The 57,671-nt window shown below is 47.7% G+C and carries 53 protein-coding genes and 1 tRNA gene; 22 read left to right on the top strand and 32 right to left on the bottom strand.

Annotation, left to right across the window (positions count from 1 at the left end):
- Window positions 1–55: 55 nt before the first annotated feature.
- The 4 genes from secB (at window position 56) to B0475_RS10845 (ending at window position 3,389) form a co-directional block, all read left to right on the top strand.
- Entirely contained in the window at window positions 56–541 is a 486-nt protein-coding gene (gene secB / locus B0475_RS10865; protein ID WP_077411883.1) for a protein-export chaperone SecB, read from the top strand.
- Complete coding sequence (locus B0475_RS10860; RefSeq protein ID WP_077411882.1) at window positions 541–1,530, top strand: NAD(P)H-dependent glycerol-3-phosphate dehydrogenase; 990 nt, start codon at window positions 541–543, stop codon at window positions 1,528–1,530. The genes secB and B0475_RS10860 overlap by 1 nt, the downstream gene beginning before the upstream one ends.
- Before the next feature lie 1,027 nt (window positions 1,531–2,557).
- Entirely contained in the window at window positions 2,558–3,016 is a 459-nt protein-coding gene (locus B0475_RS10850) for a hypothetical protein (RefSeq protein ID WP_077411880.1), read from the top strand.
- A 157-nt stretch (window positions 3,017–3,173) separates the two neighbouring features.
- Entirely contained in the window at window positions 3,174–3,389 is a 216-nt protein-coding gene (locus tag B0475_RS10845; RefSeq protein ID WP_077411879.1) for a hypothetical protein, read from the top strand.
- Between the two features lie 148 nt (window positions 3,390–3,537).
- Here B0475_RS10845 and B0475_RS10840 read toward each other — a convergent pair whose 3' ends face one another.
- Window positions 3,538–3,756 (bottom strand): hypothetical protein, encoded by a 219-nt coding sequence (locus tag B0475_RS10840; RefSeq protein ID WP_077411878.1) that lies wholly within the window; start codon window positions 3,754–3,756, stop codon window positions 3,538–3,540.
- A 75-nt stretch (window positions 3,757–3,831) separates the two neighbouring features.
- Between B0475_RS10840 and B0475_RS10835 the strand changes: the two genes are divergently transcribed.
- On the top strand, window positions 3,832–5,694 hold the full coding sequence (locus B0475_RS10835) for an ATP-binding cassette domain-containing protein (protein WP_077411877.1): 1,863 nt from the start codon (window positions 3,832–3,834) through the stop codon (window positions 5,692–5,694).
- Here B0475_RS10835 and B0475_RS10830 read toward each other — a convergent pair.
- Window positions 5,691–6,431 (bottom strand): hypothetical protein, encoded by a 741-nt coding sequence (locus tag B0475_RS10830; RefSeq protein ID WP_157892874.1) that lies wholly within the window; start codon window positions 6,429–6,431, stop codon window positions 5,691–5,693. The genes B0475_RS10835 and B0475_RS10830 overlap by 4 nt on opposite strands.
- Before the next feature lie 255 nt (window positions 6,432–6,686).
- On the opposite strand from B0475_RS10830, the gene B0475_RS10825 reads away from it, so the two are divergent.
- On the top strand, window positions 6,687–7,640 hold the full coding sequence (locus tag B0475_RS10825; protein ID WP_157892873.1) for an endonuclease/exonuclease/phosphatase family protein: 954 nt from the start codon (window positions 6,687–6,689) through the stop codon (window positions 7,638–7,640).
- 128 nt (window positions 7,641–7,768) lie between these two features.
- Here the strand turns inward: B0475_RS10825 and B0475_RS10820 are convergent, their stop codons facing one another.
- The 7 genes from B0475_RS10820 to B0475_RS10790 all read right to left on the bottom strand — a co-directional run bounded on the left by B0475_RS10820 (window position 7,769) and on the right by B0475_RS10790 (window position 14,131).
- Window positions 7,769–8,476: a LytR/AlgR family response regulator transcription factor gene (locus tag B0475_RS10820; protein WP_198538215.1), complete on the bottom strand. Its 708-nt coding sequence runs from the start codon at window positions 8,474–8,476 to the stop codon at window positions 7,769–7,771.
- Window positions 8,473–9,546 (bottom strand): sensor histidine kinase, encoded by a 1,074-nt coding sequence (locus B0475_RS10815; RefSeq protein WP_077411874.1) that lies wholly within the window; start codon window positions 9,544–9,546, stop codon window positions 8,473–8,475. Before B0475_RS10815 ends, B0475_RS10820 begins: the two co-directional genes overlap by 4 nt.
- A 15-nt stretch (window positions 9,547–9,561) precedes the next feature.
- Window positions 9,562–11,289, bottom strand: coding sequence for an alpha/beta hydrolase family protein (locus B0475_RS10810; RefSeq protein ID WP_077411873.1), 1,728 nt, complete (start codon window positions 11,287–11,289; stop codon window positions 9,562–9,564).
- A 132-nt stretch (window positions 11,290–11,421) separates the two neighbouring features.
- Entirely contained in the window at window positions 11,422–11,796 is a 375-nt protein-coding gene (locus tag B0475_RS10805; protein WP_077411872.1) for a hypothetical protein, read from the bottom strand.
- A 1-nt stretch (window position 11,797) separates the two neighbouring features.
- Window positions 11,798–12,328 carry an RNA polymerase sigma factor gene (locus B0475_RS10800; protein WP_077411871.1) on the bottom strand — a complete coding sequence of 177 codons (531 nt, stop codon included), beginning with the start codon at window positions 12,326–12,328 and terminating at the stop codon, window positions 11,798–11,800.
- Between the two features lie 10 nt (window positions 12,329–12,338).
- A complete protein-coding gene (locus B0475_RS10795; RefSeq protein ID WP_077411870.1) occupies window positions 12,339–13,235 on the bottom strand; it encodes a hypothetical protein in 897 nt (298 codons plus the stop codon).
- 227 nt (window positions 13,236–13,462) lie between these two features.
- A complete protein-coding gene (locus tag B0475_RS10790; protein WP_077411869.1) occupies window positions 13,463–14,131 on the bottom strand; it encodes a hypothetical protein in 669 nt (222 codons plus the stop codon).
- 121 nt (window positions 14,132–14,252) lie between these two features.
- On the opposite strand from B0475_RS10790, the gene B0475_RS10785 reads away from it, so the two are divergent.
- A complete protein-coding gene (locus tag B0475_RS10785; protein WP_157892872.1) occupies window positions 14,253–14,633 on the top strand; it encodes an ExbD/TolR family protein in 381 nt (126 codons plus the stop codon).
- A gap of 1 nt (window position 14,634) precedes the next feature.
- On the opposite strand, the gene B0475_RS10780 is transcribed toward B0475_RS10785, so the two are convergent.
- The 11 genes from B0475_RS10780 to B0475_RS10730 form a co-directional block, all read right to left on the bottom strand.
- A complete protein-coding gene (locus B0475_RS10780; RefSeq protein ID WP_077411867.1) occupies window positions 14,635–15,348 on the bottom strand; it encodes an aspartate/glutamate racemase family protein in 714 nt (237 codons plus the stop codon).
- A 15-nt stretch (window positions 15,349–15,363) separates the two neighbouring features.
- Complete coding sequence (locus tag B0475_RS10775; protein ID WP_077411866.1) at window positions 15,364–15,948, bottom strand: class I SAM-dependent methyltransferase; 585 nt, start codon at window positions 15,946–15,948, stop codon at window positions 15,364–15,366.
- Window positions 15,945–17,651 carry a proline--tRNA ligase gene (locus B0475_RS10770; RefSeq protein ID WP_077411865.1) on the bottom strand — a complete coding sequence of 569 codons (1,707 nt, stop codon included), beginning with the start codon at window positions 17,649–17,651 and terminating at the stop codon, window positions 15,945–15,947. The genes B0475_RS10775 and B0475_RS10770 overlap by 4 nt, the downstream gene beginning before the upstream one ends.
- A gap of 86 nt (window positions 17,652–17,737) precedes the next feature.
- Window positions 17,738–20,116, bottom strand: coding sequence for a sialidase family protein (locus B0475_RS10765; RefSeq protein WP_077411864.1), 2,379 nt, complete (start codon window positions 20,114–20,116; stop codon window positions 17,738–17,740).
- Between the two features lie 85 nt (window positions 20,117–20,201).
- Window positions 20,202–20,861 (bottom strand): response regulator, encoded by a 660-nt coding sequence (locus B0475_RS10760; protein WP_077411863.1) that lies wholly within the window; start codon window positions 20,859–20,861, stop codon window positions 20,202–20,204.
- Window positions 20,858–21,940 (bottom strand): sensor histidine kinase, encoded by a 1,083-nt coding sequence (locus B0475_RS10755; protein ID WP_077411862.1) that lies wholly within the window; start codon window positions 21,938–21,940, stop codon window positions 20,858–20,860. The genes B0475_RS10760 and B0475_RS10755 overlap by 4 nt, the downstream gene beginning before the upstream one ends.
- A 63-nt stretch (window positions 21,941–22,003) precedes the next feature.
- Window positions 22,004–22,546, bottom strand: a complete 543-nt coding sequence (locus tag B0475_RS10750; protein ID WP_077411861.1) for a DUF4124 domain-containing protein — start codon at window positions 22,544–22,546, stop codon at window positions 22,004–22,006.
- A 2-nt stretch (window positions 22,547–22,548) separates the two neighbouring features.
- Window positions 22,549–23,733 (bottom strand): ABC transporter permease, encoded by a 1,185-nt coding sequence (locus tag B0475_RS10745; RefSeq protein WP_077411860.1) that lies wholly within the window; start codon window positions 23,731–23,733, stop codon window positions 22,549–22,551.
- A complete protein-coding gene (locus tag B0475_RS10740; protein ID WP_077411859.1) occupies window positions 23,730–24,458 on the bottom strand; it encodes an ABC transporter ATP-binding protein in 729 nt (242 codons plus the stop codon). Before B0475_RS10740 ends, B0475_RS10745 begins: the two co-directional genes overlap by 4 nt.
- Entirely contained in the window at window positions 24,455–25,888 is a 1,434-nt protein-coding gene (locus tag B0475_RS10735; protein ID WP_077411858.1) for an alpha/beta hydrolase, read from the bottom strand. Before B0475_RS10735 ends, B0475_RS10740 begins: the two co-directional genes overlap by 4 nt.
- A 77-nt stretch (window positions 25,889–25,965) precedes the next feature.
- Complete coding sequence (locus B0475_RS10730; RefSeq protein WP_077411857.1) at window positions 25,966–26,718, bottom strand: FAD-binding oxidoreductase; 753 nt, start codon at window positions 26,716–26,718, stop codon at window positions 25,966–25,968.
- 167 nt (window positions 26,719–26,885) lie between these two features.
- Here B0475_RS10730 and B0475_RS10725 point away from each other — a divergent pair.
- Window positions 26,886–26,961, top strand: a tRNA-Thr gene (locus B0475_RS10725).
- An 80-nt stretch (window positions 26,962–27,041) separates the two neighbouring features.
- Here the strand turns inward: B0475_RS10725 and B0475_RS10720 are convergent.
- Window positions 27,042–28,493 (bottom strand): metallophosphoesterase, encoded by a 1,452-nt coding sequence (locus B0475_RS10720; protein WP_077411856.1) that lies wholly within the window; start codon window positions 28,491–28,493, stop codon window positions 27,042–27,044.
- 285 nt (window positions 28,494–28,778) lie between these two features.
- On the opposite strand from B0475_RS10720, the gene B0475_RS10715 reads away from it, so the two are divergent.
- From B0475_RS10715 to B0475_RS10700, 4 genes are all read left to right on the top strand, one after another.
- Window positions 28,779–29,546 carry a 2OG-Fe(II) oxygenase gene (locus B0475_RS10715; RefSeq protein WP_077411855.1) on the top strand — a complete coding sequence of 256 codons (768 nt, stop codon included), beginning with the start codon at window positions 28,779–28,781 and terminating at the stop codon, window positions 29,544–29,546.
- A 78-nt stretch (window positions 29,547–29,624) separates the two neighbouring features.
- The gene (locus tag B0475_RS10710) at window positions 29,625–30,965 is read left to right on the top strand and encodes a right-handed parallel beta-helix repeat-containing protein (protein WP_077411854.1); all 1,341 of its coding nucleotides are present in this window, start codon (window positions 29,625–29,627) and stop codon (window positions 30,963–30,965) included.
- 117 nt (window positions 30,966–31,082) lie between these two features.
- On the top strand, window positions 31,083–31,472 hold the full coding sequence (locus tag B0475_RS10705) for a BlaI/MecI/CopY family transcriptional regulator (RefSeq protein ID WP_077411853.1): 390 nt from the start codon (window positions 31,083–31,085) through the stop codon (window positions 31,470–31,472).
- The gene (locus B0475_RS10700) at window positions 31,465–33,780 is read left to right on the top strand and encodes a M56 family metallopeptidase (RefSeq protein ID WP_077411852.1); all 2,316 of its coding nucleotides are present in this window, start codon (window positions 31,465–31,467) and stop codon (window positions 33,778–33,780) included. Before B0475_RS10705 ends, B0475_RS10700 begins: the two co-directional genes overlap by 8 nt.
- A 200-nt stretch (window positions 33,781–33,980) precedes the next feature.
- Here the strand turns inward: B0475_RS10700 and B0475_RS10695 are convergent, their stop codons facing one another.
- Window positions 33,981–34,670 carry a helix-turn-helix transcriptional regulator gene (locus B0475_RS10695; RefSeq protein WP_077411851.1) on the bottom strand — a complete coding sequence of 230 codons (690 nt, stop codon included), beginning with the start codon at window positions 34,668–34,670 and terminating at the stop codon, window positions 33,981–33,983.
- A 125-nt stretch (window positions 34,671–34,795) separates the two neighbouring features.
- Here B0475_RS10695 and B0475_RS10690 point away from each other — a divergent pair, with 125 nt between their 5' ends.
- Entirely contained in the window at window positions 34,796–35,182 is a 387-nt protein-coding gene (locus tag B0475_RS10690) for a VOC family protein (RefSeq protein WP_077411850.1), read from the top strand.
- 74 nt (window positions 35,183–35,256) lie between these two features.
- Here the strand turns inward: B0475_RS10690 and B0475_RS10685 are convergent, their stop codons facing one another.
- From B0475_RS10685 to B0475_RS10670, 4 genes are all read right to left on the bottom strand, one after another.
- Window positions 35,257–35,685, bottom strand: coding sequence for a hypothetical protein (locus B0475_RS10685; protein WP_157892871.1), 429 nt, complete (start codon window positions 35,683–35,685; stop codon window positions 35,257–35,259).
- A 591-nt stretch (window positions 35,686–36,276) separates the two neighbouring features.
- Window positions 36,277–36,567, bottom strand: coding sequence for a chaperone modulator CbpM (locus B0475_RS10680; protein WP_198538212.1), 291 nt, complete (start codon window positions 36,565–36,567; stop codon window positions 36,277–36,279).
- Window positions 36,568–36,580: 13 nt separating this feature from the next.
- Window positions 36,581–37,489, bottom strand: coding sequence for a DnaJ C-terminal domain-containing protein (locus B0475_RS10675; protein WP_077411847.1), 909 nt, complete (start codon window positions 37,487–37,489; stop codon window positions 36,581–36,583).
- A gap of 85 nt (window positions 37,490–37,574) precedes the next feature.
- The gene (locus tag B0475_RS10670) at window positions 37,575–38,105 is read right to left on the bottom strand and encodes a GNAT family N-acetyltransferase (RefSeq protein ID WP_157892870.1); all 531 of its coding nucleotides are present in this window, start codon (window positions 38,103–38,105) and stop codon (window positions 37,575–37,577) included.
- 428 nt (window positions 38,106–38,533) lie between these two features.
- Here B0475_RS10670 and B0475_RS10665 point away from each other — a divergent pair, with 428 nt between their 5' ends.
- From B0475_RS10665 to B0475_RS17480, 7 genes are all read left to right on the top strand, one after another.
- A complete protein-coding gene (locus B0475_RS10665; RefSeq protein ID WP_157892869.1) occupies window positions 38,534–39,313 on the top strand; it encodes a hypothetical protein in 780 nt (259 codons plus the stop codon).
- 429 nt (window positions 39,314–39,742) lie between these two features.
- Window positions 39,743–40,126, top strand: coding sequence for a hypothetical protein (locus B0475_RS10660; RefSeq protein ID WP_077411844.1), 384 nt, complete (start codon window positions 39,743–39,745; stop codon window positions 40,124–40,126).
- A gap of 111 nt (window positions 40,127–40,237) precedes the next feature.
- Window positions 40,238–40,591, top strand: a complete 354-nt coding sequence (locus B0475_RS10655) for a hypothetical protein (protein ID WP_077411843.1) — start codon at window positions 40,238–40,240, stop codon at window positions 40,589–40,591.
- A gap of 94 nt (window positions 40,592–40,685) precedes the next feature.
- Window positions 40,686–41,075 carry a hypothetical protein gene (locus B0475_RS10650; protein ID WP_077411842.1) on the top strand — a complete coding sequence of 130 codons (390 nt, stop codon included), beginning with the start codon at window positions 40,686–40,688 and terminating at the stop codon, window positions 41,073–41,075.
- 77 nt (window positions 41,076–41,152) lie between these two features.
- Window positions 41,153–41,587: a hypothetical protein gene (locus B0475_RS10645; protein ID WP_077411841.1), complete on the top strand. Its 435-nt coding sequence runs from the start codon at window positions 41,153–41,155 to the stop codon at window positions 41,585–41,587.
- A gap of 68 nt (window positions 41,588–41,655) precedes the next feature.
- Window positions 41,656–41,859, top strand: coding sequence for a hypothetical protein (locus B0475_RS17665; protein WP_157892868.1), 204 nt, complete (start codon window positions 41,656–41,658; stop codon window positions 41,857–41,859).
- 445 nt (window positions 41,860–42,304) lie between these two features.
- Window positions 42,305–43,696: a carboxylesterase family protein gene (locus tag B0475_RS17480; protein WP_157892867.1), complete on the top strand. Its 1,392-nt coding sequence runs from the start codon at window positions 42,305–42,307 to the stop codon at window positions 43,694–43,696.
- 154 nt (window positions 43,697–43,850) lie between these two features.
- On the opposite strand, the gene B0475_RS10635 is transcribed toward B0475_RS17480, so the two are convergent.
- Window positions 43,851–46,451 (bottom strand): TolB-like translocation protein, encoded by a 2,601-nt coding sequence (locus tag B0475_RS10635; RefSeq protein WP_077411840.1) that lies wholly within the window; start codon window positions 46,449–46,451, stop codon window positions 43,851–43,853.
- Window positions 46,452–47,239: 788 nt separating this feature from the next.
- On the opposite strand from B0475_RS10635, the gene B0475_RS10630 reads away from it, so the two are divergent.
- Window positions 47,240–49,570 carry a serine/threonine protein kinase gene (locus tag B0475_RS10630; RefSeq protein WP_198538210.1) on the top strand — a complete coding sequence of 777 codons (2,331 nt, stop codon included), beginning with the start codon at window positions 47,240–47,242 and terminating at the stop codon, window positions 49,568–49,570.
- Entirely contained in the window at window positions 49,563–50,117 is a 555-nt protein-coding gene (locus tag B0475_RS10625) for an ECF-type sigma factor (protein WP_077411838.1), read from the top strand. The genes B0475_RS10630 and B0475_RS10625 overlap by 8 nt, the downstream gene beginning before the upstream one ends.
- A 52-nt stretch (window positions 50,118–50,169) precedes the next feature.
- On the opposite strand, the gene B0475_RS10620 is transcribed toward B0475_RS10625, so the two are convergent.
- The 5 genes from B0475_RS10620 to B0475_RS10600 all read right to left on the bottom strand — a co-directional run bounded on the left by B0475_RS10620 (window position 50,170) and on the right by B0475_RS10600 (window position 56,414).
- Complete coding sequence (locus B0475_RS10620) at window positions 50,170–50,559, bottom strand: hypothetical protein (protein WP_157892865.1); 390 nt, start codon at window positions 50,557–50,559, stop codon at window positions 50,170–50,172.
- A 10-nt stretch (window positions 50,560–50,569) separates the two neighbouring features.
- Window positions 50,570–51,676: a hypothetical protein gene (locus B0475_RS10615; protein WP_157892864.1), complete on the bottom strand. Its 1,107-nt coding sequence runs from the start codon at window positions 51,674–51,676 to the stop codon at window positions 50,570–50,572.
- Between the two features lie 625 nt (window positions 51,677–52,301).
- Window positions 52,302–53,087, bottom strand: coding sequence for a S1 family peptidase (locus B0475_RS10610; protein ID WP_157892863.1), 786 nt, complete (start codon window positions 53,085–53,087; stop codon window positions 52,302–52,304).
- Between the two features lie 576 nt (window positions 53,088–53,663).
- Window positions 53,664–54,260 (bottom strand): hypothetical protein, encoded by a 597-nt coding sequence (locus B0475_RS10605; protein WP_157892862.1) that lies wholly within the window; start codon window positions 54,258–54,260, stop codon window positions 53,664–53,666.
- A gap of 174 nt (window positions 54,261–54,434) precedes the next feature.
- Window positions 54,435–56,414, bottom strand: coding sequence for a S9 family peptidase (locus B0475_RS10600; protein ID WP_198538209.1), 1,980 nt, complete (start codon window positions 56,412–56,414; stop codon window positions 54,435–54,437).
- Window positions 56,415–57,671: the final 1,257 nt, after the last annotated feature.

Below are 57,671 nucleotides of genomic sequence, written 5' to 3'. Positions count from 1 at the left end.
CAACCTCATAGCACAAGGATCAAGCGGTCCAAAATTTTTTTATTAGGAAATCATCATGACAGAAGAAAATCAAGCAGCAGCCAACACGGAAAACCAGGGACCATCCATGTCTTTGCAAAAAATTTACACCAAAGACGTGTCATTTGAAGCCCCCAAGGCACCGCACATTTTCAATGAGCAGGGTCAGCCTGAAATCAAAATGAACATGAACCAAAAGGTCAACAAACTGGATGACAACACCTATGAAGTGGCGTTGACTTCTACCGTGACCTGCAGTGTCAATGATGGCACCGCTTACCTGGTTGAAGTTTGTGTGGCTGGTGTTTTTGTGATGCAAAATTTCACCGATCAGGTGCTGCATCAAACGTTGGGTGTGTATTGCCCGAACGTGCTGTTCCCATACGTCAGACAACAGGTCAGCGAACTGGTCCTGTCAGGTGGTTTCCAGCCATTGATGTTACAACCTGTTAACTTCGAGCAAATGTACGCACAACAAATGCAACAGGCTCAGGAACAAGCCGCCAGCAGCACCAAACAATAATGAAGTTTGCCGTACTGGGTGCCGGCTCCTGGGGGACCGCGTTGGCGATGCAATTGGCACGCAACGGGGACACCATCCTGTGGGGTCGTGATCAGGCGGCCATGGCTGCGATGCAACAAACGCGCAGCAATGAGCGATACCTGCCTGGCATTCGGTTTCCGGGCAAACTGATTGTTGAAGCGAATCTTGAACAAGCCATCAGTCATTGCGAAGCAGTGCTGGTGGTTTGTCCATCACATGCTTTTGGTGACATCCTCAAAAAAATCAAACCCCTGCTGGGTGACCGTCCGCTGGCCTGGGCCAGCAAGGGATTTGAGCCCGGTACCGGCCGGTTTTTGCATGAAGTGGCCGATGAAATCATTGGCGACCAGGTGCCTATGGCGCTGGTGACCGGACCGTCATTTGCCAAAGATGTGGCGATGAATAAACCCACCCTCGTGGCAGTGGCATCCAGCCACAAGGAGTTCGCCAAACAGGTCAGCTGGGCACTGCGCAGTGATAATTTCAGGGCTTATATTTCCGAAGATGTGATCGGAGCTGAGTTGGGTGGTGCGGTGAAAAATGTTCTGGCACTGGCCACTGGCATCGCTGATGGCATGCAACTGGGTGATAACACCCGTGCCGCATTGATGACCCGGGGTATGGCGGAAATGATGCGCCTGGGTGAAGCCCTGGGTTGCAAGCCGGAAACTCTGATGGGCCTGTCAGGCCTGGGTGATTTGGTGCTCACCTCAACCGGTGATCTGTCGCGTAACCGTCGCATGGGCCTGGCCCTGGGGCGCGGTGAATCGATTGAATCAGCCAAGCAAACCATTGGCCAGGTGGTCGAAGGCATCGGCACCACCGATGAAGTGATGCGTCTGGCGAAAAAACACGACATTGACATGCCAATCACTGAACACGTGTGGAAAGTGGTACATGGCGAATTGACCACCGTTGAAGCCTTGACGGCACTGATGGGCAGGGATCTCAGGCCCGAATTCGATTGATGAGGTTTCTTACGAGGCCACTTCTTTTTCCTGCGGAAAAAACCGTAACCTCTCCAGAGCCATTAATGAGTTGCTTATCTGGCTCGTAAACTCGCCAACCAGCAACATGTAGAGCTGTTTGCTGCGGAGCCACTTCTTTTTCCTGCGGAAAAAACCGTAACCTCTCCAGAGCCATTAATGAGTTGCTTATCTGGCTCGTAAACTCGCCAACCAGCAACATGTAGAGCTGTTTGCTGCGGAGCCACTTCTTTTTGCTGCGGAAAAAACCGTAACCTCTTCAGAGCCATTAATGAGTTGCTAATCTGGCTCGGTTCGCTCACGGCCTGATCGATCATTCAAACAAGACTTCTTGCCGTGCCGTCAAACCGTCATGTTTTCATGATCTGGCCTAACAATCAACATGGAAGGTGGCTCTGCAAAACATTCAATTGTTGCTGAAATATACCGCAACCACTGCGCAGACATTGATGAGTTGATTATCTGGCTTGCTTCGTCACCTAAAGCCAACAAAGTGTCTCGATCATTGCGAGGAGTAAAGCGACGCGGCAATCTCCCTAAGATTTACCAATCCCTCATTAAGAGTTTAACAATCATACAGACTCAGCTGTGCCATCGATTTATGACCGCCCAATAGTCAAAGGCAACGTGTTAATTTAAGCATTTCAGAAGAATTTCTGTACCGTCATCCTTGTGTTTGACAGCTTTCACATCCTGCCATCGCTGCACATCGCCATCCATGGTGAAAACCAGGGGATCAATCCAGGTATGTCCATGTTGATGAATCCTTCAGCTTCGCATTTGTGCTGGTATGGCTCACATGTCCTGTATATGTCAATCACACCAATCAGTCATAGGTAGCTTGAGTATGCCTGGGAAGTGAGGTCAACGGTGAAATTTTATGACTGTGGTGCTAAGCGGAATGGTTTATAATGCATCATTGTGAGTAACGGTGCTTGAATCATTGCTTACTTGTTTGGCCATTCTCACTGATAAATGGAGTCCAGAAATAACTATTTAAAGGAATATCATGAATAACAAACGTCTCATCATCAGCCAAATCTTGTTCTTTTTTATCATCGGTTGTCAGCAGGTTGATACAGTCAAACCATTACCTTCTGGCCATTATTCTGTTTGGGAAATCATAGAAAAAACCGAAGCCAGGGCACCAGATGGCTTAACCGGTGAATTTAAACTGCACATCAAAAACTCTGGTAAACAATTAGCCAGACTTTTTTTGAACACACAGGAAGATTACCGGGACCGAAGGAACATAACCGTCACATTGTTACCTTCATTCCAGGAAGCCTTTCAGAAAAAATACAATGAAAACATCAGAAGTTACTTTGAAGACCACACCATTTTGGTCAGAGGGGAAGCCAAAAGAATGAAAGTTTGGTTCTTCTCGAATGGCAGGCGAACCGAAAAATATTATTTTCAAACACACATCATTGTCAGTGATCTTGACCAAATCACACGACTGGATTGAACACGAAGCTTTTCAGGTTTAGAAATGATTGATCAGGAACAAGACCGATGACTGGTCGGTAGACTTTGGCACTAAAAATGCCATTTAAAATGTGTGGTCTTTGTTTCATTGGTCAACCATTTCTTGATGATACTGAGCAAATATGAGTTGAAATCATATGAACAAAAGCAGATTACAATTTACCCTTTCCGGCAATGATTTGAGGGCATTTTATGCCATTGTCGGGGAATTGAGTCATTGCGGGAAAGCAGGTACACTGGGGCTGGTTCCCAATGCAGTACTTAAACAACGGTTCAGGTTTAACGATACTGACTTTCTTTGTGTTTATCAAGCCATCAACTTGGTCATGTCAGGCACCAGGTATCCCAATTAAGAGGGTCCTCAGTACCAGTCGCTGAGGAACATCCGCCAGCAGCTGGAACGGGTCTATTGGGATCAAAGGTCATAAACTATACCCGGTCAGAAATACCCTTAAAGCCCAGCTGGGTTACGATAAGCCATTCATTTATGTCCGGTTCATTTCAACCATCAAACGGCGACTGATTCTTCAGGGCGTTGATTTTTTTCTTTTCTTCGAAGTTTTTTGGGTTGTTGGCGAGAATCCTTTGAGATTCGGCAATGTCTTTGAGGCTGTCGTTGATTTGGCGAGTCTCCCGCATCAGTCGGTAGAAGAAGGCGGCCATCAGGATGAACAGCGACATGATGACAAACAACAGTCCAATGATTTTTTCTTCCGACATATCCAACCCCTCATATTATAAAGACTTCAACGATTATAATTGATTTTACTGCTGGTCTCAGCCAGAATGACGCGCATGATTCAATTGACCAACCTGTCCCTTCGCAGGGGCCACAAATTGCTGTTTTCTGAGGCTTCGGTAAGCATCCACCCCGGCCACAAAGTGGGCCTGACTGGCGCCAATGGCACCGGCAAATCCAGCCTGTTTGCTTTACTGATGGGTGGGTTACAGGCGGATCTTGGTGAATGTAGTGTGCCAAAAAACTGGCAAATTGCCCATGTCAAACAGGAAACCCCGGCGCTGGACATGAGTGCCCTTGATTATGTGCTGGATGGGGATGTGGTGTTTCGCCAGATTGAACAGCGCATCGCCAAGGCAACCGATCAAGAACAACATGAACAACTGGCTGAACTGTATGCCGAGATGGAGCGGGTGGGTGGTTATGCCGCTCATGCCCGCGCCGGACGCTTGTTACATGGCCTGGGATTCGGAGTGGGAGAAGAAAACCAAGCGGTCAAATCTTTTTCTGGTGGCTGGCGGATGCGCTTGAATCTGGCACAGGCACTGATGTGTCCCTCTGATTTGTTGTTGCTTGATGAGCCGACCAATCACCTCGACCTGGAAGCCGTGGTGTGGCTACAGGATTGGCTCAAACGCTATGAAGGCACTTTGTTGCTGATTTCGCATGACCGGGATTTTCTTGATGGGGTGGTCAAACACATCCTGCACATTGAGCACGAACAACTGACGCTGTACAGCGGTAACTATTCGGCATTCGAGAAAGTCCGTATGGAACGCCTGGCCCTGCAACAAGCCATGTTTGAGAAACAGCAAAAACAAATCGCCCACATGCAATCTTATGTGGACCGTTTCCGTTACAAAGCCAGTAAAGCCAAGCAGGCACAAAGTCGATTGAAGGCATTGGAACGGATGGACACCATTGCTGCGGCGCAAGCCGAAAATCCGTTTCACTTTACTTTTTATCCTTGTCAGAATCTCAGACACCAGATCGTTGAGCTGGAGCATGCCGACATAGGTTATGGAGAACACCTGGTGTTCAATGACTTGAATTTTTCGGTCACCGCCGGTGCACGGATTGGATTGTTGGGACGCAACGGTGCGGGTAAATCGACCCTGATCAAGGCCATGTCTGGCGACAAGGCGCTGCAGGGCGGTGAACTCAAAACCGCCAAGGATCTGCACATTGGCTATTTTGCCCAACATCAGCTGGAACAGTTGGATGGAAGCTCTTCGGCCATCGAGCATGTGCTGCAACTGGATCCGGAAGCCACCGAACAAGATGTAAAAAACTTCCTCGGGGGATTTGGTTTCCGCGGCGAAAAAGCCGACACGCCAGTGGCTCCCTTTTCCGGTGGGGAAAAAGCCCGTCTGGCCCTCGCACTGATTGTTTACCAGCGCCCAGACTTGTTGTTGCTGGATGAGCCGACCAACCACCTGGACCTCAACATGCGCGATGCCATCAGTTTCGCCTTGCAGGATTATGAAGGAGCGGTGATTCTGGTGTCGCATGACAAACACATGCTCAATTCAGTGATCGATGAAATGGTTTACATCGACCGGGGTCAGATTCACCCTTTTGATGGTGACCTGGATGAATACCAAAGCTTCATCAAACAACAACTGAAGCAGGCCGAAGCCGAAGAAGCGGCCAAAAACAACGTGGTGCCGATCAACAAGAAACAGGATCACAAAGCCAACAAAGCGGCCAAAAACCGCCTGCAGAAACTCGACAAACTGATCGATCAGGTGAACCAGAAACTCACCGATGTCACTGCTCGCCTGGGCGATGCCGATATCTATGAAGCGGAAAACCAGCATGAATTGAACCGCTGCATGCAGGACTCCGCCCGCCTGAAAGCTGAACTGGATGAGTACGAAGCCGAATGGCTGGAGCTCAGCGAGGAATTGGAGGGTTAGTTTCTGTTCAGTTTCCCAATCGCCTGCTTTTTCTTCAGCCAAAGACAACATGTCATCAGGAACTGAAAAAACAGAATACCCGGGTAAAAGATCATGATCCAGCCTCCATGAACTCCGATGGTGCTGTTAAGGGTTTGGATGAAGATGGCAAACAGGCCGAACTGCAAGATGATGGCGGCCACCTGATAGGCTTTTTTGCGCAGCAACGAACCCTGAATAAATAAAAACACAGAACAAGCCAACACCAACAACATTGGTATGGTTCTGATGGTTCTTTGGTGATGGATGCGTTGCTGTTCTTCCAATTGATGTTTGGCTTTGGTTTCCCAGTGATTTTTGGCTTGTAAATAATTCCAATCCTTTAGCTGATTCAGCTCAATCCGTATTCTGTCGCGCACACTGAGATCTGTACTTCGTGCCAGGTACTCGCCGAATGAATAGATGTCGGCCCCAGGAAACCAATCGATTTGAATTGCCAATTCAAACATGCCGACAACGTTGTTGAATGCCTGTTTGCCGATTTCGTGTTCAATGGCCGTGTTAGCCCAATGGGGTGTTTCCATCAAAACAATCATGGTTTTACACGCATTGCTGATCTTCTCTTGTTTTACATAAAACTGATGCTCACAGACCCCCTGATCACAGTGAGCAATGATCCGGTCAGTTGTGTCTCCGCAAGATGTTGGTGCAGCCGTACCAGAACACATAATCAGTAAGACAAAGATGATTGATCGCATGGGCCCTTTCCCTGGTTTAGAATTTGGGGTTGAGACTACAGGTGTTGGTAAAGGTTCAGCGAACCAGGTTTATAGTATGAATCTACACAGGATAAAGACGCTGGGTTCCGACCTGCGCCGGAATGACGAAACGGAATGGTTCCGATCGCAGTAGAGGGATCTCCGAATGAACTTCCGCTTGTTGAAGTGGGTCTGAACATCACCAGGCTACCATGATGAAAAGCACATGAATTGTGATCAGTACAGGAGGTGCAAGTGAACACCAACAATTTCACCAGACTGTCCTTGAGAGGGCTGTTGCAGGCCGCCTGTGTGATGTTGCTGCTGTGCAGCTTAATGGGCTGGTTGCCGGTGACACACTGGTTCCTGGAATTGTTTGTGCATTTCCGGGTGCAGTATTTTGTATTGGGTTTGCTGTTTGTCGTGCTTTTTCTGTGGTTGAAAAACAACACATTTGTTTGGCTGGCACTGACGATTTGTTTGCTGAATGTCATGGTCATCTTTGATGCCCTGAAACTCATTCCTCATGAGTATGTGGATCCGGATAATCAACGATTGAAGTTATTTCATGCCAATGTTTTGACCAGCAATGACCAGTATCAGCGGCTGGTGGATCAGGTGCTAAGCGCTGAGGTTGACGTGGTGGTTTTGCAAGAAGTCAATCAGCGCTGGCTGAATAAATTGCAGGCATTGGAAAAGCGCTTTCCACACCGCATTGCTGTACCCAGATCAGACAATTTTGGCATGTTACTGCTCAGTCGTTATCCGATCAACCGTCAACACATCCATCAATGGTCATTGTTTGAACTGCCCAACATTGAAGCCGAACTGGATGCAGAGGGCAGTGCGGTTACTGTGCTCGCCGTGCATCCGCCACCACCGGTCAGTGAGCGGTTTTTCAAGGCCCGTAATGAGCATTTCAACCAGGTATCCCTACGCATTAAACAATTGAACACACCGGTCATTGTGGTGGGTGACCTCAACACCACACGCTGGTCCGCTGGATATCGTGCCATGGTTGCAGAAAATGGATTGATGAACGTTGCTGATGGCAGGGGTTTTCAACCCACCTGGCCCACCAGGCTGTGGCCTTTGATGATCCCCATTGATCATTGTCTGGTGACAGAGGAATTGGTGGTTCAGGATGTGAACACCGGTGAAGCATTTGGCTCGGATCATTTGCCTTTGCTGGTTGAGTTGGGGTTTTGACAGGCAGTTGGTCAGGTGTGGGTCATGCCTGGCATCGCCAGATTGCCGCGGCACTGTGTGCCTCGCAATGACTGTAACAACAGACAGTGGTGGCCATTTGACAGGCCCAGTGAACTGGGCTGTTCAGCTCACAAACTCAAAGCCTGTTTGAGGTGGCTGGTATGGCGTCGGGAGACGTCGATGTCCTCACCGTCATCCATGGTCAGTACCAGGCCAGTGTGGCCGTAGGCTTCGATGTGTTTGACGCAATTGATGTTGATGATATAGCTGCGGTTGACGCGAAAGAACTGTTTAGGTGGCAGGCGTTGTTCAACCTGAGTCAGGGGGCGGTAGACCATGGGTTTGTGCTCGCCGAAATGGATCTGGCAGTGGTTGCCCTGGCTTTGGAAATAGCGCACCTGCTGGATGTCGATCAGCCAGCAGCGGTCGTTGTCTTTGACGAAGATTTTGTGATCAATGAGCCCGGTTGGGGTGGTTGCTGTTGATTGGGCGGTGAGTTTTTCAATGGCCTGGTTGAAGCGTTGTTCGCTGATGGGTTTGAGCAGATAGTCCAGGGCGTTGCGTTCAAAAGCCTGGATGGCAAATTCATCATAAGCCGTGGTGAAAATCACCTGCGGCACCCATTGCAGCTGATCCAGCAGATCAAAGCCGGTGCCATCAGGCAGGTTAATGTCAAGCAACAACAAATCCGGCTGTTGCTTGATGATCAGGGTTTTGGCTTCGGCCAGGGTTTTGGCTTTGCCGACCACTGTCAGGCTGCTGTAGGGTTCACACAAGGTCAACAGTTCGTTTTGCGCCAGGCGGGAATCTTCGACAATCAGGGTTTTGATCTTCATGAGTCTGTGTTCCGAATCAATGGCAGGGTCAGCTTGGCTGTGACCACATCACCATGTTGTTGTATGGTAAATGACTGATCCTCGCCGAACAGAAGTTGTAACCGTTTATGGATGTTTTTCAAACCAATCCCGGCTGATGATGATCCCCTGCCAGCAAGGTTACCCGGGTTACTGACCTCTATCAGCAAATGGTCAGCATGTTGAACAACCTTTAAAGCCAGTGTGCCTGCTTCGGAGTGGTGATCGATACCGTGACGAATGGCGTTCTCTACCAACAGTTGAATCATCAGCGGTGGAACCTGTAGGTCATTTTCTGCATCAATCTGTTCGACATAATTGAGCCGTTCTTCATACTGAATCTGTGCCAGTTGCACACAGGCCCGGACCATCTCCAGTTCCTGTTGCAGTGACGTCAGCTGATGTTTGGGTGCGGTCAGGGAATAGCGCAACAAATCAGATAACTCGGTGAGCATATACCGGGCTTTGGCAGCGTCTTCATTGATCAGTGCACGGATGTTGTTCAGGCCGTTGAATAAGAAGTGGGGGTTGAGTTGGCCAGCCAGGTTATTCAGCTCAGCTTCTTTCAGTTTCAATTGGGTTTGTTGTTGCTCAGACTGCAGTCGATTATGTGTCTGGATGTGCATGATCACCACATAAACCACGGCCCACAGACCTATGGTCAGGGCCATGATCAACCAGTTCTGATACACTGAGAGCATAAAGAAAACTAAATGCTGGGTATATCCCGCAAGCAGAAAATACAGTCCTAAACCCAAGGTCATCAGGGTGGCTGAAACGAAGCCAAAAAACACAATCAATGCGGTCAGTTTAAGCCAGATTTTGCGGGTGTTCAAATTGTGCAGATGCAGGCGATGAATGGTTTCTCTGAGGATCAGGCACAACAAGGTATTGACCACCAGTAATACCACCAATGACACCACACCCTGTTCCAGGGTTTCGATCTTATAGAACTGTCTGGTGAATAAATTGATCAGGCTGAAAGCACCCCACAAGGTGAAGTGGAACCACCAAAAATAACGGTTGGATTTGGGTGCTTTCAGCCAGTTCATATAAGTTCTCTTTGATCAGTCAAAACGTGCCGCCAGCCATTCAGTCATGGCTTCCAGAGCGACTGGTTCAACGGTGGTGGTGAGTTTAATGTACTCAAGGGGTGAACCGGTTTCACTGTGTTGCAGTAAATGGTTCAGGCCAGGCAGGTTAATCAGGGTGTAATCCTGATGGTCTGCTTTCGACAGGATGCGTTCAATACCAGCCAGGTTGGATTCAGCGGCGACCTGCAGATCCTTGCTGCCATTGATGGCCAGCACCGGTGCTTTGATCCGGCCAATGAATGGTGTGGGATCATAGGCAATGAAATACTCAAACCAGGGTGAGTTGTAGGGTTTGATGGTGGATGAGACCAGTGCTTCCAGTTGCGCTTCGCTGTTAACCTGATCAGCCATGGTTTCGCGAAGGTGCAAACTGGCTTGCTCTGTGTACTGTGCGGTTCCGGCGTATTGTGCCAGCACGTCGTGAAACGCCAGGTCTTTAACACGCTGCTTTTGTAAAGTGTCCTGATCGCCACCACTGGCCAGAGCGATCAGGTATTTTTGTTCAGCCAGTAACTCGGTGATCGGAATACCGGGACCTGCCAGCATGATGACAAAAGCCAGATCATGGCGTTCTGCGGCCAGCATCGGACCGATCATACCGCCTTCACTGTGACCGATCACACCGACTTTGTCAGCCGGTATGTCAGCATGTTGTTGGAGGAAATCCACCCCGGCACTGATGTCAGTGACAAAATCTTCACTGGTCGCGGTCTTAAAATCGCCAGTGGATTCGCCCACGCCACGATCATCCATGCGTAACACCGCATAGCCTGCTTGGGTCAGGTGATTGGCAATCACCCAAAATGGTTTGTGTTCAAACACCGTTTCATCCCGATCCTGTGGGCCTGAACCGGTGATCATCACCGCGGCGGCTTTTACGGGTTGGTCTTTGGGCAGGGTCAGGGTGCCGGCCAGGGTGATACCGGCCTGGGGGTTGTTGACCAGCACTTCTTTGACCTGGTAGTCAAACGGTGGCTGCGGGTTTTGTGGGCGCTCATACACCTGTTTGGGACTGGCGCCTCGAGTCAGGGTCAGCTTGAATTGCATGCCCTGCTGTACAAAATCACCGGCGATGGTTTGCTGATCTTCACTCAGCTGGCCGGTGAACTCAACACCCAGGGCCTGCATGGTGAAGCGCACCAAGCCATCATCCAGGCTGACCTGATCCACCAGCAGCCCGGTGGCGCCCTGATCCGGGCTGTCAGCGGTGGCTTTGACCTGGCCATCCTGATCGTTGATGTGCAGGATCAGGCTCAATGGATTACCCGGAATCTCCACAGTGCCGCCCCACTGGCCAAGGATTTCAGTGACTGCACTGCTGTTACTGCCGGTTTTGGCGTTGGGGTCAACCCGGCTGAACGTCAGTGGTATCACCCCGCCCTGAATAAAGTTGCCACTGATCTGGTCGCTTTCGGCATCCAATGAACCGCTGTAGTGCACCCCAATGTGTTCCACTTCAAACATCAGGTCTTGCTCGTCGTATGCCACTTTGGTCATGGGAATATCAAAAGCCCCCTGCGCCGGGGAATCCATGGTGCCAGTGGCTTTATCGCCGCTGTCTTTCAGGTGAATGACAATGGGCAGAATCACACCATTGGCATCAAGCTCACCTTCCCAGTCGCCACTGAGGTCCGCCAGAGAAGGACAACTGATGACCAGCAAGATCAACAGCAGGGTGTATTTATTGATAGATTGAAACATGATCACCTCATTGCATGAAAAAACCCAGTGTATGTCAAGTCAAAGGATGAAAACAGAAAACAGGATGAGTGGTCAGTTTGCGGTGTAAAGACACCGCAGGGTCGGATGATACCAAGCCTGGTGAGTGACGGTTCAGATGGACAGCATGGCTTTGCGCAGGGTTTTCAGGTCTTCCATGATGGCTTGTTGTTCATTGATCAGTGGTTGATTAATGGCTTGTTCCAATTGTCCGGTAGACAGTTCCCAGTTCAGTTTCATGGCCGGTTGCACTTTGGCATTCAATGGCAGGGTCGATGACTGGTTGGCCAGTTGCGGCTGTAACAGGACTCCGCCGAGCACCATCAGACAAACCGCTGCGGCCACTGCCCAGGGCCAGCGTGTCGGTTGGGGTTGTTGAAGTTGTTCACTCAGTTGCTGATCCAGGTTCATGTTTTTCAGACGTTGATCAGCCAACCCGCGGATGGCCCGGGCGTCTTGTTGTAAGCGGTTGATGAAAGGGTTGTTCATGTCAGTTGTGCTCCAGTAATGCGGCCAGTTCACGGTTATTGCTGAGGGTCATTTTACCCCGATGGAGGTTGGTTTTCACCCAGGATTCGCTTTGTTTCATGATGTGGGCGATGTCTTTGATGGTGTATTGTTCTACATAAAAAAACCACAACAGGTCATACTGTCTGGCCGATACATCCCGTTTTATCAAGCGCCAAAAGTTATTCCGGTCCAGTGCCAGCAGGTCGTTTTCAATCGCGGGCTCCCGACCGGACAAAGCGTCCAGAGTCACATGATAAACGGTTTTCAACTGGCCCAACAGGCGGCGGGCGATGGTGAATAACCAAGTGGAAAACTGCCAGCGTGCGTCGTAGCTGTCCAGATACCGGTACGCATTGATGAAAGTTTCCTGTAGCACATCATCGGCATCAAAAGCATTGTGGCAACGACCCAGCAAGTAGCTGTACAGCCGTGACTGGTAAGACGCCACCAGTTGCGAAAAGCAATCGGTGGCGCCTTGCTGAGCCTGGCTGATGAGTTGTTGCTCAGTCATCCCCGGGCCTTCAGTCGATGTTGATTTCAGGTATCAGGGCGTACGGTAAGGCCGTGGTGATCAACAGATCCTGCCCCTGCTGGCTGATTTGCAATGCCGAGGCCAGGGCGTTGAGGGCCGGTTTGTCCTGGTCCAGATTGGACAAGGCATTCATCGCAACCAGGCCATTGATTACCTGTTCCAGTTGTCTGGCTGTGGCTTCATCAGCAGTGGTCAGTGCCGACTCAATGGTCAGGCTGTCACCCGTTTCATATACACTGGCAGAGAATTGGGTGATTTTTTTGAACACCGCTGAATTGAATGATTTCTGGTTACTTGCTAAATCAGCGCCCATATGGGCCATGGCCGATTCAATGTTGACCAGTAATGACACCAGTCCTGAGCTGTTCAAATCGTGACTGGCGTACTTTTTGTCAATCCAGTTCTTCACTTCCTGTTGATCAAAGCTCAACACCAGGGTCTGCTCGTTGATGATGGCACTGTAAAAAGATTTCGTCTCATTATCACCACTGATCTGGTAGTGTTCAACCACGCTGCCACCATGGGCTTCGGAATCGAACAAAGCCAGGCTGACATCTTCCTTGTCATCTACCATGTACAGCAGGCCCAGCAGATACTCGTTCAGGGAGAACCGGGCAAAATCACCTTTGATGGCCATGGATAAATCATTCTCGGCTTCGCTGTGACCATACAAAGTGACTTGATGAACTTCCTGAGGAAGGTGGTGTGCTACAGAAAATTCATGTTGTTCAGGTTCATTGTGGGGCAACAATGGAACGATTTTGTCGCGAACTTGCTGGACATCAATGCTGACATACCAGTTGGCTTCATCATAGGCGGTGGCCTGGCTGGTGAAAGACCAGCTCAGGGTAATCATCAGGGTGAGGGTGGTTAACGTTTTTTTCATATCAAAGCTCCTGTTAAGTATTAGATATGATTACTTATAGGGAGCGAAACTGCCAAAGGTTACAAAAAGCTGAAAAAAACATGTGTGCCGCCAGGGTGGCAGATCATGCATTGATCTGATGGTATGCCCACGCGATGAACTTTTTCATCTCAGCCTCGTGGTGCAGACCATGACCCATGTTGCGTCTGGCCTCATGGTGAGGTGTTTTGCTCAGTCAGCAGTGGGCTTCATTCCATGCCAAACATCAGATACACAATCTCCACTCCTTTCTGAATGTGGTGAACCATCAGGAAGGACGCCAGATACATCACCGATCCGAGCAGGCCAAAGACCCAAATCAGCACATGTCGGAAGCTGAGCAGGCGGTGTAAACCATAAATGGCAATGATGGTGGCATGCAACCAGATGGCCATCAACAGCCAACCTTGTGTGCGACTCAGGACTTCTTGGTGTGCCAGTTGCAGGAAGAGGTTGTTGTGCTGTCCCCCTGAGAAGCCGACATGTATTTCAAAAGCCATGTTCCAAAACCACAGCGGCACCCAGTAAACCAGCATAAACCACCCCACCAGCATGCCGACCTGATGATGATCTCGCAACCACAGCCAGAACATAACTGCCAGTATGGCTGACACCAATGCACCATGCACAAACAGCACCGCAAATATTTCGGCCGGCTTTTCATGTTCCTGAACAAATTCAAAGGTGCCAAAAAACAATGACAGGATGGTTATGGACAGCACCATGGTGGCAATGGATTTTTTCACCACTCCCATGGTGTGCTCGATGGCGTTGTGCCGGGCAATGTTACGGGTCAGCCAGCGTGGATTGAGGTAAAAGGCCAGCACTGCCAGCCAGGCATTCAGCAGTTCTTTGTATTCACGAATGAGGTATTGCATGTTGTGCTGATGAAGGAGACGTTAATCAACATTGTACCCAATATCACAACATCTGATTGTGGTTTTTTTGAACCACATCAACATCCGGGGTGTCAGAATTTTAAAACCAAAGGAGCTTGTCATGAATCAATTTCGCGCACAAACGGAACCGGAAATCAACATCACCCCCATGCTGGATGTGGTGTTTATCCTGCTGATTTTTTTCATCGTTACCACCAGCTTCACCAAGGAAAATGGTCTGACCATCAGTCGCCCGGCCAGCAACACCACTGGCGAAGGGCAGGCGGTACTGATTCACCTGGAACCGCATCAGGTGATGATCAATCAACAATTGGTTCAAGTGGAAGGTATTGAAGCCCGCCTCAGTCAGTTGCAGGTTGAACGACCTGATTTGCAGGTGCAATTGCGATCAGATGGTGATACCCCGGTGGCCCGGCTGGTGGCAGTGGTGGATCAGGTCAAAGCGGCCAAAGTTTCGCAGCTTGCTGTCAGCCATTATTGAATCAGGCTGTTTTCAGGGCGAGTTTTACCGCGGCATCAATGTGGGCCTTGCTGGCATCAATCAGTGGAACCTGGGTGTGTTGTTGTTGAACCAACAAGCCGATTTCCGTACAGCCCAGAATGATTGCCTGTGCACCTTCATGCTGTAATGAATCAATGATCCGCAGGTAATCGGCCCGTGAGGTGTCCAGCAGCTGGCCGTGACACAATTCATTGAAGATGATCTCATGGACGCGGTCACGATCGGTTTGTACCGGAGTGATGACCTCAATGTGATGATGCTGTTTCAGGTGGCCGGAATAAAAGTCCTGTTCCATGGTGAAGGCAGTACCCAGCAGGCCGACATGATCATGACCCTGAAGGTGCAACTCAGCGGCCACGGCATCGGCAATGTGCAACACAGGTATGTCGATTGATCGCTGAATCTGGTCAGCCAATTTGTGCATGGTGTTGGTGGCGATCAGTAAAAATTCAGCGCCAGCCTGTTCGATTTGTTGGCTCAATTTCGCCAGGTGATCGCCGATGGCTGACCAGTTGCCGGAAGCCATCAGGGCTTCAATGGGTGCAAAATCAACATTGATGAGTACCATTCTCGCTGAATGCAGCCCACCGAGTTGCTGGTTGATCAGTTGATTGAGTTGTTGGTAATAAACCTGAGTGCTTTCCCAGCTCATACCGCCGAGCACCCCAATGGTTTTGGGAATGGAATCAGCCATGAGTGGTTGAACGGCTCATTTTTGCCAGGTATAAATCCGCATTGGAGGGATGTTTTTGAATTCGACTTTTTTAAAGGTGTATTCACCAAACAAGGGTTGGGCTAATTTGCTCACATGATCACGAAATTGATAAGCAAGAAAAATACCACCTGGTTTAAGGGCGTCATGAATGGATTGCATGATGGCCCGGTCCATGCCTTTGGGTAAAGTGGTGAAAGGTATGCCGGAGATGATCACATCGGCCGAATCCCAGTCGTGATCAGTCATGATTTCCACCAGGTTCTGTGCACCTTTGTTGCTCATTGACAAGCGTTCATCGGTGATGGTCTTTTCAATGTGGTCAATGAATTTCTGATTGATTTCAACACTGATCAGCTCAGCATCCTGTTGCATGTATTTCAAGATCCCGCGGGTCGTACCACCGGTTCCGGGGCCCAGTTCCATGATGTGCCTGGCATCACTTAAATGTGCGCATTTGGCCACCTGATCAATCAACCAGGGTGATGAAGGCATGAAATATGCCACCTGCATGGGACTGGTGATGGCGTGTTTAAGAAACAAAGCCGAGTCTTTGAGTGAGTTCTTTACTTTTTTGGTCATGCCTGGAGGCGATCGGTCAGGAATTGAATGATTGTATCATGATTCACCCGGGTGGACGCCATGTCCCGTCGGTCACGATATTCAACTTCACCCTCATCCAGTGCCCGGTCGCCAATGATCACCTGATGGGGAATGCCCAGCAGTTCAAAATCTGACATCATGAACCCCGGTCTGACTTTGCGGTCATCCAGAATCACTTCAATACCCATCGACAACAGTTGTTCATACAAATCATCAGCGGCTCTTCTGACGCGTTCAGATTTTTGATAATTCATCGGCAAAATGGCCACAGCAAATGGTGCAATGTTGGCCGGCCAGATGATGCCTTTGTCGTCATGATTTTGCTCGATGGCCGCGGCCACCATACGCGTCACGCCCATGCCATAGCAACCCATTTCCATGGCCTGGGATTTGCCTTGTTCATTGAGGATCACGGCATTCATGGCTTTGGAGTATTTGCTGCCCAGCTGAAAGATGTGGCCCACTTCGATGCCCCGGGCCACTTGCAGGGTGCCTGTTCCGTCAGGACTGGGGTCGCCTACCTCGGCATCACGCAGGTCTTCAACGGCATGATAACTGGCATCGCGGTCCCAGTTAACACCGCTGAGGTGATAACCATTTTCGTTGGCCCCACAAGTGAAATCACTCATGTTGGCCACTGTGCGGTCGACGATGATCTGACACGCCAGGTCTTTGACGCCAATGAAGCCGGCTTCACAACCTGCCAGGTCTTTAATTTCTTCGTCATTCAACATGCGCAATGGGCTGGCCACTGACTCCAGATTGACGGCTTTCACTTCATTGAGACTGTGATCTCCGCGTACCACCAGCGCCACAGGTTGTTCAGTGCCTGCCACCAGCAGGGTTTTGATCATTTGGTTTTTTCTGAGTTTGAGAAACTCAGCCACTTCTTCAATGGTTTTTTGCGTTGGCGTTGCGACTTTATTAATGGCTTCAGTGGCTTCCGCCCGATTGTCCAGCAAACTAACCGCCGCACATTTTTCCAGATTGGCCGCATAGGTTCCGGTGTCTGAGTACATGATGGCATCCTCGCCGGAATCAGCAATAACATGGAATTCCTGAGAACCCGAACCACCAATGGCACCAGAATCAGCCAACACACAACGGAACTCCAGCCCAATGCGATTGATGATTTTGGTATAGGCCTGCTTCATTGCCTCGTACGTGACTTCCAGTGACTGCTGATCCAAATGGAAGGAGTAGGCATCTTTCATGATGAACTCACGTGAGCGCATCACTCCGAAACGGGGTCTGATTTCATCGCGGAATTTGGTTTGTATCTGGTAGAAATTGATGGGCAGTTGTTTGTATGAATTGATTTCATTACGCACAAAATCAGTGATCACTTCCTCATGAGTGGGGCCGAAGAAATAATCCCGTTCAGCTCGGTCATGGATGGCCAGTAGCTGGCCGCCAAAGTCATCAATGCGACCGGTTTCTTCCCACAATTCTTTGGGTTGTACCGCCGGCATCAGCATTTCCAGGGCTCCGGCCGCATTCATTTCTTCGCGAATGATCTGTTCCACTTTCTGTAAAACCCGAAGGCCCAGTGGTGCCCAGGTATACAAGCCCGCGCCGAGTTTTCTGATCATGCCTGAACGAATCATCAGTTGATGTGAAATGATCTCAGCGTCCTGTGGGGTTTCCTTTCTGGTGACTAAATGAAATGCCGTGGTTCTCATGGTTAAAATAATGCGGTAAAAAACAGCGCTATCTTAACTGATTCTGTCTTTTTCTGCCGTAATTAATACGCCTAATCGGGTCCGGTTCAGAGATTCATGTCGGTGCCACAATAGCTGTTTAATGCGACGGCATTGAGCACTTCTGAAGCGCCGTTATCGCGTTCGCTGGTGAGTTGATATTGTGCAGTAACCTGCAGGTTTTCGGTGGCGATCTGAGTCAGGCCGGGGTCGGTGTCATTGACCCGGAAAAACCCATTGCCACCATTGGGGCGACCAATGCCGTTGATCATCACATCGCCTTTCAGCCAGTCACCAGAAAGGGTATTGCTGGTTTCCCAGGTGGGGATGGCCAGTCCTTCATCATCCAATATCAAGGTTTGGCTACCATCGGCTTCGGTGGTTTTTTGATAGGTGAAATCGGCGACAAACATATGTGCTTCGCCCTGTTGCTGATAGATCACCGGAACGCGTCCTTCATTGCGCTCAAGGGGATTTTCAGTAACCAGATTTTGCATCAAACAGTGGACTTCACGGCTTTGTTCTGTGGCAATCACAGGTTGCAGTTCAATGACCAGCGATTGGCCATAAAACGGATTACCAGTGAAAAAATCCTGGTCAAAAACTGCCAGTTCACTGAGCTGGTCAATGACTGAATCGGTCATGTCAAAAGCGTAGCGCACACGGTTTCTGAGCAGTTCGTTGTTGCTGTCATAAAGACGGGATTTGGTGACCATACCAATGGGACGAAGCGGTGTGCCGTCAACGGCCAGGTCACCGGTTGGAAAAAGGACCATGTAACTGATTTCATCTCCGCTGAGGGGGTGATCAGTTTGCAGCACAAACCAGGTGGGCTGACCTCCGGGTTCTTCGGTAAACACCGCTTCAAAATTTATCACCTGGGCTTGCTCTGAGCTGGGATTTTGGACCAGGGTCTTGCTGATGATACCCTGGCGAGGGATGTCCGGGTTGTGCCAGATACCATCCATCTGATGACTGGGAAAATATGGGTTTTCCTCGACCGCTGAAGGTTTGATATGGATGTAATACACATCCTGTCCACCGCTGAAAGTTGCGGTGTAGGCCACATGAGCTCCTGAATTGGCTGAGACAATGTCGATGTAATCACCCATTTTTTGTTGCACCGGATAGCCCAGGGTGTGATCAAAATCAGCAGACACTGCCTGGTTATCAGAGAAGCTCACCCCGCCATCATAGGAATAACTGTAGAACAACTGTGACCGGGTTTTGGCTGACAGAGAGCTGCCATGGTTACGGGTGTCCAGCCAGACCACATCAATGCGGCCATTGGGGGCGACCCCCATGGTACCGAACCATTGCCAGTTGAGGTCGCTGTTGTCTTCGTTGATTTTCATTGGGGTGCTGAAGGTTTGTCCGCCATTGACAGAGCGGATAAAGGTGACATCCAACGGATCAGTGCCAAATTGGTCGACAGAAGCAGCCAGATAAATGCGTCCCCGTGTGTGACGTTCAGAACGGTCAGTGGCCACCCAAACCTGACCCAATAAACCCACAGGGTTAACTCCGCCTATACCCAATGTGCCGCCCAGATTGAGGAAGGCCGGAACCGGGCCGAAATCAGGAAACATTGCTGATATGGGGTTATTGGTGGTGATCAGCTGGATGTCATTCAGGCTGGTTTCTCCATTGACGCCAGCCACATATACTTCACCATCAAAACCCACCGCCACGGTGCCAAAAATAGGGGAATTAGGCAATACCTCCGGGGCACTGAATGACTGGCCATTATCCACTGAATAATTGAAACTGTTGGGGTAGTGGTTGTTGCCTGCCAGATTCCATGCGGCATAGATGTTACCGCGGTTTTCTGTGTTGCTGTGGTCGATCGCATACCAGCTTTTGTCTCCGCCAATGGCATTGGTTTTATCAAACCAGTTTTGCCCGCCATCGGTTGAACGCCACTGATCAACGCTGAAGGTGTCATCCGATTGGATGCCGGGCATTCCATTGGTGTCCCTGACGGCCAGGCTTTGATAAAAAAATGTACCATCGGCGTCTGCAGCCAATACCGGATCACTGCGAAACACGCCAGCTTCCAGGGGGCCGTTGTTGTTCCAGGTCAGTCCACCATCATTGGACCAGGCCAGGCCAGCCTGTCTGAAATCACTGTTGATGTTATCAAACTGGCGCCAGCCGATGACGATTTGTTTGGGATTCAGTGGATTCACTGCAATGGAGGGCTCATTGCCTGCATCGTTGGTGAGGTCAAAGCCCGATTCATTGACATTGACCTGATAACTGATAAACGGTCCCTCACTGATGAGCTGACTTTTGTGGTTTTGTCCGGAGTTTTTCAGATGGGCATGAGCCACCGGCCCGGAGCCCGCAGATTGCCATGTCTCGTGGGGTTTACTCAGGTCAATGGATTGAGCGTAGCCCGTGTTAACACAGGTCAGAATGCAAAACAAAATGAAGAAGAGGCGCATGTGTTTCACCGGTATGATTCACAACTATTATAGATTTCGTAGATGTTTTTGTAAAGTCGGGTTTAGCCCCCGGGTTTGTCTCTGCTCAGTCAGCTTGAGGGGATATCAGCCCCATGCGGGTGGCAGCCAGTGTGGCTTCGGCTCTTGAGTTGATGTTGAGTTTGCGGTAAATGTCTTTGACATAGCCGTAACAGGTGCTGGCTTTGATGCCAAGTAATTCAGCCACTTTGGGTACGGTGATGCCCTTGGCCAGCAAGGTCAGGACTTCGTTTTCGCGGTGGGTCAGTGGTGGTTCCGGCTGTGGTTGTTCCTGGGGTTGAAAAAAGTGCAGCAATTTGTTGGCGATGGCCGGTGAGATCGGATAGTGCCCAAGTGATATCCCCTGTAGCATCTTAGCCATGTCAGCTTTAGACTGGTCTTTAAGGATGTATCCTTTGGCACCCAGGCGCAAGGCCTGAAACACATGCTGATCATCGTCAAATATGGTCGACATGATATTCAGGCATTGTGGTTGATGCTGTATCAATTGTTTCAGTACATCCAGGCCACTGCCATCAGGTAATCCAATGTCAATCAGAGCCATGCTGAATGATTGTTCTTTCACCGCCAGTAAACCTTCAGCCAGGGTGGTTGCCAGGGTGATGTTGAGGCCCTCAGAAAATGCCACTTCAATGGCCTGGCTGACCCACTCACTGACATGGGGCAGGTCTTCCAGTAACAACACCTGCGTCTGCTGCTGCTTCATTTCAGCGGTACCTTCAGGGTGACCATTGTACCTTTGGTGTTTGCCGGTTGCCAATCGATGGTGGCGCCATGCTGCAAAGCCCTGCGACGCAGTGACAGCAGCCCTTTGCCCTGTGGCAGATTGGTGTCTGCGCTGATGCCGGATCCGTCATCACAGAATGTTAAATGTAACACATCATGTTCTGTTCGGGCGGTTAACTGAATAACAGTGGCTTGCGCATGTTTGATGCTGTTGGTAGTTAATTCTTTGATCATGCGTTGTAAATGAGTAGGCAGATCAAGGTTCACGGTGTGTTGATCAACGGACAGTTGTTGTTCAAAGTCAATGCCGGCAGCCTGACAGCTGGCAGCGGTCTCAGTACAGATTTCTGCCAATAATTCGCTGAGTTCCAGGCGACGATGGGTGGTTTGTGCCACCGCCTCACGCAAACGATCCATGATGTTCTTGATGGCCAGGCGTTGGTTTTCATCGGTGGTTTGGTAAATCAGTTTGAGTAAATCTGCGCCCACGTCATCGTGGATGTTCTGATAGATGCGACTGCGCTCTTTGCTTCTGATGTCCTCGGCCGTTTCAAAGGAAACCGAGATTGTTGATTGTTGATCGCCCGCGGCGGATTGACTGAGCGTGCGAATCAGCCAAATGGTCAACATCACAGCCACAATGACCACAAGGGTGTCAAGGGTGCCCGGCAGGCTTAACAGGCACAACGCCAACAGGACCAGCTGCTTCATTGTGCCTTGTTGGCGTACCATCCTGATCATCACAACCAGCAACACTGCCACAGTCAACAACACCAGGCTGGTGGTCAATGTCAGTGCAGCAGCGGTGAGGTGTAAAGTGAGCAGAGTGCTCAATTGCATCAGCTGATGAAAATGTTTCAGTGGGTCGGCCAACAGCACGGTCGCAGACAACATGATCAACACACCAAACAGTGGTGGTACAGACCAAAAACCAGTGGTCAGGGACAAGGTCACTGAGGTCAGCAACAACAGCGTCATGATCAGCAAGACCCAGGAATGTTGTCGCCAGGCAGCCAGCACAGTCATGCCAGTCAGACAGCCGGTTAATAAAGTCAGCATGGTCAGCACAGGGTCAACGAATTCGATCCGGCCGGGCTTTGTTGGTGCGGTTCCGGCCGTTATCTACTTTTTTGTGTTTTGATGCATGTAAAAGGTGATTGTGGGCGTTTGTTTCACCACATCACTGGTTTGTCTGTTCAGCAGCCTGGCTTGCAGTTGATGTTCACCCCGGAAAATGTTTTCAAAGGTTTGTTCACTGCTGTTGGTTGGGGTTTGGGCTTTGCCATCAATCACAAACTGGATCTGATACAGTTGTTTCTGGGCTTCGGTAAGTGCAGTGGTGCGGGCAGTCAGTTTCAGACCCGTGCCCCACAGGTTCTGTTGATCGGCAGGGGAAAGCAGTTTGAATTCTTTGACTTCAGCAACTTCGCTGCTTCCTTCATCATCATCAGCTGTTGTTGAGCTGACCGATGCGGGTTTTGGGGCAATCGAAGGCACCACTGATAGCTGCGGTAAATCAGCCTCTTCATAATTGTCATTGGGCTTGGTTTCGGTGTAATGGGTGACCCCGTTTTCATCGGTGTATTTGTAGATTTTTTTCTCGTCGGCGGCCAGCACACTCAGTGATACAGCCGCCAACAACAAAGCAATGGATGGTTTTCTCATTTTCAGTCCGTAAACAACATACTTTCTTTGTTATACAGTCTTACTGCAAACCATGCAAGTGCCAGGCCCAGAATCAGGGTGGCCAAGACAGTCAGGGCGATGGCTGCCGCACCGATTTGTTCACCACGGATGATGCTGTTGATGACGATGTTTTGATTCAGAATGGGGATGGCATACATCCACAGCTTTTCCTTAATGGGCATGAACATCAGCAGCATGCTCGGAATCAAAGGAATGAACATCACCACACTGACATAGGTTTGGGCTTCGCGGAAAGACTTGCTGAAGGCAGCAATGATGGTCTGTACCGAGCCAGCTAAAACAGCCAAAGGAATCAGCACCACCAGCATGACCAGCAAATCATCCAGGCCCAGGGTCAGTGACATGCCCAATTTTTTCATCGGGTAGAACGGCAATGTCAATTTAAAGGCGATCAATGTCAGGATCAGGGTCAGTAGCCCAAAACTCACGGTTGCCGCCAGCTTGCCTGACAGGATGGACGTGCGACTGACCGGGTTGAGGAACAAGGGCTCCAGAGATTTCCGCTCTTTTTCACCCGCTGTGGTGTCAATGGCCAGATACATACTGCCAACAAACAAACCCATGATCAGGAAATACGGCAGGAACAGCATCAGCTGAGCGCCTTTGGATTGTGATGTGGCCTGGTCATGGTTTTCAATTTTAACCACATTCATCAGGTTGGGTGAGACACCCCGCAACTGCAGGCGCATGGCTCCAATGCTTGATGAGTATCCATTGATCAGCGCTTTGACCCGCCGCACCGAAACATTGGCTGCTCCCTTTGCCGAAGCGTCGTAATAGACTTTGACCTTCGCCGGGGTGCCGGCTTGCATGGCGTCACTGAACGACTCATCAATTTCGAGTACCACATCGTGATCCTTGTCTTTGATTGCCGCCTCTGGCGTTTTATCCAGAGTAAGGATTTTGACGTCATTGGACAGCAGGTGTTTTTCCAGGTTTTGCGCAAACTGCATATTAATTACTGGCAATTCCAGTTGTTTTTCGGCTTTTTCCTTGCCCATTTGCGCGGTCATAGAAATCATGCCCAGGGCAAATAATGGCCCCATGAATGAGCCCATGATCACCGATGACATCAGGGTTCTTTTGTCTCTCAGGTTCTCCATCACTTCTTTGAAGAACACGGTTTTGAATGCTTTGGTTATCATGCGTCACCTCCCTGGGTTACCAAGTGTACAAAGGCGTCTTCCAGGTTGTGCTGTCCGGACATTTCCAGCAATTGAGCCTCAGAGCCAACGGCCCTGACTACCCCGGCATCCACCACGGTGATTTCGTCACAGACTGCCGAGACTTCCTGCATCACGTGAGAAGAAAACAGGATGCATTTGCCACGGGCTTTTTCTTCCCTGAGGAAGGCCCGTATTGCCCGGGTACTCATCACATCCAGGCCATTGGTGGGTTCATCGAGTAAGATGTTTTGCGGGTCATGAACCAGGGCCCTGGCAATGGCCACTTTGACCCGTTGACCCTGTGAGAAGCCATCGGTCTGCCGGTCGGCAAATTTGCTCATTCCCAATCGTTCAATGAGTTCATCGGCACGGCGCTGGATGTCGCTTTCGCTCATACCTTGTAAGCGGCCAAAATAAGCGATGTTTTCACGGGCTGTCAGGCGCTTGTACAAGCCCCTGGCATCAGGCAAAACACCCATTCTGGCCCGTGCTGCAACCGGATCATTCTTTGAATCGATGCCGTCCACGGTCACGTGGCCGGTTTCCGGAGTGATCAACGCATAGATCATTCGCATGGAGGTGGTTTTTCCTGCACCATTGGCGCCCAGCAAGGCGGTGATTTTACCGTCTTCGGCTGTCAGGCTGACGTTTTTAACAGCCTGTACTTCACCAAAGGATTTACTGATTTGGTCTACGTGTATCATTCTTTGGGTCCATTCATGTTGATGAAAAAAGAAAAGTCGCGGAAGTTTTTCATGCAACTGCTGTCGAGTTCTGCTTCAGGGTCTTTGATGAAGTCGGTAACCACCCCGGGCATGCAGCCACGTGTGCCGACAATGTGTCCTTGTCCTTTGGCCACCAGGTGTTGCGCGTTGCTCAGCGTTTCCATGGCCTGGTCGGCAAATTCTGGTGGAGTGACGGGGTCATATTCACCTGACAGCAACAGTGTAGGAATGTCTGACTCTACCGGGGCTTTGAATGAATCATCCACCACAATGGAATCCCAAAGCTCGCATCGGGCGTGCATCAATTCAAACAGGTTGTCGCCAAACAGTGAATTGGTTTGGTTGGTTTCCTTGGGCATGAACGGCACATCTTCGGCACAGGTTACAGACATTTCCAGGGCATTGTTCAAGCCCTGGTTGAGGCTGTTCATCACCATCAGAGATTGATGCGCCATGGTTTCCGGTTGACCGTTGTTGGCCAGTGATACCATCAGCGGGATCAGACCCATGGTCTCTGGGGAGTAACTGAACATGCGCAAAGCCAAGACCGCATAATCACGGGTCATGGTGACGGTTTCATAGCGACCGGTGTCCGAGTTTTGTAACCGCAGCGTGATGGGAGTTTCTTTCAGGCCATCGAGGAATTTCCACATTTGCTGTTCGGCATCACCAAACGCTTCGTTACAGGCTTCATCGGCGTCACAAAGCCGGAACACCCGGGTCAGGGTTTGTCGCAGGTTGGCTTCGTGAGATGTGCCCAATGCTTCTTCCTGAGCGACCACCGAATCCAGCACAACTGAACGCACCGATTCAGGAAACATGTTCATATATGTCAGGGCTTTACGGGTACCATACGAGCCGCCATAGAGGTTCCATTGTTGAACCCCCAGCGCCAGTCTGACAGCCTCCAGGTCTCTAATGGCTTCGCTGGTGGTGTAATAGCGGGTGTCCGCATCCAGGCTGTCATGACAGTCTTTGGTCCAGGCTTTCCAGGCGTCAGAATTGAGGTCGCTCAAGGTTTCCAGGTCTTCCGGGCTCACCTCACAACGCAGTGGATTTGACTGGCCGGTACCTCGCTGGTCAACCATCACCAGGTCCCGGTGAGGCAGCAGTGCCTTAAAGATGTTAACCAGGCCCGCAAAAGTGTCGACCGCACCTTGCCCCGGTCCTCCGGCCAGCAGCAGCAGGGGGTCATTGAGTTTTTCTGTTGAGGTTGATTTGATGACCGCCAGGTTGAGGTCAATTGTGCGTTCAGGCTGGTCGCGGTTTTCAGGAACGGTCAATGTGCCGCAATGGGCAGCGGTGCTGACCGAAGAACCATCGGCACCAATGAAGCAGGGTTTCAGTTCCAGGTCACTGGCATGACCAACAGACAACCAGGCAAAAGCCAGGCAGAGAGATTTTTTCATAGATTTGTAAGCTGTTTAACGTTAATGATTATAGAATTTTCAAGAATGGAATTGCATGTACCAATGGTCACAGCGGATTATTTTTTACGCACCGGTGGACTGACGTATTTTTCTCTTTTGATCAACGGCACCGGCATGCCTTTTTCTTTGAGCAATTTAAAAGCCTCATCCACCATGTTGGGGTTGCCACATAAGTAGGCAATGTCATTTTCAGGATCAAAATCATGTCCGGCCAGATAATGCTGGACATAACCGGACTGATCATTACCCTTTGGTTCTGGACGTTGATTCCTGGATAAACAAGGGACATAGTGAAAGTTTTCATGACGTTCATCCATGGCCATGAAATCAGCTTCATACAACAAGCCTGATTCATCCTGTGCACCCATCACCACATAAAACTCAGAGCCTGATTGTAACCGCAGTTCAATTTCCCTGAGCATGGCCCGGTAAGGCGTGACACCCGTGCCGGTAGCAATCAGGAAATACCGGTCGTGCCGGTCAGGCAGCAGACAAAAGCGGCCATAAGGGCCGGTGGCATCCATTTGTTCACCCACTTTCATGGCTGACAGCTTCTCAGTGGCCAAACCGCCTGGCACCCAGGAAACGGCAATTTCAATGTCGTCCAGGATGGCTTTTTCCTCCGGGAAAATTGTTGCCACAGAATAACTCCTGAATGTTTCAAAACCATCGTTTTGGGTGAAGTGCAAACGCAGGAACTGCCCGGCAATGACCACAAAGGGTTGTTCAGAATCCACAGAAAAACGTATGTTGACGGTGTTGTCATTCAGTGGTTCCATGCCCTGCATGGTTAATTTAAGTGGAGTCATTGCTTATAGAGCCTTATCAAAGCCCTTCATTATCGCAAGAATGGCCGCAAATGAGAAGCATCTACCAAGATATTGGTGACCAATGGATTTGACAAAAAAAAGTTGAACAATGTGCTAAACTTGACTATACTTCGCATCCTCGTTTTATACGAGCCAACCAACACAGTGCCGACATAGCTCAGTTGGTAGAGCAACTGACTTGTAATCAGTAGGTCCGGGGTTCGACTCCTCGTGTCGGCACCATCTGTTTTCTTCCCTTTGCTACCTCAATATTCATCATTTTTCCGTTCAGCTCCACTTGAAGAACGCAGTGGCCACGGATTTCAATCGGGTTTTGTGCATATCGGTTTGTGTTCCGAATCACAGGTCAGCAAGGCATTGCTCTGACTGTCCAGTACCTCACCCTGCCATTGATTGTGTTTCTGCAGACTGAATGCCATGAAGCCAAACTGGTCAAGCCCCATGACCGTTGCCTGGTGGCCATCTATGATCAGCTTTTGGGTTGTTTTTGGGTGCATGCCTGATAACCTGACCCCACTGTTTCCGATCACAAACTGATCAGGGTGTTTGGCTGATTTAAAATCAGCAACCTGAAATCGGTGCATGTGACCGGACATAATCAGCCGCACGGTTGCGTCCAGTGGCTGGCTGTTCATGGCGCGTTGTAAGGTTTGATTGATCATGCAGTATTTACCCGGATCACTGCCACAATTACCGTTGTCATCAAGTTGATCCACTCCCCACAGTGGGCGGTGGGTTTGTACCCAGGTGGCCTCATCCTGACCTGCGTTCCGGATCAGCTGATTCATCAGGGCCAGTTGATTTTCGTAGCTGTTGACAAACAGCGAACCGGCATCACAGGCATTGGCGGAGTCCAGCACAGCCACATTCAAACCACTTAAGTCGATCACATAAGGTGCGGACAATACGTCCGGAGTGGGGTTGTCGGCGGAGGGACAGTTGAGTTGTTGCTGATACTGGCCCAGTAAGGCGGAGTTCGGATCCAACAGGTAGAACCAGCCCGGCCCGGCCCGGGAACACAATTCGTGGTTACCTCTGGCGAAGATCCATGGCGAAAGCGAAAACAACGGTTGGGCAGCGGAGAAAAAATCCGCCTGCCAGTGGACCCAGCTGTCTGGTTGTTGGCTGCCCGCCGAGTTTTGGCCGTATCTGGCGCCTGGAATCCGGCACATGCCCTGGGTGGTGTTGTCACCGGCATCATAAACCGAAACCGGGCCAACCCCATTTATGGTGATGGTTCCCGGTGTGCCGCTGTAATTATAGTCGCCCATGTGCAGCACCACGTCAGGATCTTTCCCTGCGGCGGCTTTGATCAGACCGGGAAATGGCCAGTTGCTTGATTGTGCTGAGCAATCCTGGTGAGACGGCTTACAACCGGTGTCACCAAACACCGCAACTGTTTTGATTTTTTTGTCTACCACGGGCAGTGTTACCTGACTGTTTGCCACTTGTAACGCCTGGTCAAAAGGATAAAGGGCCTCACACACGGTGATTGGGAAATGTGCCGGATCAGGATTGATTCTGGCATGGGTGGTTATTGGCGACCCGTGTGCTGAAAGCAGAGCGGGACAGGATTGGTCAACCCCATCAACGATCACTCTGGCCATGGGTGTGGCATCTCCTGAAGTGTTCTGGCCGTACAAAACATAGCTGGTAATTACCTCAGCGGACAATAGTGAGCTGAACAGAAGCATGCCACTGGCCAGCCAGCCTTTATGGCCTGAGGCACCACCGTGAAGATCTCTGAATTTCATATTTCCCCCATATTGTTAAATTTACATATACAGAATAGCACATATTGAACAAGCAGCCAGTTTCAACCCGTCATTATTTTATGGGCCATTTTTGACATTGATCATGGTGGTCATAAAAACCACCGTCTGGACGTATGATTTATCAGCTTCATCGTTTAAAATCCAAAAATCGCTAACTGCGAAAAAACCGGGGTCTCAGATTCACTCTTCAGTGATGAGTAAGCAAAAAATGGCTGTCTGGTCAGCTGAGGTTGGTGAGCCAGACTTTTTCAGAGGAAAACCGATATGTTGTTGTCATTCCTGAAGTACCGCAAGGCACTTCGGTACTTGTCAGAAAATCAATCCTACCTGCCACTCAAGTTCATGGCAGATCATGTGCAAGACTGGCACAGTGAATACATCAATGGTTCGCCGTTTCCACACATCGCCATTGATGATTTTTTTGCCCCGGAAGTATTGGATGTGGTCGAACGGGAGTTTGCCGAACCTGAACAACAAGAAGATTGGACGCAGTTCAGGAATGTGGTGGAATGGCACAAGAACGGGACCAGTCATGACTCAATGATTCCGATGTTCACCCGGCACCTGATTTATGAATTGAATGCCAGGCCCTTCCTGAGTTTTCTGGAAAAACTGACAGGGATACCCGATCTTTTACCAGATCCGGACCTGGTGGGTGGCGGTCTGCACTCAGTGTTACCAAGGGGCAGGTTAGAAGTTCATGCCGATTTCAATGCCCATCCAAGAACCCAATTCACCCGGCGGATCAATGTGTTGATTTACCTCAATAAAAAGTGGTTGCCGGAATACGGAGGGAATCTGGAGTTATGGAACCATGATATTTCAAGGATGGAAGTTGAGATTGAACCGATCTTCAATCGCATTTCGGTGTTCAATACCGATGAAAACTCTTTTCATGGCCATCCCAAGCCACTGAACTGCCCGGAGGACCGGCAACGCAAGTCGATCGCCATGTATTATTACACCCGCAACATCCCCGAAAAAATACATTCCACTGTGTATAAAATCAGTCCAGCCAAGTCCAGGCCCTGAGGATCAGGCACATCATCCTGAGGTGATTCAGTGAAGCGGGTCTCATCGCGGTGGGAGATTCTGCGGTACAGTGAGGGCATGACGGTCATTTCCAACATCCAATGCAGCGAAAAAACCTCATCCGGTTTATTCAGACTGGGTGTCATGATGCTGTGCTTTTTTGCTGCACCTGGATTGCTGGTGGCAGCATCCCTCAGATCACCTGCTTGTTTGGGTGCCCCGCCTTTAGCTCCGGTCAGCGGTGTTGTGGCAATGGTTTCAGATGTGGCGACCCTGCATCAGGTAATCAGCAACCTCCAGCCCGGGACCACCATCTTGCTCGAGCCAGGTGATTACCAGCTCAATCAGACCCTGTACATCCAACAGGATGACATCACCATCCGTGGCAACAGTGACCGTTGTGATGCGGTTAACCTGATCGGGCAGGGTATGGAAAATGCCAATTATGGCCAGGTACCCCACGGCATCTGGACCAATGCGGCTAACCTCAAAGTGTTTAACCTGACCATCCGTGAGGTGTACTTTCATCCCATTCAGTTTGATCCGTCAGCCGATGCACCGTGGCTGTATAACCTGCGGTTGCTGGATGCAGGAGAGCAATTCATCAAAGGCTCATCCGGCGGTTTTGGTAACGGTGTCAATGATGGGGTGGTTGAATTCACCATCATGGCCTATACCAATTCGCCACCGGTGACCGACCATGGCGGAGGAGGTTCCGGGTATACCAATGGGGTGGACATCCATGGTGGGGATGGCTGGTTGATCCGCAACAACCTGTTTCAAAATTTTCACACCCCGGATGACAGTGACAACCTGTGGAACCCGGCCATTCTGATGTGGAATGGTGCCAGCAACACCGTGGCCGAAAACAATGTTTTTATTGATGTTGACCGGGCCATTGCATTCGGGCTGGTGAATCGTACATCAGGTGCAGACCATACTGGCGGTATCATCCGCAACAACATGGTGTATTCCTCTCCCGGTTTATTCAGCGCCAGCAGGCGCAACGGCTCTGATGGCCTGATCATCGTCTGGGATTCACCGCAGACCCAGGTGTTGCACAACACCATATTGAGCAATCAAAACCAAAGACTGTCGATCGAAATGCGCTTTGACACCACTGGTAGTCAGGTAATCAACAACCTCAATGATGCCAGCATTGGCTCACGCAATGGAGCCACGTTCACTGCATCCGGCAACCTGGATTCAGCGACCCAGGGCATGTTCCTCAACCCAGCGACCGGTGATCTGCACCTCAGGGGCAGTGCCACCACGGTGATGGATCAGGTCACGGCACCGGTTGAAGCGCTGTTTGATCATGATGGTGAAAGCAGATCAGGTGGCCCCAACGCGGATGTTGGCGCCGATGAATATAACCCGAATCATGATGTGATTTTTGTCGAAGGGTTTAATGGTTAGATACCCACACAGGTTACTGTGCAGCATGAGCAAAGGTTCATTTTAAGCAAAACAAGTTGACAAACTACATATGTAGTATTAAATTAAACTACAGTTGTAGTAATTAGCCTTGTTGTCATGCATGAAAGCCGTAAACCAATCAAACTCTCCCAATCACAAATCGACGTGATGAAAGTCCTCTGGCAACACGACAAACTGGCAGTCAGTGATGTTCACCAGGCACTCAATCAACACAAACAGCTGGCCTTGACTACCGTGGCCACGGTGTTGAAAAGGCTGCAGGAAAAAGACATCGTAGGATACGAAAAAGCAGGCCGTCAATACCTGTATTTTGCCCGGGTCAGTGAAGCCGAAGTCCGTTCATCGATGTTGGCAAACCTGCTCAATCATTTGTTCAACGGAGAGCCGGAAGCCCTGGTTCATCATCTGGTTGATCAGGAATCGGTCTCTGAAGCCGATCTGCAGAAAATCAAAGCCCTGTTAGATGAGGAGGTGAAACGTGATTGAATTCATTTCCCAACTGGCAGACCAGGTGCTGCTGTTTTCCATCAATTATTTCATCCATTCAACGGTGTTGCTTGGTCTGGTTTTATTGGCCATCCATGGGCGGCTCCTGAGTTATGACCGCCTGGGAGAATGGGTGATGAAATCTGCCTTGTTACTGGGGTGTTTCACGGCACTGGCACAAACCAATGGCTGGTTGGTCAAGACCCAGAGTGGCTGGTCTGTCCTCAGCTGGCAGTGGACTGTTGCTGAACCATCAACTGACCATCCTAAGATCACGACAATCAAACAACCGCAATCCATGGAACAGAGCTCAGTCCCTGAATCCCCGGCGCCGCAGGTTTTACCTCTGGTCATTGAATCCAGTCAGCCTGTAGTGACATCTGAAGTTGTCAGACCGGTTAAAGAAACCGGCCTTGGGGCCTTGGCCTGGCTGTCGTTGTGGTTGACTGGCTTGACGCTACTCGGTTTGCGACAAACACGGTGTCAACGACAGTGGCAAATCCTGATGGCTCAACGAATCCAGGTGAGCGATGCATCCATTGTGGCGATTTATAATCGCCTGCTGAGCCGCAGTGGTTTGCCCGCTGACATACAACTCAGTCAGTCCACAGTGATCAGCTCACCGGTTGCTCATTGCCGTGAAGTGATTTGCCCGGCAGATTTTCTGCAATACAGTCCGCCTGAACGCATTGAAGCAGCACTGGCCCATGAATTGGCACATATTAAACGCCGTGATGGCTGGTGGTTACCGTTTGCCCAATGGTTTCAGGTGTTGTTGTTTTTTCAACCTCTGAATCGCCTGCTGATGCAACACATCCATCAGGCCACTGAACAAAAGGCTGATGACATGGCTGCCGAGTGGACTGAAAATCCCCGGGCGCTGGCCATGACTTTGCTTGATGTGGCTAAACACAATCGCACTCAACCCCAACTTCAAATGGTACCCGCTATGTCCTCCAAAAAAAGTAAATTGCTGCAACGTGTGGAAAACATCCTGCAGCCAAACTCCCAAAGAACCAGCCGTCTGTGGACCTTTGGCCTGATCAGTACCGTGTTACTGATCCTGGTTACCGGCCCTGGAGTGGTGGCCAAGTCTATAGGTGTCTATCAGGCCAGTGGCTCATCCTCGCACCACATCAGCATTGATGATGGCGTGACCGACATCAAACTCAGTTCAAGTAATGATGAGAGGTCATTGAAACTCAAAGCCAAACTAACGGGTGACATGGTCTTCACAGATGATGAGTCCCGGATCACAGCTTTCCCTGCGAACAGTCGTTTTGACCTGACCCACCAGGCAGATGGTATCAAACGCCGGATCCTGATTGAAAGTGCCCCTGGGACTCATGCCGAAAATGCCGGCTATACTTACTGGTATGAAGGTAAAAAGCAAGCCTTTGATGCGTCGGCACAAGCCTGGCTGGCTGAGGTTATGCCCATGGTTTGGCGGGAAACCGGCTTACAGGCTGAGGCCCGTGTAGAACGCATCCGGGACAGCCGTGGTGATACTGGCGTGCTTGATGAAGTGGCCCTGATTGAAAGTGATTTTGTACGTAAAACCTATCTCAGCCATTTATTTGAGTTGGCTCAATTAGCTGAAGATGACCTGGAATACGCCATGACACTGGCCGTGGATATCGGCTCTGATTTTGAGCTCAGTCAGGTGTTATCCAAGCTGGTTGAAACCCAAAACCTCGGTTCAGAAGATTTGTGGTTGTCTTATTTTGCCAGCACTCAATCCATCGACTCTGATTTTGAAATGGCCAAAACCATGCTCAATGTGTTACCACAACTGCCTGAAACGGAGGACATCAACCAGGCATACTTCAACGCCGCAGAAAGCATTGGTTCCGATTTTGAGATGGCCAAAGTGTTGATGGCTTACCTGGAGCGTAAGGGTCAGGAAGCCACCAATGTTCAGCATTTGTTTGCAGTAGCTGCCGATATTGGCTCAGATTTTGAACTTGCCAAAGTGCTGCTGGCTGCCAATCAACACATTGATCAGACCAACAGCAGCGATGCCTTGTTTGATGCCTACCTGGCTTTGGCCAGTCACATTGGTTCTGATTTTGAAATGAAGAAAGTCTATGCCGATGTGTTAAAGCATGATTTAAGCGAACGTCATTTGGTGAGCATGATTGAATCGGCAGCAGATCACATTGGTTCTGATTTCGAACTGGCCAATTTGTTGCTCAGTATCAGTAAGCAACAACCCATTAACGCCACCATCAAGGCACGGATCAAAGAAGCATCCCGTGCCATTGGCAGCGAGTATGAGCGCAACCGGGTACTGGCTGCCCTGAGTTAAAAACATGTCTTGACAGGTGTATCATAAAACCACCTGTTTGGGTGGTTTTATCAATCACTTCATAGGCTTGACACTGAACCAGATGTAGAGCAGTTCTGACCAAATGGCAGCGCCAGGGGTGACAATCTGATCAAATCAGCCCGGGTGATTTAAGCATCACCCATTGAATTGGTCCAAAAATAAACTTTCATGGCATAGTTTCAGCCATCACAGCTGCGGACTTTTGCCAGGTAAGCAGTCAGGTTTTTGCCGGGTTCATCTGTGAATGTCTTTTCGGTGCTGGTCAGTTGTTGGATCCGGTCTAGCCTGAAATTCCTGAAGTCCTGACGCAATTCACACCAGCCTGTCAGTAACCATACCGGATTAAAGAACAACAAGGCCAATGGGCGCACTGTGCGATTGGTTTTTCGTTGTTGTTCATCGGCATAGTCCAGTTCAATTTTACGCTGACCGCGGATGTGTTCCCTGAGATCGGAAAACGGCACCGACCAGGGAATTTCAGGTCGGTTGTCCACCGCATAGGTAGTGATTTGTTGTAATTCGCCCTGCAGGCCAGCTGGCAGAACAGCTTGTACCTTGTCCAATGCACTACTGGCTTTTTCTGCAAAGCGGTCATCGGTCCATTGCCTGACCATGCTGATGCCCAGCGCAATGGCTTCCAGTTCATCCGCATCAAAAGTCACTGGTGGCAGGTAATAATGTTTATCAATGGTGTAACCAACCCCGGCTTCTCCACGGATCGGAGTGCCGGCATCCATCAGGCATTGGATGTCACGGTAGACAGTGCGTTTACAAATACCAAAGTGATCAGCCACCTGACGGGCGGTGACCGCCTGTCGGTGTTGTCTGAGGTAATGGGTGATTTTCAGTAACCTGTCTGCACGTCTCATGGGTCTTTGCCTGACTGTAAGTGGATTGATTATAGCCTAGCAAAACACTGCTGACACCATGCTGTCAGCAGTCCTTTGCTAAGCTGGCATTTCTTATTTAATTAACCACAACCGGAGAAATCAAAATGATTGGATACGTTACTTTAGGAACCAACGATTTACCACGCGCCACGGCGTATTATGATGAACTGTTCAAGTCCATCGGCGTGGGTCGTTCGATGGAAGAAGAGAATTATTTCGTGGCCTGGTCACCGGGCATGGAAGTGGCTGGTATGGCTGTGACCATTCCGTTTAACAAGGAGCCAGCCACTGCGGGCAATGGCACCATGGTGGCGGTTTATCTGGATGCTCCGGAAAAAGTCGATGCCTTTTATCAAAAAGCCCTGGAACTGGGTGGAACCGATGAAGGTAAACCTGGGTTTCGCCCCGAAACTGCCGACAAAGGTTTCTATGCGGGCTACTTCCGTGATCTGGATGGTAACAAACTGAATGCTTTTTGTATGGTTGAGTAAGGCTTTTACACTGAACCTGAGTTGATCAGGTTCAGTGTTGGATCTGAGTCGGATTGTGACAGGGAAGACTGATGTCAACCGGCTTTTAAGTGAGCCTGTTCAAGGTGATCATAATCATCGGCATTCAACTCACCAAACCAGTCAGTGCAGAACTTCAATAACCATTCGGCTTTGTCTTCATCCTGAGTGCCTTGCTGATAAACACTGATGGTGTGATCCAGCAGATCATTGCGGTATAGCACCGGGTAAATGGCCTGATTTTTCAGGTCAAAGCCCAAGACCACTGCGGGATCCGATTTGTGATAGCCATTGACGGTCACCACATGGGCGTATTGGAAGTATACATCAATCAGTCCGGGAGACTTTTTGGGGAATATTTGCTTAATCAATAAACGCTTACCCTGATCATTCATCAAAAGGCCTTTTTTGAACTGGCCATTGTGGTCGATAAAACCCCAGTTCTTCATTTCATTAAACAGATTGTTACCTAAAGAATGGCTCACATAACACCTCTAAAACCCATATTAATATCCCCCTGTTCCAGTACCTGATGTGTGATTGTTCAGTGCGGTAACTTCACCAACCACAACATAAATAATACCGACTGCAGCGGCGAAGGACAATTTGATCTGAGTGAACATTGATAACAAATGTCACAAACCACTGATTTGTTGTCTTTGCGTCATTTTTTTTGACTGAAAACGACGTGGTTCAATCGGTGCAGGGCATGAACTGCCAATTTTTGACACTTAAAATGACTGGTGCAAAGTGCCGGCTCCTGTTGCATCGCAGGGCCTGGCTTCAGGCAGATGGTTAACACGGTCTTGATCAACTTTGCTGAGCCAGGCCATTATCAAGGCCGCACCTGGCGCAGATTACATGTGCCTGATCTGCCTTATACGAAGGATTTGTTAATTGAATATAAGGCCATGTCAAATTGACGCATGATGAGAACATTCAGTTAACTCAGTCAATGTGAGCACCATACCAACTGGCTTGTTGTGGCTGAAGGTGAAAACATGGTCGGCCCCAGAGAAACTTGAATGGCGGTTAAACATCGTTTGCTTTGAGTGTTGGCCCACCCAGCTTTGAAATCACAAAAATCGTTTCAACCTGCTTTTTATGATTCTGTTCTCATTGCGCAATTGTTCCACTTCATCTATCAAATCAATGGCCAGTGCCAGACCATTCCAATTGAGATCAAGATCATCCCTTAACCGAGCTGCTTTTTTTAACCTGATGAGCTGATCAACTTCAAATAACCAGTCACCCGACTGGCTTACCAGGGGGTCAAGAATTCCGTACTCCACACACTTTTCTATGAATCCCGATGATAAATGAGTTGTTTGATAAAGTTGTGTCAGGCTATAGGTGAATTTAATCATGGCAGGCATGTCATCAGCTCCAGTCAGATCTTGGGTTAAAGGAAGATGTTTCGGCCATTTGTTGCCAGATATGATTCATTTCGGTGGTGCCTGAATCAGGCATCACAACTTTAAAAATCACAAACAAGTCTCCTGATTCATGTTTGCTTTTCAGGCCTTTGTTTTTGATTCTTTGTTTCTGACCGGTTTGGCTGTTTGGTTGGACCGTTAAGTTGAGCTTGCTGGTCAGTGTGGGGATGATGATTTGAGTTCCCAGGGCCGCTTCCCAGGGACTGACCGGCACCGTCAGGAATACATCCAGACCAGTCACATCGAAGTATTTATGAGGTGCATACTGAATGTTCAGGTAGATGTCACCTGCCTGAGCCTTCCCAGAACCCGGCATTCCCTGGCCTTTTAAGCGGATTAAATCGCCAGCCAGGGTGTGGGGTGGAATTTTAACCTTCAGGGTTTTCGCCTGACGCTCTTTGGGTAACTGAAAAGAAATGGTTTTATCACCGCCAGATAAGGCTTCTTCGAGACTGATGGCCAACGACATTTCCAAATCCTGACCTTTGTGGGCAGCTTGTTTACTGTACGCATTGGCACGTCGCTCTGAAGCACTGGCCTGATTGAATACAGATTCAAAAAAATCAGAAAAATCATATTCGCCGGGGGGCTGATCACCTGACCTGGATTGCTGCTTTGCTGAATACTCACCAGAGCGGAACTGATGCCGTAAATCATCGTATTCAGCTTTCTTCTCAGGGTTCTTCAGTACCGCGTATGCTTCGGCCACTGCCTTAAAATTTTCTTCAGCGTTGGCATCTTTACTGACATCAGGGTGGTATTTTCTGGCCAATCGCCGATAAGCCGCTTTGATGGCTTTTAAGTCAGCTTTGTCATCCAAACCCAAGATTTCATAGTAGTCTTTAAAATCCATATTTAGCCTTTGTGTGCCAATTGAATCAGCAATGTTTTCAGTCGTTCTGTTGTTATCACAGGAATGTCACTGTCATCTGATTAAATCAACTGATATCAATTTCATAAATCACTTGGGTGCTGTCATCCGGGTCGGGATGGCTTTTAAAGCCAAAATCGCTGGCCAGTTGCTGCATCTTTCTGTTGGCATAGCTGTCAACAGAATAGATTTTTTTAATTCCTTTGCTTTGTGCATATTGGATCAGCCTGGTTAACAGTTCAGTGGCAATTCCCTGGTGTTGCCAATCATCAGCTACAGTCACTGCCAATTCAGCCACATGAGGTGACTTTGGGTCTTCGGCATATCTGACCACTCCAATGATCTGCTCCTCTTTGCCGCTGTTAATGACAGCCAGGAATGCCATGTCATGGCAGTAATCCATATCGCACAACTTGGCCAGTGTCTGGCTGCTTAATTCCGAAACACCGCCTAAAAACCGGTAGTGCCGGCTTTCCTGGGACAGTTGTTCAAAAAATGCTTTTTCCATCGTCTGGTCACTTAAGGTAATGGGTCTGATGGTTAACCGGGTACCGCCTTTTAGCTTCAATTCCCAGGAGGGTAATGTGTGTTGTTTCATAATGTTCATATCTGCCTAACAATGAATGACCATTAAGCATAGGCCATTGCAGGCCATTTGACTTTGATAAAAGTCATAATAGTGAGTTTGCCTCGATGGAGCGCAGCAGTCTTGAAGGGTGTGTAGTGCCCATCAAGGGCTCATCGAAATATGACAGTTACGAAAAATGACACCGGTTTAAATCAGCTAAACCATGCTCGATAAACATTTCAAATGACTGAGTTGAATACATAATCTGATGAAAATCTAATCTCATGTTGGGCCGTCATTTTTTATTGAATCGGCAGAAAATGTCACAATACAGTCAATAAAGATATACATTAATGTAAGAAAATATGGATATCAAATCTCATCCATAAGATGAACAATGCCATCAGGAAGGAGCCATCAGGCTTATGTGTGAGTTAACTCTAAAAAGGGGAATAAATATGAAAATAAAGCATTTAATAACGATGGGTGTATGGCTGACAGTGCTGGCCGGATGTACGTCTGTGAGGTTGTCTTTGGAAACAAAACCCATTGTATCCAGTGGCAGTCCATGGACTCAACACAAAGCAATCACATCCACAGGATCAAGGGGTACGGGGCACCAGGTGGTGTTAACAGAAGCCCAGGACATTCGCATCAACACCACAGCCAAGACCAAAGACGCCAAAATCACCGAAGTCACCATTGACGTGGTGACCAATGGTTTAAATGGGGTGGTCACCCGACCGCGGCACGTGGACAACATCAGTCCAGGCAAACCCGAGGTCAACGGTGGTATCAGAATCGCAGCAAACCAATGGGAAAGTCTGACGGTTAAAGCATCGGCCAAAGACAGCAAAGGCCGGCAGGTCACGACCGGCTCCTATGAACTGCAATTGTTTCAACTGGAAAGTTTGAGTTGGCGCCTGGCGAAAGTGGGCGGTTCAGGTGAAATCGATTTTCAAACCCAATGGCTGAGCAGGCGACCGCCAAATTGGCCCAACGATGATCCGAATGCACCTGTTGATCGACGAACCATTGGCTTCATTCAAAACAACGGCAACGCAGCGGTGACCATTGATTTCATTTCGATTGCCACTGGCCAAATACTGGAAACCTTCACGGTACAACCAGGGGCCACCAATCGCAACCGAAAACTGGCTGGTCGCACCATCGGCAGTGGTTACTTTCGAATCATCGGTGGCTCCAATCCTGGCAGCAGCCTGCAAGTTGCGTTTTAACAAACCATTGCAGTGACTGAACAGTGGTAAACACATTGGGGTCAGAGGTGCTGAAAAGTATGAAAGTCGGCAGATCAGGACCAAAATCACTGACACTGACCCCAATGAATTTCAAAATATATTTCTTGATCCATGAGACGTAATTGATCTCGGTTTTTCTGCTTTAGTGAAGCAATCTTAGTTTGGTCGCCACATGATCCAATAATTTCATTTATTGCACTTAAAGCCTGTAATAGACGTAAATTAACGCATTCATGCACATCTATCCGCCCATTACCTGATAATGACGCAGTCAATGATTTCCTTCAAAGTGAGAAATCAATGACTTACAATGAACCCATAGAAAAAGATGTGCACGAATAAACGCCAATATCTTGATAGATGGCACAGATGCACCATTAATAAATTGTTAACTGTACAAGAGGAATCATGCTCTACGAAGCGATGAAGAAAGAAATAGAAGATAAGTTCCCATCGTTACAATTTAGTGCTGACGATGGGAAGAAGCTAATTTCTATTCCACCAGCTTATGAGCAAGTTGGCAGTATCGATATCCAAGATGACTATGATGAACTCACTATTTTTGTAGGAAACTTTACTCATTGGCATTGCGGTTATATCAACGAGAAATCAGATGATATCGAAGAGGTTAAGGAAATAGTTTCAGAGGTAGCTGAATACCTCCAAGATATGTTTAACGATAAAATATTTATGTGGGGTAGTGCAATGAAAGGTGGTGGTACCCAGCTAATCGAAGGCGATTTTAAAACTAAAAGGGAAGGCTACGTATGGTCCGGTCCATATCACAGTTAACAAGCGGCTCAAACCGACCTTCACTGCGTTGGTTGTTTTGTGCTTTTCCGCTACGCTCGCACAAAACAACCAACTCCGTTCCGGCGGTTTAGCCGGGCGTTAGAGAGCTAAATGGGACTATTTACTAAATTTACTAAAAGGAAACATCTGAATCTAGAGAATAAGTATCTTGTCAGCGACGATGGCACCCAATTATCGGTGCTGTCCCCAGACGGCACTAAAGATTCGATTGCATGGAATAGCTTATTAAAAGTTGAAGTACAAATCAACGATACTGGACCATGGGGGATAGATGTGTGGTTTGTCCTTAGATCAAATTCTTGTGAAGTTTTATTCCCGTTGGGAGCATCAGGATGCGATGATGTGATAAATAATTTAAAAAATCTTCCAGGGTTTGAAATTAAGGGCATGAATAGCACTTCAAATGAGACTTTTACTTGTTGGGAACGAAGCAATGCTATCTAACAAACCGCTCGATCCGACGCCGAAAAGCATAGTGGCGCTACGAGGTATGTTTATCGGCGGCGCGGTTCAGCGAAAACGTTAGCTGCAAAAAGAGATGATCACTACAAACTTCGACAAGCTTAGTTTTCACGATGCTTCGATTGAAAAAATCGATCGGAAGCCAGGTGAGATTTCTATAGAATTTGAAGGCGCTTTTCTAAGTAAAGAGCATCCAGATTCTAAAGGAGAAGATTGGGTAATTGAATCTGGTGTTTTGCATCTTCTCAATGTCACAGATGAATTACCATTATTCTGGTACGATGACAAAGAAGGCAAGCCGCATCCAAGTCCAGACTTTCCAATTGATGAGGTCATGAACTTAGATTTTAATGGTGACACCTTTGAGTTCGGTGGCTTCCTAAATCGCGAGCCATGGGTTCAATGGGTGGTCAACGCTACTGGGTTTAAAATTGAAATTAAGGGCAGCCACAGTGCATACAGCTAACAAGTTGCCGCACAATCGCACGCAAACGTTCTGGACCTCACATTCGTTCGGCCTGTGGGCAAGGCGTTAGGGTGAATATGGAGCAGTCGTACAATATTTGGAAACCAGATTATCGAATAACAGAACCATTCGGTGGAATTTCTGTCTTTTCGTTGGGAAATGGTCACACTATTCTTTTGTTACATGGGAGTGATAATGATTTGAAGTTAGAATTTTCTCAAATACATGCCATGACAATACATGAAGAATTTGCCCATCCCCATGTTGATTATAATGAAAACATTCCAGCCATCCCAAATAACAATGGAGGCTATCCACTTCTAGTTGTGGAAAATTCTGAGTGGATAAAGTCATTTACTGATTCTAGATTGCAGGGTGACGGGAGGATTCCTGTTCATTACCAGTTTCTATCCATGAGTTATTTTGTTGATGTGCTATCGTATGAACCACCGATATCTGAATGGGTAAAGTCAAATGACTATGATAGTGTGTTTAGTGCTATCGAACCCTAACAATCAAATCAAGCCGATGCAAAAAAGACGCGCGGCTTATTAACGCGTTAGGTTTTCAAGGAGAGATTGTGGGACTCTACAAATGGTTCTTTAAAAAAATGACAGGGATAGCACTTGTTGATCCAGATCCGAATTTTGTTCCGGAAAGAAATGATGCTGAAGAGTATCTCGATCAAGACCCAAGCTGGCCTAAACTTGTTGAAGGTAAATGCTATTTAACTGATTCATCAAGTGATGATCAGCATGAGTTTTACTGGGTGATTGGTGAATGAGAACTACCAGATTTCAATAAATCAATTTTACTCGAATGTAAAGATGGAGTGCTTATAGAGTCTGGGCTAAATAAAAAAGAAGAGTTTCCCGAGCAAATAAAAGTATGGGTAAATCCTGCTGTTCATGAATATTACCAGGTAAATAAGATTGAAGAAACTTAACAAATCATTCAAGCCGTGTGTGCAATCAGCAGGCACACACCCGGACCCAAGCAAACAGCACACATGGCTGCATGATGTTCTCATCTCACCTTATCCTGTGAGCACATTCAATTCGGTGAAGTGCCGGCACTTCAGCTGAACGGCGATAGGTACACCACAGCTCAGCAGATTTGTTTATTTGCTCTTTAAAGCAGCACGGCGTCACAAAAACCGCCTCAATGGATAGGCACCACTGGTCAGCCTGTGCTATGTTTTATTTAATCCAAAGATTCTGATGAGACCGATGAAACGATTGCTGTTTGTGTTGCTGCTGTTGGCGGCGGGTACTGCTCATGCCTGCGATACCCTCAGTCGGTTTGGTTTTGAGTTCAACGATGATTTACCGGTGTTGTGCAATTTCACCGGATTAACTTCTGACCGGCATGTCTCCAGGACCTTGGGGACCACAGCATCAAATCAGGGTTACTATGAATACCTGCCACCAGGATATGATCAGGATGCGCAGGCATACCCTCTGCTGGTATTCATCCACGGGTTGGGCGAGAACGGCGATGGTGACAGCCAGATCGATGATTTGCTGAGTACTGGCATACCTCGTCTGATAGCTGATGATGAATGGCAGGAGGACTTGCCGTTTGTGGTGTTGTCGCCGCAGAATTCTTTGGGTGGTTGTACCCGCGCATCAAGCATTTTTGATTTCATTCAGTTCGCCAAAACTGAATACCGCATCAATCCCAAACGGGTTTATCTGACCGGTCTCAGTTGTGGCGCCATAGGTAGTTGGAATTACCTGGCCGCACACACCAACAACCAGATTGCTGCGGTGGTGCCCATCGCCGGAAACGGTAACTCAGCGTATAACTCAGCGGGTTGTGAGTTGAACCGGGTACCGATCTGGGCCTTTCATGGCGATGCCGATGGCACCGTCGGCGTGGGCGGTACCACTGGTCCGATTAACAACCTGCTCAGTTGCACCGACCCGGCGCCAATTGACACGCGCATGGTGATTTATCCGGGGGTGGGTCACAACTCCTGGCAACGGACCTATGATTTGTCAGCCGGACATGACATCTATGACTGGTTCCTGGGCTATAAAAACCCAGCGATTACTGATCCTGAGCCGTTGGCGACCGGTCGGGATGTCGAGGTGGATTTTGGGATCCAGGCCGGTGCCACTGCGGTACCCTGGAACAACCTTCATAACACCGCCGGTTCAACCATCCAGCTGACCGATGATCAGGCCACTGTCACCACCGTCAGTGTGGTCATCAGTGATGCATTCAATGGCACCAACCAAAATGGCATAGCCGCCAATGGAGTGGGTGTGCCGGAATCCGTCACCGCGGACAATTTCTGGGTCGGTTCATTTGATGGTCACGCAGCAGCGTTACTGGAGTCAGCCACAGTGGAGATTGCAGGTTTGGATGCGTTGGCGACCTATCGCCTTGAACTTTACGCCAGCCGTTCAGGCAATGATGGTGGCAACGGACGCCTTACCCGCTACACCATCGATGGCCAGTTCGAAGACCTGGAAGTGTCCGATAACACCACCGGTAGTGTGGTATTCGATGGTCTGACCGGCAGTGATACAATTGAGTTGTCCATTGATGTGAGCCCATCCGGGACCGGACGCTTTGCCTACCTCAGTGGCTTGACCCTGTCGAGAACAGATTGAAGGTAACCGCGGCTTAGCCCTGATCTGGGGTCATGAAAAGTCCGTGAAGCTGTTGGATCCAGTCACTGTACCATGTTCTGACTGACGCCTGATAGGCTGAAGGCCCGGGTATGGCCTCCAGCTTTGATCCTGATTGGAAAGAACGCTGGTGGTCTTATTCAAAATCATCCAGGAAAATCGCATCCGCAGCCCAAATGGGTTGTTGGTAGAGGTGAACTTCACGATGTCCCGGGTGACCGGTGCGTCCTGTGAGGGTGCCATGGTCAGCAATAAAAACCACACCTACCTCTGGAGACGTGCTGGTTAAGTTAGAGCGGATTTGAATGCCATCTTTGGCTTCATCGACCGTTTCCTGGCCGTTGATCAATTTTGAGATGATTGCCCGATTCAGGTTAGCGGTGTCAACCAGCACCACGTCTTTGTTGCCATCGGTGTCATTGGCGAATTCAGGTGTGATGACACCAGCAATGACATTATCATCGCCATTGGCTTGTGCATCACTGAATACATACGTGAGGTAACGTCCGGTATTGGACACTGCAATGCTGGTGATGCTGCTGGTCCCTGCAGAGGTCAGTGGTGTACCGTGTTCATTCAGCGAGACCAAAGTGTGTTCCTGTGATTGGCGGTCATACAACAGGACTTGTGCTACGTGGGCATCGGTGTAGTTATCAGTGGTCAGGTTATCCGCCTCGGTGATGAATGCCACCCATTGCCCATCATCAGAAATGGCTGGTGCGAAGCTTTGATCATTGGCCTGGGTACCGTCACTGGTTGCTGTGATCAGAATGGTACCGGTCGCAGTGCCGAATTGTTTGAGAAATACGTCGGCTTTTCCGTTGTTGTCATTGGCCACAATGTTGTCATTATCTGAAGTGTAAACCACCAAAACTTCATTGCCTGTTCCGCCCAGGTCAAAGTCCGCTGCACCCGCAGCGTCGCCATTCAGGTCTTCACTGACCAATACCACATTGCCGTTATTGGGGTTGTAGACGTAGACATCCAGTTGGCCATTGGTATCGTTGACTGATAAGTCATCAAAGGTGGTGAACGCCACCGCCCCCAGGTCGCTCACCAGGCTTTCTTGTCCTGCTTCGATGGCTAAAAACGTGTCGGTTTGCAGATCATAGCGATAAATCAGAACACTGCCGATTGGGGAGGTCCCGTCAGGTGGTAAGTGTTGAGTGCGAAAGGTGATGTAACGACCTGATGGTGATATGTCATGTTCGGATGAAATGATGTTTGAAGCAATGCGGCTCATAGCGTTGGTACTGCGGTCCAACAGGAATAAGTCCACAGTTTCAGCGATGGGTTCAGGTACCAGGTTAGGCGACAAGGATGAAAACACAATGCTGTTCAGGTCAGTGCTGGTTTTTACGTGAATGGCATCGTCCATCAACGTTTCCGGGGGGAATGCCGCTACATGTTGTTGTGTCACATCACCGGTGTTGAAATCGTGAAGATAAATAGACATGTTTTTACCGTACACAGGCTCATTGTTATAATCACTGGCCACTGATCTGAAAATCAACAGATCTGACAGAAAACCAAATTGAGGCTCATAACTGTGGTCATTGACTTTCAATCCCAGCTCATTTTGAGACACCAGTGATATTGCTCCCGTAGCAGTTGCATAGCTGTACATGTCATAACTTTGGTTCACATCTGCTGGAAACAGCTCATCTGAATATTCAGTGAACACCACCCGGTTACCATCGCCGCTGATGGCCACATCGTTAAAGTTATTGGTGCCGGTCATTTCATTGCCCAATGCATCTACATTGATGCGTGTGACCAGCCCGTTGTCAAACCAAAACACATCCAGGCGATTGTTGTTGTCATTGGCAACGAGGTCGTCCTGATTTGAAGTGAAAGCCACGGTTTCCTGGTTGCTGATTTGTCCTTGAAATCCCGTGAAACTGGTGTCTGAAGAACTGTCTCCGGAAGGCGTGACATTCACCAATGATCTGGAGTCATCCACCCGGTCCAGCGAGAACAGGTTTTCGCCTGAATTGTTGATCACGGCAGCACTCAGATTATCGGCCCTCGATTTGAGCAGCAGGTATCGCCCGCTACCAGAAACATGTTCCAGATAGGTGTTGTCATCTGCGACTTCAGTGCCACTCAGTGACGTGCTCAACAGGGTATAGCTGTCATCAGTCAAATCCTTAAGATACACCTGGGTACTGAATGTTCCCACATGCAATGGGTCAATTTCTCCGTTGGTGCTGAAGATAACGGACAAGCCATCATCATGAAGATAAACATGTCCCGAGTTAACAGTGAATAAATCACCTGATCCAAAGTTGCTCTCATTGCTGAGTACACCGGTGACCAGGTCTTTCACAAATAATTGGTGGTCATCTCCGTTACCACCAGGGTATTCAGGAGCAACACTGACAAACGCCACATAACGACCATCAGATGAGGGTTTGGAGAATCTGGTGATGCCTTCAGTTGAAGCTTGTGCTCCACTGGCTGTTACAGACACCAATTCGGTGATGCCTGTCTGGGTGTCTCTGATGAACAAGTCTTCGATGTGGTTGAAGTCATCCAATACGAGGTTATTGGCCCTGCTGACAAAGCTGATGTAACGGCTGTTGGTGGATACTTTGACTTGCTCTGCTTCGTTATCGGGCAGCAGGCCAACATCCACAGATGGCTCAGACAACCAATACAATTCACTTGCCGCTGTATTTCCGACATAAGCATGCATCACCCAAATCGCAGTAAAAATTCTGATAATCAATGACATCACATGAGTTCCTTCAAAAGGAAATCATTGTAGGAGTTGGCTAGATTTGAATAATGAATAAACAATGAATTAATTCTGAAAAATGAATGATCTTGGGGTTGTTCAGCCAATGTTCGAAACAAAAGTCAGCCGGTTCAATTTTTTCGGTCCATTCCGGTTCATGGTCTGACAGGTCTGGTTATGTGCATTTGCCTGCGACTGATCAACCATGACGGTGCAGCACCCTGGCTGTGACAAACCGTATGATGACATCATCTGCCTGATTCAATAGGAATGACCTTAGGGCTTCATTCACTTTTGTTCCTGACCAAAGTGAAAGCTGACTCTACGGATGGAGGAGTTAGGGTTTCGTCTGGAACAGAGACCGAGGCCACGGCGATCATGCCAAGTAATCAATCGCTCGAGTCTCTGATTCGCTTTCGCTCACGGCTTATTGATCATTCCATTATGGCTTCCTGACTTCGTCAAACCGCCATATCTGCATGATCTGCCTAACCGTTTCGGCGGGTCGAGCTGATCATCAGCTCTTCCCTGTATAGCTAATTGACCGTATTTAGCAAAAAAATGCCTGCAGTTTTCAGGCCTTACCATACAGCCTTTAGGATATACTTGTTTATCTGTTATTCAGCGCCCTGGGTGATAATGACTGATCTTGATTTTTACCCCTGGTATTGCTCAGTGAAATGAATAGAGTAGAAACACATAATTCTGTGTGAATTGCCTGTTTTATATAAAGCAAAAAAATGCTGTGCAACTCAGTTGTCTTCGTACCTATGCATTACAAATCAATGAGACCTGACCAATATAAAAAACTGACTGAATTGGTTGCCAATGCACTGGAACTACCAAACCATCGTAGATCTGCATACCTTGATAAAGAATGTGGTGATGATGTTGAGTTGCGTTATGAAGTTGAGGCTTTACTGAATCAAAGTATCCATGCTGATTTCCTGGAACAAAACGCATTATCATTAGGTTCAACAGATTTTCCAAAACCACAACTCAAAAGTCGCATCGGTAAAATACAATTGGACCAACTGATAGCCACTGGAGGAATGGGAGAGGTCTATTCTGGTCTCGACACAGTGCTTAAAAGGCGAGTAGCCGTGAAGGTCATCAAAGCAGGACTCCACTTATCCTCTAAGGGCAAATCTGATTTCTTAAATGAAGCCCAGATTTTATCTAGTTTGCAGCATCCCAATATATGCCAGGTTTTTGAATTCTTTGAAAATGACAACAAAGACATTTTGGTACTTGAGTTAATTGAAGGACAAACCCTGCGACAACGATTGGAAGAGCAACGAAATATAGATGGTCTAAATGTTGCAAAGCAGATTGTTGACGCTCTTGTGGTGGCACATGAACGAGGGATTATTCACAGAGATTTGAAGCCTGAGAACATCATGATCACAGATGAGGGTCAAGTGAAAATTCTGGACTTCGGCTTGGCAAGGTTTACAGAATTTTCGGACTCAAATCCAGTCCATGCCACCCGTCAACAAACTGTTCAACACACCCAGATAGCTGGGACTCCAGGTTACATGTCCCCCGAACAAAGCCTGGGTCAACAGACCACCACTGCCACAGACTTGTGGAGTTTTGGGATTTTGTTGTGTGAATTGCTCTCTGGAAGTCAGCCCCATCCCAAAAATTCTTCAGCAGACGAATTGCTTGCAAGAACCCAGGCAGCGCAATTTAAAATACCCAAAAGAATACCATCAGCTGAGTCCAAACTGATTCAAAGTTTACTGAATGCGAATGCCGAAGGGCGACCATCAGCGAGAAGCACACTGGCCGAAATCACACGGATTCAAAATTTTCCAAAACGCAGAAACAGATGGATACTTGGTTTTAGTTTGCTCACATTGGCATTATTCTCTGGCTGGAAATATACAACTGATTTGCAACATCAGACCAATAAGGCCAATGCAGCACGTATAGAGGCAGAAAAATTGGCCAGTTTTATGTTGCATGACTTACACCCACAATTACGTGCTTTGGGCAAACTCGGGTTGTTAGAATCCACCGCCTCAGAAACCCTGTCTTATTATAACAATTTAGACCCTGAACAAAGTCAAAAAACGCATGACAAACAAGCACTTGCTTTGATTAAAATTGCCTCTGTTTTTGATGACCAGGGACATACGGAAAAAGCATTAGAAACATATAAGAAAGCAAGGCAAATTTTAATTCAGCTCAATAAGTCCAACCCAGATGATCATGTGGTTCTGTTGCGGCTTGGACAAGCTCACATGAATATTGGCGAGTTGTTAACCATTATCGGTGATTTTGATGCTGCACTGCCAGAATTGAAAATAGCCATTGAGGTGGGTAAAAAATTAACCACAGACACACCCCCAGAAAATACATCTGAAAATGAACCAAGCACTCACGACCGTTGGTGGCTGCATTTACGCGCAACTTACATGATTACTGACACTTACAGGCGCAAAGGTGAGTTAGATTCTGCTTTGTCACTGTTATCAAAAATCACTCCAGTGGCCAAAGATGCAGCCGCCAAATTGCCTTCCTTGTTACCAAACTACGCTGACATCATTTATATGAAATGTAATACGCTGTATCAGTTAAAGATTGACCAACAAGTGCTCAAGGCTTGTACTGAAATGGCTCAGCTCAGTGAGCAAGCACTGCAACAAGCACCTGATGAATTTCGGCTGAACTTTAATCATTCGATTGATCTTGGATTTTTGGCTGGGCTTTACCGAAATATGAATCAACCTGAAAAAGCCATTGAAAACATAAACAAAGCACTGGCCATCAGTCGCAAACTGAACCAATGGGATCCAGACAATCAGTCCACAGAAAATGATATGATAAGTAACATGAACATCAAAGGACAACTGTTGTTTGAACAGGGTGAGGTTGCAGCCAGTAATGAAATTTTTAATGACGCTTACCAAAGAATCATTCGATTGACTGAGAAAAACGAAGAGCTGCATTTTGTTCACAACAAGCTACATGCAGAAATCTACTTAAACAAACTGCAGGCAGCACAAAAAACAGCTGATTTTATGCGCTCAAAAGGCATGAAGACACGAGACCTGCTTGAGTTGTTTGAAGAGTTAGATCGAAGGCAAAAGCAACAAAACAATGACTGATGACAACATTCAGGTAACCCAACTCCTTAACCGTTGGCAAGGAGGAGACCAACGTGCTTTGGAAAAACTGATTCCACAGGTTTACTCAGAGTTACATCGCCTGGCCAAAATCCAGCTTAAGAGAAACAAGAAAAACAACATTCAGTGTACCGAATTGATCTCTGAAGCATATTTACGGCTGGTTGATATAAACAGTGTGGATTGGCAAAACCGAACCCACTTTTTTTCGATGGCAGCCCGTACCATGAGACGAGTTCTTGTTGAACAGTATCGAAAAAACAATGCCAACAAACGGGGCAACAACCAAACCTTGTTAACCTATAAGGACGAATTGCAACAGGCAGATCAAGACATACCACTGGACAACCTCGATAGCGCCTTACAAAAACTTGAACAATTGGATGCCAGACAAGCTGATATCGTTACCATGAAGTTTTTTGGCGGTTTGTCCAATGAGGAAATTGCTGAAGTGCTGTCAGTCTCCAGCAAAACGGTACAAAGAGATTGGTCTGTCGCTAAATTGTGGCTTTTTCGAGCGCTTCAATAATCAAACCCAAGACATTTGCCTTGGGTTTGGTTAAAAATTGACAATCAGACTTTTATTGCCAGTTGCCTTGGTCCCAGTTCATTTCGTCCCAGTTATTACTGCCATCAGCACAATCAACGACCAATGTATTGGCGCCTCCTGGTGCCATGGTTCCCGAGTTACCCTGCAAGGTACAGCTTTGACCAATTGGCTGAGTGTTGATCGCAACAGTCCAACTGAAACCAATATCGACTTCTCCAAAGAATGTAAATGATCCGTTTTCATCGATGGTCAGAAACTCCAGGTTCGGTCCATGATTCAGTTGTAAACTCAAACCAGAAGCTGTCAATCCATTAACCGTGCCTGAAACCAACCCCCGGTTCTCAAAGCCGGCTTTAAAGATCAAATCTCCGGCATATACTGGCTGAGTCATTAAACAAAGAAGCATGATGTATTTATTCATGGTCATCTCCTCAGTTGTCTTCAGTCAAAGATCCACCAGTCCAATCAAAATCATCTGAGGCAGATCGGTTTTGACCGCCGCTGACCGTAGCGCCGGGCGCACTGGAAACATTTTGTACACCGCCACTGACTGTCGCTCCAACGCCGGTAGCCTGATTGTCAGCCCCGCCGGTAACTGATGAAATAGCGCCTGATGCCACATTGTCTTCACCTGCTGTAACCGATGCCATATCGCCCGATGCGATATTCTCAGTTCCACCCAGAATTGATGTGGCAATACCAGATGCGAAATTAGCACTTCCGCCAGTTACAGATGACACAAATCCAGCAGCTACATTACCTCCTCCTCCGCTGATTGTTGAGCTTTCACCTGATGCCTCATTTGCGCTACCACCACTCACTGATGATAATAACCCCGATGCTGTATTTAAGGTTCCGCCGTTTACAGTTGATTGGAATCCGGATGTGGCATTTTGAGTACCACCACTGATGGTTGATTCAACGCCTGATGCTCTGTTATTCCGACCACCCAAAACGGATGCAAATGAACCGTCGGAATAATTACTGTTACCCAGTACGACGGTATAATTTTGATTTGAAATATTTGACTGACCTAGAATAATGGATGCATTGTTATCAAAAGAGTTATCTTTGCCTAAAATCAAATTGTGTGAACCTGAAAAAACATAATTGTCCCATACGCCACCTGCGAACTCACAATCTACTTGGTTTTCATGCGTTGGGATGTTACAAAAAAAGTCTGCATTACCCTCATTTTCATTGTAACCAATGATTAAGTTACCCTTTTGGTTTTTGATTAAGGAGTTGTTTGTGCCATTGATGATTTGCACATTGACATCTTCAAAAATGGCAGTATCCACACCATTAAAAGTACCACTTTTTAATTGACCATCTAATGCCAAAACAGAATTACCTTCAATGGCCTCTAGCCTGGTTTCCAATTCATCTATTTTCGCCATCAAAGCTGCAAAATTTGCATTCACCTCACTGGCCTTAGCTGGCGTATTGGGTGAAAAAGTATGTGGCACCGAAACCCCACCGGCGTAAACCCAGTTGCTCAATGCCACCATTACAAGCGTTAGAATCAGTTTTTTCATGTTGCTTCCTCGTTGATTAAATTTTTAAAAATCGAGCCATGACATGTAAACATCAAAGCCACCTCATCAAGGTATGTGTCAAAACCGATGACAAACGGACATAAAAAAATAATTTAAATGAGTTGTCCCTGATCTTCATCTTTTTACGCATATACATAGACACAATGCTTTGTTTATTTTCAATTGCGCAAGTTTCGAGATCAATCAGAATACACCTCTCTGACTTTAATGACCGGACTTGTCAAACGCTTTGTGAAATTCAAATTACTGGGGGAAGACCATTTTGTTTTTCATCATTGGAACTGTTGCAAAGCATTGTTTTTTTTAAAGGCTTTAAGGGGCCTCTCTAAAAACACCTACTGTGTTTAAACCATCATTCACATGACTGCAAAGCAACCATGAAATTGACAGTTCAATCTAACAACACGGTGAATAAAACATGGGGGACGGCATCAGTTAATGCGCTGAAACAATCGGTCATCAACTGCATTGTTGGTTACTGTTGCAATGTCAGGCCTCACGCATACAACGGAGGAATGATACTTATTGAGTCAGAGCGATAGTTCTGGCGCGAATCTAAAACCGTGGCCAAAATGATTTGACCACTACAGGCTGGGATGGCTGGTTAAGGTTGGCCAATGTGCTTGTTTATCCAATTTGTTATGGAACTGATGCGAACATAGTTTTCAATCCACCCGTATTTTCCTTCTGCGTTCGGGTCTTCGTTTTCATTGGCGTAGTAACCCCTGGAGCTGACACCAGCGATATACATTTGTTTAGCTTTCAATATGAATGCCGGCCCACCACTGTCACCGGGTCCATTCACCCCTTCTTGTTTAAGCGCCTTGCTGGAGTTTGGAGCATCAAAACGGAAAGTCAGGTAATTGTCCTCGATGCCTTCAATTAAATTATGGGCTTTTCTGAATTGTCCATCATTAACCGGCTGGTCTCTGTTTGCCCCAATTTTTCCATTGGCAAAATCACCCCAGCCTAACAACACCACTTCTTGATTGATTTCGTCATGGTTCGAATACAATTGAATCGGCTTGATGTCTTGGACGGGTTGACTTAATTCAATCAACGCAACATCATAGCTCATGTTTTTCGGTTCCATGATGACGTCAATGAGTTGCCCACCCTCATCATGGACTCCCCGCACTTCTCCAAATTCAGGATGAATAATGACTGACTTAACCGGATAATTTTTGTTGTTGATTAAAAACGTATGCGGATTTTTACTGGTTGGATTAATTAACACCGTACAGTGAGCGGCTGTGATGGCCCACTTTGTGTCAATTAATGTAGCCACACATTCTTTTCTTTTTTCATGAATCCGTACTGGAAAGACGGCAGGATAATCACTTTCATTGGCCAGGTATAGTTCTGGATCAACATCATGACGGATGATCATTGACAGTGTGCTTGTTGTAAAAGTGATTGTGAAAAACAACAGTATGATTTTTATTTTCATGCTTTTGAGTATTCAAAAGGTTGTAAGTTATCAGATGGGTTGTAGGATATTGTTAATTCCTCCAACAGCTAAACCACAGGCACATTTAACAGCTTATAATCAACAAACATGTTCGACTGCGCAGACGACTTTTGTTTTGCAGCCTAAGCCGCTTTACTGATTTTTGGGTTGAACCGGTTGTCGGAACTATCGTAAATTGACACTTCAAATCAAATGCTTAAGCTATCCAATGCCGTTGAAATACCTGTAAATCAATGGGGTCAGAGTCATTGATTTGGTTTGATCTTGAAAATTTCCGATATCCACCGATAAAAAAGATCACCGAAGACAGGCACTCCCTAGGAAATATCATTTGACCTGTTCAGGCATATGCCACAGCTTAACCAACTGATCTCTACAAAACCCAGTTTCTTGAATTGAACGGGTCTTTCGGAAGCATAATTGACCAGCAGTTGGAATCATTGGAAAAGCAATCAGTTTAGAGTCACTGTTTTGCTGAGTGGCTACTGATTAATGTCAGCTATTGTTTGTATCAGAATGAAAAATGGGTTTGCGACGTTTGATTCTTTTTCTTTTCATTTCGAAATCAAAGTTCACATGATCATCAATCCATATTTTGATTTTTTTGGCTTTTCTTTTATCTGACAAGCTAAACATGGGCTGAATGCCGCCTTTTCTGAGCTTCAATTTAAAAAAGTATTTCACATAGCTTCCCCCGGATTCATTGGGAATTTGAGTCAGTTGTAATTGGATACCTTTGATGTCAGCATATGGGATCACTTTAGCTGGACGAACCTTGTACTGATATCTTTTGACAATAATACGCTGTTTTACATTGTCAAACTCGACATATCCTGGCCACCAAATGTAAACCAACGATGCCAACAAAATCAAAACATAAACAAAGAAAGGCCATTGATGAAAAAACGGATGGGCACTCCCCATCATGCCAAGCCAAAACACATAAAGCAGGCTCACAAAGATGGTAACCATAAATGATCTATCAAACTTGCCAGAGTGATTTGTGTGTTTAACCCTGAGTCTCCCAATGCCAGGTCTTTCAAGCTTGAGTGACTCCAGACTCAAAAGAATTCGATCATTGAATTTAAACATGGGTAGCAACCCTTTAAACCGAAACCATCATTGTATTCGAGTTTAATCCCGATGTAACACAATCAAGGAATCAGTGGGATAATCAATGGGGTCAAATCAATGCAAATCAATGACTCTGACCCCATTGAATTTTGATTTTTTTGCATGGCGTCAAACCACCCAACCCATCCCACATCATTCGCCATTAGGGATCAGGTATTTTTCGAAAAACAGGATGACGGCTTGCTGATAGACGTCGCGGTTTTCTTTTTTGCGGTAGCCGTGGCCTTCATTCAAGGCATTCATGTACCACACGGTTTGCTCTTTTTCTTCCAGTGCGGCGACAATTTGGTCGGCTTCGGTCACCGGAACCCTGGGGTCATTTTCGCCTTGTACGACAAACATTGGCACATTGATCTTATCAACATTATTCAGGGGGCTGATGTCATTGAGAAATTTGCGCATTTCAGGAATCCGTTCATCGCCATACTCAACCCGCCTCAAGTCGCGGCGGTAATCCTGGGTGTTTTCCAGAAAGGTCACAAAATTCGAAATGCCGACGATGTTCACTGCGGCTTTGAGCCGGTCACTGTAATGCACAGCTGAGGCCAGTACCATATAGCCGCCATAACTGCCGCCATACACAGCCACCCGATCCTGATCAAGGTCATCTTGTTTTTCAATCCAGTTCAACAAAGCACCGATGTCTTTCACCGAATCTTCTCGCTTGAAGCCGTTGTCCATCAGTAAGTAACTTTTACCATAGCCATCGGAGCCGCGGACATTGGGGACCACCACGGCCACGCCCAATTCATCGACCCACATCTGATACGTGCTACTGAACCAGGGTCTGGCCTGTCCTTCCGGTCCGCCATGGATGGAAACCACCACCGGATGAGGCCCTGGCGTTTTGGGTTTATAAATGAAGGCAGGAATCAGTCTGGCTTGACCATTCACCTGGTCAAAAGTGGGGTATGAAATCATTTCAGGCACGACGAAATGGTTGGTGTTCAAACCACCTACTTCACTGTAGGTCCAGCGGGTCAGATCGCCTTTTTTCAATGGGTTTTTCTTCAGGTCAATGACATAGGTGTCGCTGGGGGTTTGCGCCGTATTGATGGTGATGGCCAACTTGTCGCCGCGGTCATTGAATTCAAAGCCACCAAACACACCCAAGGGCATGCCATCCACCTTGGCATGGGTTTGATTTTTGACGTCCATCAAATACAGCTGCGAACGCCCATTCTCGTTGCTACTGAAAGCGGCCCGGCGCCCATCTTTGCTGATCGCCATGTCATCGATGTCCCAGGGAATGGCGGCTGAAATAATGACGGGCTTAGCGGTTGGGTCGGCCAATGATTTCCAGGCCAATTGCGAAAATTCACTGTATTGATCAGTGATGAAGAAAAAACCGTTGTTCAGGTCATCAAAAGCGATGGGTAAATTGGTGCTTTTGCGGTCTTTGGTTTGAACCAAAGGGGTCAGTTTTTTATCCTCAAGGTTCAACAAGTGGACCCCTGACTGGTTGGCACTGACATAGTTGGCCACCAGCACCTGCTTGTCATCGGCGCTGAAATCGGTCACACCCCACCAACTGCCATCCGGAGATTCCAGGATCATGTCAGCGGTTTCGGGGTTGTCGGGATTGATGATCCACAGGTCATTGGATGCGCCATTGCGGCGGGTGCTTTGATACGCCATGGCGGTGCCGGTGTTGTTCCATACCACGGCCCCATTACGTGACTCACCATCGCTGATCATGCGGCTGTCGCCCGTGTTGGGGTCCAACACAAAGATTTGTGCAAATTCGCTGCCGCCGGCGTCCATGGTGAAACTCAATTCAGTACTGTCCGGCTTTTTGCTGACCGAACCAATCGGCTCATCAAAAAACGTCATTTGATATCGGGTGCCACCGGCCTGACTGACCAGGTGTAACTGCGAAACGTCACCAAAACGGGTGCGTATGTAAATGCTTTGGTCATCATCGGCCCAGTCAACAAACCCAGCTGAGCGGATGTTTTGGTAGCGATTCAGCTCGGCTTTGATTTCGACAGGAATGGGCGGCATGTTTTGCAACACCAAATTACCGTTGTTCAGTGTGCTTTGTTTGGCAGACGCCACCGGCGTCAAAACCAGAGAAAATAGGATGAAGAATTGTTTGATTGGTCGCATCATGAGTGGCTCAAAAAATTTAATCAACTCAATATACCAACGACCGCACCATTTACATGTGCATATAGACACATTTATGGCATATAAAGTATTTCGGGTGCATCAGGATTAATGAAGTAAGAGGACAGGCATTAGCCAGAGAGACCAGTTCATGACATTGAACTGGTTTTTGAATGGAAAAAATAAATAAAGCAGGAATCAGAGGAGTATTATTGGCCAATAAACTCAGAAGTGATGAATGAAACTGAAAATGGTTTTATTGGAATTCTTTCCATTTAGGAGAGACTTCAAGAGAGGAATAGAAATCAGTCATCCGGCCAAGCAAAGCCACAAAACCAGTTGAAAATGAATGTGTCACTTTTCCCTTCACCTAGGGGCCTCATTTTTTAGATTGATTGAAATATCAGTCCAAGTGTTAGTGGAGATATTAATTTAACAGATGATAAAAAGGCCCGCAATGTAATGCAAGGCCTTTCAGTTTCATTGAACTTGACGCGTCAAGTGACGTGAAACGACACATAAGATGAGATTCTCAAGGTAAAAAAAACAATAACTTACAAGCCTATAAGACTCATAAAATGAGATTCAAAGACGCTTAACATGAGATTACTTATAATTTGGGACGCATAAATTGAGATTTTATCTTTTCAGCGGGAGTTAAATTTGTAGGTCGTATCAATTCCATGTTCTTGGAGGTGCTTTTCTACGAGGTTGACATATTCATCTGCCAATTTATAAAAAGACACCCAATTATCATTGGCGGGATATCTTTTCATATGCTTCCTGGCTCTTCTAATGAATGTATTAATGGGTTTTGAATTTTTTGATAAATAACATGCTGTGATATTGTTTAGGTAACAAATAAGGGTATACTCAGTTTTATTCCGTCGAAACCCTTCACATAGAAGGGTATCTGTTGAATTCAATTGAATTTGTAGTCTGTCAATTTCGTTGCAAGAAAATATTGGCATTAAATTTTAGTCAGTAAAACGGAGTTTTTAATAATCAGATCATATCACTTAATTAAATTATTTATTTTGACTCTTGTTGTTTGATTGCTGCCAAATAGACCAAATTTCCTTACCTACTTCGTTATACCTTGACCTTGGACCTGCCGTAGATTGACCTTTCCCCTAAAAACATTGACCTTTCCCCTAAAAACAGTACCACTATAAATTAGAAAAATCTGGCAAAATTAACCAAAGAAAAGAGGTTTTGTCATGAAGAAATCGAAGTTTACAGAAGAACAAATTGCATTCG

It is taken from the genome of Marinicella sediminis (assembly GCF_002000055.1).
Taxonomy (GTDB): domain Bacteria; phylum Pseudomonadota; class Gammaproteobacteria; order Xanthomonadales; family Marinicellaceae; genus Marinicella; species Marinicella sediminis.
This window is presented reverse-complemented; position numbering and strand designations above follow the sequence as displayed.

Excerpts from the sequence above, each read along its gene's own strand:
- B0475_RS10630 (WP_198538210.1), top strand. The coding sequence starts at position 47,240 with ATGAGACCTGACCAATATAAAAAACTGACTGAATTGGTTGCCAATGCA.
- B0475_RS10620 (WP_157892865.1), bottom strand. The coding sequence starts at position 50,559 with ATGAATAAATACATCATGCTTCTTTGTTTAATGACTCAGCCAGTATAT.
- B0475_RS10735 (WP_077411858.1), bottom strand. The coding sequence starts at position 25,888 with ATGAAAAAATCTCTCTGCCTGGCTTTTGCCTGGTTGTCTGTTGGTCAT.
- B0475_RS10675 (WP_077411847.1), bottom strand. The coding sequence starts at position 37,489 with ATGGATTTTAAAGACTACTATGAAATCTTGGGTTTGGATGACAAAGCT.
- B0475_RS10860 (WP_077411882.1), top strand. The coding sequence starts at position 541 with ATGAAGTTTGCCGTACTGGGTGCCGGCTCCTGGGGGACCGCGTTGGCG.
- B0475_RS10690 (WP_077411850.1), top strand. The coding sequence starts at position 34,796 with ATGATTGGATACGTTACTTTAGGAACCAACGATTTACCACGCGCCACG.
- B0475_RS10755 (WP_077411862.1), bottom strand. The coding sequence starts at position 21,940 with ATGCTGACTTTATTAACCGGCTGTCTGACTGGCATGACTGTGCTGGCT.
- B0475_RS10765 (WP_077411864.1), bottom strand. The coding sequence starts at position 20,116 with ATGCGCCTCTTCTTCATTTTGTTTTGCATTCTGACCTGTGTTAACACG.
- B0475_RS10650 (WP_077411842.1), top strand. The coding sequence starts at position 40,686 with ATGATCACTACAAACTTCGACAAGCTTAGTTTTCACGATGCTTCGATT.
- B0475_RS10745 (WP_077411860.1), bottom strand. The coding sequence starts at position 23,733 with ATGATAACCAAAGCATTCAAAACCGTGTTCTTCAAAGAAGTGATGGAG.
- B0475_RS10780 (WP_077411867.1), bottom strand. The coding sequence starts at position 15,348 with ATGGCTGATTCCATTCCCAAAACCATTGGGGTGCTCGGCGGTATGAGC.
- B0475_RS10695 (WP_077411851.1), bottom strand. The coding sequence starts at position 34,670 with ATGAGACGTGCAGACAGGTTACTGAAAATCACCCATTACCTCAGACAA.
- B0475_RS10775 (WP_077411866.1), bottom strand. The coding sequence starts at position 15,948 with ATGACCAAAAAAGTAAAGAACTCACTCAAAGACTCGGCTTTGTTTCTT.
- B0475_RS10670 (WP_157892870.1), bottom strand. The coding sequence starts at position 38,105 with ATGAAACAACACACATTACCCTCCTGGGAATTGAAGCTAAAAGGCGGT.
- B0475_RS10810 (WP_077411873.1), bottom strand. The coding sequence starts at position 11,289 with ATGTTTCAATCTATCAATAAATACACCCTGCTGTTGATCTTGCTGGTC.
- B0475_RS10795 (WP_077411870.1), bottom strand. The coding sequence starts at position 13,235 with ATGAAAAAAACGTTAACCACCCTCACCCTGATGATTACCCTGAGCTGG.
- B0475_RS10715 (WP_077411855.1), top strand. The coding sequence starts at position 28,779 with ATGTTGTTGTCATTCCTGAAGTACCGCAAGGCACTTCGGTACTTGTCA.
- B0475_RS17480 (WP_157892867.1), top strand. The coding sequence starts at position 42,305 with ATGAAACGATTGCTGTTTGTGTTGCTGCTGTTGGCGGCGGGTACTGCT.
- B0475_RS10730 (WP_077411857.1), bottom strand. The coding sequence starts at position 26,718 with ATGACTCCACTTAAATTAACCATGCAGGGCATGGAACCACTGAATGAC.
- B0475_RS10660 (WP_077411844.1), top strand. The coding sequence starts at position 39,743 with ATGCTCTACGAAGCGATGAAGAAAGAAATAGAAGATAAGTTCCCATCG.
- B0475_RS10635 (WP_077411840.1), bottom strand. The coding sequence starts at position 46,451 with ATGTCATTGATTATCAGAATTTTTACTGCGATTTGGGTGATGCATGCT.
- B0475_RS10820 (WP_198538215.1), bottom strand. The coding sequence starts at position 8,476 with ATGAAGATCAAAACCCTGATTGTCGAAGATTCCCGCCTGGCGCAAAAC.
- B0475_RS10815 (WP_077411874.1), bottom strand. The coding sequence starts at position 9,546 with ATGAACTGGCTGAAAGCACCCAAATCCAACCGTTATTTTTGGTGGTTC.
- B0475_RS10800 (WP_077411871.1), bottom strand. The coding sequence starts at position 12,328 with ATGACTGAGCAACAACTCATCAGCCAGGCTCAGCAAGGCGCCACCGAT.
- B0475_RS10625 (WP_077411838.1), top strand. The coding sequence starts at position 49,563 with ATGACTGATGACAACATTCAGGTAACCCAACTCCTTAACCGTTGGCAA.
- B0475_RS10740 (WP_077411859.1), bottom strand. The coding sequence starts at position 24,458 with ATGATACACGTAGACCAAATCAGTAAATCCTTTGGTGAAGTACAGGCT.
- B0475_RS10705 (WP_077411853.1), top strand. The coding sequence starts at position 31,083 with ATGCATGAAAGCCGTAAACCAATCAAACTCTCCCAATCACAAATCGAC.
- B0475_RS10760 (WP_077411863.1), bottom strand. The coding sequence starts at position 20,861 with ATGAAGCAGCAGCAGACGCAGGTGTTGTTACTGGAAGACCTGCCCCAT.
- B0475_RS10655 (WP_077411843.1), top strand. The coding sequence starts at position 40,238 with ATGGGACTATTTACTAAATTTACTAAAAGGAAACATCTGAATCTAGAG.
- B0475_RS10750 (WP_077411861.1), bottom strand. The coding sequence starts at position 22,546 with ATGAGAAAACCATCCATTGCTTTGTTGTTGGCGGCTGTATCACTGAGT.
- B0475_RS10835 (WP_077411877.1), top strand. The coding sequence starts at position 3,832 with ATGATTCAATTGACCAACCTGTCCCTTCGCAGGGGCCACAAATTGCTG.
- B0475_RS10665 (WP_157892869.1), top strand. The coding sequence starts at position 38,534 with ATGAAAATAAAGCATTTAATAACGATGGGTGTATGGCTGACAGTGCTG.
- B0475_RS10805 (WP_077411872.1), bottom strand. The coding sequence starts at position 11,796 with ATGAACAACCCTTTCATCAACCGCTTACAACAAGACGCCCGGGCCATC.
- B0475_RS10645 (WP_077411841.1), top strand. The coding sequence starts at position 41,153 with ATGGAGCAGTCGTACAATATTTGGAAACCAGATTATCGAATAACAGAA.
- secB (WP_077411883.1), top strand. The coding sequence starts at position 56 with ATGACAGAAGAAAATCAAGCAGCAGCCAACACGGAAAACCAGGGACCA.
- B0475_RS10600 (WP_198538209.1), bottom strand. The coding sequence starts at position 56,414 with ATGATGCGACCAATCAAACAATTCTTCATCCTATTTTCTCTGGTTTTG.
- B0475_RS10605 (WP_157892862.1), bottom strand. The coding sequence starts at position 54,260 with ATGTTTAAATTCAATGATCGAATTCTTTTGAGTCTGGAGTCACTCAAG.
- B0475_RS10710 (WP_077411854.1), top strand. The coding sequence starts at position 29,625 with ATGACGGTCATTTCCAACATCCAATGCAGCGAAAAAACCTCATCCGGT.
- B0475_RS10830 (WP_157892874.1), bottom strand. The coding sequence starts at position 6,431 with ATGCGATCAATCATCTTTGTCTTACTGATTATGTGTTCTGGTACGGCT.
- B0475_RS10610 (WP_157892863.1), bottom strand. The coding sequence starts at position 53,087 with ATGATCATCCGTCATGATGTTGATCCAGAACTATACCTGGCCAATGAA.
- B0475_RS10790 (WP_077411869.1), bottom strand. The coding sequence starts at position 14,131 with ATGCAATACCTCATTCGTGAATACAAAGAACTGCTGAATGCCTGGCTG.
- B0475_RS10680 (WP_198538212.1), bottom strand. The coding sequence starts at position 36,567 with ATGATTAAATTCACCTATAGCCTGACACAACTTTATCAAACAACTCAT.
- B0475_RS10770 (WP_077411865.1), bottom strand. The coding sequence starts at position 17,651 with ATGAGAACCACGGCATTTCATTTAGTCACCAGAAAGGAAACCCCACAG.
- B0475_RS10720 (WP_077411856.1), bottom strand. The coding sequence starts at position 28,493 with ATGAAATTCAGAGATCTTCACGGTGGTGCCTCAGGCCATAAAGGCTGG.
- B0475_RS10785 (WP_157892872.1), top strand. The coding sequence starts at position 14,253 with ATGAATCAATTTCGCGCACAAACGGAACCGGAAATCAACATCACCCCC.
- B0475_RS10615 (WP_157892864.1), bottom strand. The coding sequence starts at position 51,676 with ATGAAAAAACTGATTCTAACGCTTGTAATGGTGGCATTGAGCAACTGG.
- B0475_RS10845 (WP_077411879.1), top strand. The coding sequence starts at position 3,174 with ATGAACAAAAGCAGATTACAATTTACCCTTTCCGGCAATGATTTGAGG.
- B0475_RS10850 (WP_077411880.1), top strand. The coding sequence starts at position 2,558 with ATGAATAACAAACGTCTCATCATCAGCCAAATCTTGTTCTTTTTTATC.
- B0475_RS10840 (WP_077411878.1), bottom strand. The coding sequence starts at position 3,756 with ATGTCGGAAGAAAAAATCATTGGACTGTTGTTTGTCATCATGTCGCTG.